Raw genomic sequence first — 55,606 nt, 5'->3', positions numbered from 1 at the left:
TTGCCCGCGGCCGCTACGACCGCGCTCTGGTCCTGGTCTCCCACCACCAGAGCCCGCTGCCCGTCGCGTTGCTCCTCAAGCTGGCCGGGATCGGCTGGACGGCGGCCGACAGCGAGGACTACCCGGGTTCCCTGCTCGACCTGCGCCACCGGCGGCGCCCCGGCCGCCACGAGGCCCAGGCCGCCCTGGACCTCGCCCGCTCCGCGGGGTTCGCCCTCCCCGACGGTGACCCCGGCACGCTCGCCGTCCGTCCGCCCCCCGACACCACCCGACTCACCGGCCCCGCCCCGTACGTGGTGCTGCATCCCGGGGCGGCGGTCCCCGCCCGGGCGTGGAGCCCCCGACGGGCCGCCCGGGCCGCCGCGGAGCTGGCCACCGCCGGCTTCCGGGTGGTGGTGACCGGGGGCCCGGCCGAGCGGAGCCTGACCGCGGAAGTCGCCGGCCGGCACGGGCTCGACCTGGGCGGCGCCACCGAGGACCTCCACCAGCTGGCCGGCGTCCTGGCCGGCGCGGACGCCGTGGTGGTCGGCAACACCGGGCCGGCGCACCTCGCCGCGGCCGTGGGCACCCCCGTCGTCTCCCTGTTCGCGCCCGTGGTGTCCGCCGAACGCTGGAGGCCCTACGGCGTCCCGCACGTCCTGCTCGGCGACGGGGGCGCACCCTGCGCCGGAAGCCGCGCCCGCCGCTGCCCGATCGCCGGCCACCCCTGCCTGGACGGCATCGGCGACGACCAGGTCGTGGCGGCGGTCCGCGCGCTCGGCGACCGTAAGGGCGCCCCGCCTGGACCCGGGGGCACGCCGCCGGTCCGGTCCCTCCCGGACGGCCCCCTCCCCGAGGACCAAGGAGCTCCGGTATGAACATCCTGCTCTGGCACGTGCACGGCTCGTGGACCACGGCCTTCGTACAGGGGCCCCACAGCTACCTCGTCCCCGTCACTCCGGGCCGCGACGCGGACGGCCTCGGCCGGGCCCGCACCTTCGACTGGCCGGCATCGGTCCGCGAGGTCACCCCGGAGGAACTCCGCGACGCCCCGGTGGACCTGGTGGTCCTCCAGCGGCCGCACGAACAGGAGCTCGCCGAACGGTGGCTCGGCGGTCGCCGCCCCGGCCGGGACCTCCCGGCCGTGTACGTGGAACACAACGCCCCGGACGGCGACGTCCCGCGCACCCGGCACCCCTGCGCCGACCGCGACGACGTCACCCTCGTCCACGTCACCCACTTCAACCGACTGTTCTGGGACAACGGCACCACCCGCACCACCGTGATCGAGCACGGCATCGTCGACCCCGGCCACCTCTACACCGGCCGGCTGCCGCACGCCGCCGTCGTCGTCAACGAACCGGTGCGCCGCGGCCGCCACACCGGCAGCGATCTGCTGCCAGCCCTGGCCGAGGCGGCACCGCTGGACGTCTTCGGCATGGCCACCGAGGGCCTCCCCGCCCATCTCGGCCTGCCGCCCGACCGCTGCCGCACGGCCGACCTCCCGCAGGCCCTCCTCCACCGGGAGATGGCACGGCGCCGCTTCTACCTGCACCCCGTGCGCTGGACCTCGCTCGGCCTGTCGCTGCTGGAGGCCATGCACCTGGGCATGCCGGTCGTGGTCCTCGCCACCACCGAATCGATCGAAGCCGTCCCAGCCGGCACCGGCACGCTGTCCACCCGCCCCGAGGTGCTCGCCGAGGCGGCCCGCCGCTACCTGGCGGATCCGCAGGCCGCCGCCGAGGACGGAGCCCGCGCCCGGAAGGCGGCCCTCGAACGGTACGGCCTCAAACGGTTCCTGACCGACTGGCAGCAGCTGATGGAAGAGGTGGTCTCATGAGTCCCCTGCGTTCCGGGGGATTTCGCGGCGCGACCGCCGAGGCGCTGTCCGTCGCCCTGGTCTCCGAGCACGCCAGCCCGCTGGCCACCCTCGGAGGGGCCGACGCCGGCGGGCAGAACGTCCACGTCGCCTCCCTCGCCTGCGCGCTCGCCGAGCGCGGCCACCGGGTCACCGTCTACACCCGCAAGGACGCCCTCGACCTGCCCGAGCGCGAGCGGCTGCGGGCGGGCGTCGAGGTGCACCACGTGCCCGCCGGCCCGCCGGCCCAGCTCTCGAAGGACGAACTGCTGCCGCACATGCCCCGGTTCGGCGCCTACCTGACCCACCTGTGGCGGGACCGGCCGCCGGACCTGATCCACTCCCACTTCTGGATGTCCGGCCTGGCTTCGTTGCAGGCCGCCCGTGAGCTGCAGCTGCCGCTGGTCCACACCTACCACGCGCTGGGCAGCGTCAAGCGCAGGCACCAGGGCCGTGCCGACACCAGCCCGCCCGTCCGGATCGGCTGCGAACGCGAACTCGGCCTGCACTGCGACCGCATCGTGGCCACCTGCCGCGACGAGGTCGCCGAACTCGCCCGCATGGGCGTTCCGGCGCACCACGTGGACGTGGTGCCCTGTGGGGTCGACCCCGACCGGTTCACGCCGGAAGGACCGGTGGCGCCACGCGGCGCCCTCCCCCACCGGCTCCTCCAGCTGGGCCGGCTGGTACCCCGCAAGGGCGCCGCCGTCTCCATCCGCGCGCTGGCCCTGCTGCCCGACGCCGAACTCCTGGTGGTCGGCGGCCCGCCCCTCGCCCGCCTCGGCTCCGACCCGGAGGTGCGCCGACTGCGCCGCATCGCGGAGGAGGCCGGGGTCGCCGACCGGGTCCGCTTCACCGGCGGGCTCTGCGGCCCCGACGTCGCGGCCGCGCTGCGCAGCGCCGACGTCGTCCTGTGCCCCGCCGACTACGAACCGTTCGGCATCGTCCCGCTGGAGGCCATGGCCTGCGGCAGGGCCGTCGTGGCCAGCGCCGTCGGCGGCCAGTTGGACACGGTGTCGGACCCGCTGACCGGTCGGCTGGTGCCGCCCGGGGATCCGGGTGCGCTCGCCACGACCGTCGCCGCCCTGCTGGCCGACCCGGCGCTGCGCGCGGCCTGCGGAGCGGCGGGACGTCGACGGGTTCTCGGCCGCTACCGCTGGGCCCATGTCGCTGCCGCCACCGAGACCGTCTACCGCTCGGTGCTCGCCGCCCGGCCGACCGCGGCCGTGGTGGTCTGACTTCCGGCACCGCCCACTCGGCCCCCACCCCCGAACCACCGAAGGAGGTCGGGCGCAACCGCACCCGTCCGGGGCGGCCGCCCGCACGGCCCATGAGCGACCCCCGCACACTCGAAGACGCACACCGGCACTGCCAGTCCCTTCAGGACGCCCTCGACGGTTTCCGCCGCACCGGACTCGACCGGCTCTCCCGGTGGGGCCGCGAGCTCGCCGCGCTCCTCCCGGCCGGCGGCCGGCTGCTGGCCGCCGGCAACGGCGGCAGCGCCGCCCAGGCCCAGCACCTGACGGCCGAACTCGTGGGCCGCTACCAGCAGGACCGGCCCGCCTACTCGGCGATCGCCCTGCACGCCGAAAGCTCCAGCGTCACCGCCATCGGCAACGACTACGGCTTCGACCACGTCTTCGCCCGCCAGGTCTCCGCGCACGGCCGTCCCGGCGACGTCCTCGTCCTGCTCTCCACGTCCGGCCGCAGCACCAACCTCATCTCGGCGGCGGTCACGGCCCGCGCGGCCGGTCTGCGCGTGTGGGCCCTCACCGGCCCCGGCCCGAACCCGCTGGCCGAGGCCGGCCACGACGCCCTGTGCATCGATGCCCCGCGGACCGCCACCGTCCAGGAAGCGCACCTCGTGGCCGTGCACCTGCTGTGCGAGAGCTTCGACGCGGCCCTCGCCCCGCACCCCGCGGCCGCCCCGCGGCCGGCGCGCGCCCCCCGCGGCCCCGCCGGTCCCCGGGCCGCCGCCGCGGCCCGCAGGAGGCCGCAATGACCGCCGCCGGGCCCCTGGTCGTGGTCGGGGACACCCTCCTCGACCAGGACATCGAAGGCGAGGCGGGCCGGCTCGCCCCCGACGCGCCCGCCCCCGTGGTCGACGTGCGCAGCGACCGCTCCCGGCCCGGCGGCGCCGGGCTCGCCGCCGCACTCGCCGCCCGCGCCGGGCGCGCCGGGCGCGAGGTGGTCCTGGTCACCGCGCTCGGCCGGGACGCGGCCGCCGACACCGTACGCGGGGCCCTGCACGGCCGGCTCACCCTGGTGGAACTCCCCCTCGACGGCACCCTCCCGGTCAAGACCCGGGTCCTGGCCGGCCGCCGCCCTCTCGTGCGCATCGACCGGGGCGGGGGCCGTCCCGGTGCCGCCGACGACGCCGTCCGCGAGGTGTTGGCCGCCGCCGGCACCGTCCTCGTCGCCGACTACGGCCGGCACACCGCCCGCGCCGTACGCGCCGAGCTCGCGGCGGCGGCCCGGCGCGTCCCCGTGGTGTGGGACCCGCATCCCCAAGGGGACGCGCCGGTCGCCGCCGCACGTCTGGTGACCCCGAACGCGGCGGAGGCCCGCGCCCTGCTGCCCGGCTCCGGCACAGCCCTCGCCGACGACGCCCGGCGCGGCCGCGCCCTGGCCGAACGCTGGCGGGCCGCCGCCGTCGCCGTCACCCTGGGGGCCCGGGGCGCCCTTCTGACCCGACCGGCCACGGACACGCCCATGCTGCTTCCCGCCCCCTACCAGGCCGACGGCGACCCCTGCGGGGCCGGCGACTGCTTCGCTGCGGTCTGTGCCGCGGCCCTCGCGGACGGGGCACTGCCCGAGGAAGCGGTGGAACGCGCGGTCGCCGAAGCGGCCGCTTTCGTCAGCGCCGGCGGCGCCGGCAACGCCGCGCTGTGGGACCCGGCCCGCGAACCGTCCCCCGCTGCACGCCCGCCGTCCGACGCCTACGCCCTGGCCCGGGACGTACGGGCCCGGGGCGGCACGGTCGTCGCCACGGGCGGCTGCTTCGACCTGCTGCACGCCGGCCACGTCGGCCTGCTGGAGAGTGCCCGCCGGATCGGTGACTGCCTCATCGTGTGCGTCAACTCCGACGCCTCCCTCGCCCGGCTCAAGGGCCCCGGGCGGCCGCTCAACCCGCTCCCCGACCGGATCCGGGTGCTCAGTGCGCTGGGCAGCGTGGACGCGGTGGTGTCCTTCGACGAGGACAGCCCCGAGACGCTGCTCGGAAGGCTGCGGCCGGACATCTGGGTCAAGGGCGGCGACTACTGCGTCGAGGACCTGCCCGAGGCCGAGACCCTGCGCGGGTGGGGCGGGCAGGCCCTCGTGCTGCCCTACCTCCAGGGACGCTCCACCACCGGCCTGGCCCGCCGGGCAGCACGCTCCGCCACGCCGTGATTGCCACCCCGGGAGCTGCCGCCCCCGGAGCCGCCGCCCCGGAAGCGGGCGCAGCTGCGGCAGCCGGCCCGGCCTCGGAACACGCTCGGCCGCGCACGCTGGTGCTGCGCGCGCTCGGGCTGGGCGACCTGCTGACCGCCGTGCCCGCGCTGCGCGCCCTCCGCCGGGCACTGCCCGGCCACGAGATCCTGCTGGCCGCCCCGGAGCGGCTGGCCGACGCGACGGCCGCCACCGGCCTGGTCGACCGGCTGCTGCCGACCACCGCCCCCGGGCGCGCCGTGCCGACGCGGCTGCCCTGGACCGGCCCGCCGCCCGACCTGGCCGTCGACCTCCACGGCAACGGCCCGTCCAGTCACCTGCTGCTCCAGCGGCTCCGCCCCCGCCGCCTGTACGCCTTCCGCCACCCCGGCACCCCGGAGATCACCGGCCCGCGCTGGCACTCCGCGGAGCACGAACGGGACCGGTGGTGCAGACTGCTGGGCTGGTACGGCCTCCCCGCCCACCCCGCCGACCTGCGCATCCCGGCACCGCCCTGCCCGTCTCCGGCACCCGGCGCGACCGTGGTCCACCCGGGAGCCGACGCGGGCGCCCGCCGCTGGCCGGCCGACCGGTTCGCCGCCGTGGCCCGCGCGGTCCACCGTGCCGGGCACCCCGTGGTGGTGACGGGCGGCGCGGGCGAGGCCGGGCTGGCCCGGCGGGTCGCCGGGCTGGCGGGCCTGCCGCCCGGATCGGTGCTCGGCGGCGAGCAGGACGTACCGTTCCCCCAGCTGTGCGCGATCGTCGCGGCGGCCCGCTGCGTGATCGTGGGCGACACCGGCCTCGCCCACCTCGCCACGGCCCTCGGCACGCCGTCCGTCGTCCTGTTCGGCCCGGTCGCCCCTCAGCTGTGGGGGCCGCCGCCCGGCGGTCGGCACACCGCCCTCTGGCACTGCGGCCCCGGCGACGACCCGCTGCGTCCCGGGGACGCACACGCCACGACCCCCGACCCGCGGCTGCTGCGCATCACCGTGCCCGAGGTCCTCGACGCAGTGGACGCCCTGTGCGGGAAGGGCCGCGGTCCGTCGCCGAAGTGACCGTGGTCCGTGGATCACGGACACGGGACGCGCCGCCACGAACCGTCCGGTGCCGCACGGGGACCGGCTGTCCGGGCGGGCGCGGACGACCGCCCGCTCGTCAGGCGGCCGTGCCCAGTCCCGGCCGGACCGCGGCGGCAGCCCTGTCCTCCGGCAGCAGGACCACCGGTTCCGGCGCCCGGCGGCGGCCCCGCAACAGGCAGCCGGAGCCGAGGACGGCGGCGACGACGAGGCCGCCGAAGACGAGTGCGCCCCGGGCTCCGGCCAGCTCCATGAGCAGGCCCAGCGTGGCCGGCGCCGCGAGGCCCCACACCGTGCGCACGGTTCCCCAGATCCCGAGCACCCGGCCCCGCATGGGGGCGGGCGGATCGGTCTGCACGAGGGTGGTGGTGGCGGTCTCCGACACCGACTCCGCAACCGCCATCGGCAGCACGAGCACGAGCAGCACCGCGAGGGAGGGCGACAGCCCGGCCAGTACCTGGAGCAGCGCCCCGCCGGCCGCGAGCATCCCGACCAGCCGGACCGTGGGGCGGCGCAGCCGGGCGCCGAGCACGGCGCCGACGATGCCGCCGGCCGCCAGCACGGTGGAAACCACGCCGAAGGCGGCGGCGTCGCCCGCGAGCGGGCCGGTCACCAACACCACGAGGGTCAGCCCGTAGTTCCGGCCGAACAGCGCGCTGAGGCCTCCGATCCCGGCGAGGGCGACCAGCCGACGGCGGCCCAGGAAGAACTGCAGGCCCTGTCGCACGCCCTGCGGCTGCGCCGGTGCCGCGGCAGGGCCTGCGCCGGCCTCCTGCGGGTCCCGTGCGGTCGGTGCCCCGGGACGCGCCGGCACGGCCGCGGCCGGACGGAGGAACGGGATCACGGCGGCGACGAACAGGAACGACAGCCCGTTGGCGGTGTACGCAGCCGCCGCGCCGAGGAACCCGACGGTCACCCCACCGAGCGCCGCACCCGCCAGACGGCCCGCGTTGTGCACCAGGGAGCCCACGCCGATCGCGGACGGAACGTCTTCCGGTGGGACCAGGTCGTTGCCGAGCAGCGCGCACGCGGGACCGTCGACGGTGGCGATCAGGCCCGTGACTGCCGCCAGCCCCAACAGCACACCGAGGTTCAACTGGTCCAGGGCCACGAGCACGGCCATGGTGAAGGCGACCGCCCCCAGGAGCGCCTGGCTCACCGCGGCGGTCAGCTTCCGCGGCCACCGGTCGACGGCGGCACCACCGGCCAGGCCCATGAGCAGGCCGGGCGCCGCCTGCACGGAGATGGACAGCCCGGTCGCGGCGGCCGACCCGGTGAGCTGCAGCACCAGCAGGTTCTGGACGGTCAGCTGCATCCAGGTGCCGACGTTCGACACCAGGTTGGCCGCCGACCACCACCGCATGCTGCGGTAGCGCAGGGAGCGCCAGGGAGAGCGATCGGTGGTGGAGGGCGCGGAGGAGGGGGAGGGGGAGGAAGTCACAGTGAGGTACCCGGACGAGCGCACGGCGAAGGCGGCGGTTGGCTGTGGAGCGGGCCGCTTCGGCCGGTCGGGCGCACCGGATCGGTGCGCGGCGCGGTGGGCGTCCCGGCGCAACATCGTGGCAGAAGAGCCGCCCCCCACGGGCGGACCACGGTCCGCCGGACGCCGCCCCGGAACGCCGACCGCACCACCACCAGGCATGATGCGGCTCCCGTGGGTTTGCTCACAAGAACCGCCGGCAGCGGCCGCCGGCCGGTCGCCGTCATGCAGACCAGGCGGGTCAGGCAACCGCCCGGTCTGGTCCGCACCCCCTGGGCCGGGCTCTACCGGGCCGGGCCGACGCACGGACCGAGCGCGACCCCGTCAGGCGGCGCCCGTGAGCGCCGCTGTCGCGGTTCGCGGGCCCGGCGCACACGCCGCCAGCGTCTCGGCGTGCCGTCGCAGGCTCACGCGCCCCCTCCGCCCTGCCCCTCCCCCTGCCGCCCCATCGGACGTGACCCGGTGCACCCGTGCCCGTACGCCGCCCGGGGCCGACCGGCGGACGGGCACGGCCGCATGCGCCGCCGGCGGGGCCCTCGGGGCGTGCGGTCAGACCTGACCGCGCCATTCGCCGGTGGCGGTACCGCGCTCTTCGATGAAGTGCTTGAACCGCTTCAGATCGCCCTTCACCTGCCGGTCGACGAAGCCGAGCTTGTCGCCGATGTTCTCCGCCATCCCCTCCGGGTCGAAGTCCATCATCAGCGTGACGTGCGTATGGGAGGGGTCGATCGGCTCGAAGGTGACCACGCCCGACTGCTCGGCCCCCTCACTGATGGTCACCCAGGCGACCTTGCGGTCGGGTACCTGTTCGGTGATCTCGGCATCGAACTCCCGCTCCACACCGGCGACCTTCGTCACCCAGTGCGTGAGCGTGTCGGTGCGCTGCTCGATCCGCTCGACGCCGGACATGAACTCCGGGAACGACTCGAACTGCGTCCACTGGTCGTAGGCGGTGCGGACGGGGACGTTGACGTCGATCGATTCCTTGACGTGCGACACGAGAGTCTCCCTCGTCGAAAAGGCGTAGGCGCGTCATGGCCGGCGCCACGCTCAGGGCCCGATCGGTGACGCGCAGGGCACCACACCGATGCCCTCATTCCGCGCGTCTGCCCCCGCAGCGCCACGTAGATTCCCCCGAACGAGACGCACCCCGGCCCGCCGGACGGACGAACCACCGTGACACCCCGGCGGTCACAGCCGGTCCAGGGGCCCCACCAGCCCGGCTGGTGTTCGATCTCCGTCTCTGCCTCCGCCAGGCAGGCGGGATCGATCCGGCCCAGTGGTTCCACGTCCCGGACGAGCGGCTCGTTGTCCGGGCCGCGCCCGGCTTCCGTGCCGGCGAGCAGCCAGGGCTGGGCCGTGCGGTCCGCGGCGCGGGCGAGGTGGGAGTAGTCGTAGAGGCGCCGCGCGGCCCAGGTCCGCAGCGAGCGACCCTTCCACCCGTCCTCGACGTCCAGCGGGTTCGCGGACAGACCCGGCAGTTCCGCCCCCGTCAGGGCGTCGCGGCTGGACGGCTCGGGCAGGTCGCGATCCGGGCCTCTCGACCAGCGGACATGGAGCCCGTTGCGGCTGGCGAGCAGGCCCGTCAGCTGGTCCAGCGAGCCGACGACCGCCATCGGCCTGCAGCCCTTTGCCTCGTTCATGCTCGACGGCTACCCGCGGCTGACGTCGCCGTTCCCGGCCCCGGCGGCCGACCGGCACCTCGGAGGGACCCCGTCCGGCGGTACGCCGCGGCGGATGGCGTCGGCTCCCCGCGGCGCTGTGGTCCGCGCTCCTGCCGGAGCCGCCTCGCCGGGCGGCGCCGACCGGCCGCCGCGGGACCAGGCGCGTCGGCCGCCCGGTGCACGCCCGGCGGGCGGGCCACGCGGTGCCGAAGCCGAACACCCTGTCGCGCCAACCCGTTTCGGGTGTTCCGTCGTCGAGCGCCTCACTGATCGTCCGCTCTTCGTAGCTGAAGTGGGACTCCATGACGGCTGCCAAGCCGTCGAGCTCCCGCCCGATCGCTTCCAGGGCCGGGCCGCGGGATTCGGCCGCCCTGTTCGCGAGTTCACCCACCCTGGAAAGGATCGAGGTGATCAGGCCGTGGTCCTCGACGAGGTTCACGACCGTGTCGGCAAGGTCCGGGCGGGCCCGTAGCAATGCGGAGAACATCCCTTCCTCCTCGCCCTGGTGGTGCTCGGTCAACGCGGCGCAGAAGGCCAGGCAATGGGTGAGGAGTACGTCGTCGCTCAACCGGTGGTGGCCGAGGCTCTTCCTGATCTCGCCGATCCGGCGGCGAAGTGCTCGGTGTGCTTGCGCGAGTTGATGGCTCAAGGCGACTACGCGGTCGCCGTCACGGGAAGCCATGGACGGCAGCCCTTCGGTTCCGCACCTCCATGCCTGGCGCAGTCCGTCATCGACACGCGATGCTGCCGCCTCCCCTAGGACACGGCCCGGGCGCGCGAACGGCGGCCGTCCCGGGCATTGAGGAGTCCGCTCAAATGGGTTGTCCCGCAGTCCTCCTGAGGCAGGTTCAGGAAATTCGTCGGAACAGCGTTTGCGGGTCCGAAGGCGGGTCATACGCGTGGACAGCGGAGCCTTGCGACCGAACCCTGCAGGACTCCGCCGGGCTTGAGCCACGCCAGGCGTGCTCACGGGCACGGCTCCGGCCCGGGCCGCAAGCGGCACCACCGGACTGCCGAACGGGACCCGCACGGCACCCAGGGCCATCTGGGCCCTGCTCCCAGATCCCGGCAAGCCCCCGGCCACGGCGCTCGGACCGCCGTCCCCGGGCCCGCGGGCTCCCGGCGGCAGCCGTCCGGCTCCTCCCCGCCCTCGGGCGAGCGGCCTTGCCGAGCGGAGCTCCGGTGGGCGGCGGGGCAGCCGCGAAGGGATCCACTGCACTACGCTCGCTCCCATGTCGGACGCCACCGCCGGGAAAGCGAGCGGTCTGGCCGTCACGGTCCTCCGCGCGTGCTCGCGCGGCGGCCGCGGTGGCAGCCCGACCGCTGTCGTGGACGAGACGGCCCTGAGCGGTGCCGAGCGACGCCGAGTGCCCGTTCTCGCCGGGACGTCGCACGCGGTCTTCGTCCGCACGAACGACAGCGCGCCCGGCCGTACCGACGTGTCGTTGCGCTTCTTCACCCCCACGGGGGAACTGCCCGCATGCGGGCACGGCACCGTCGCTGCTCTGGCTTTCCTGGCCGCACGGGGCGGGCACGCGGAGCTCCGGGCCACCGTCAGGACGTCGGGTCGCGTCTTCCGTGGCCACGTCACACGGGAGGGCGGGAAGCTCAGGGCCCTGTTCGAGCCCGGAGCCATCGACCTGCGCCAGCCGTCGCCGGAAGAGCGCGACTCCGTCCTGCGCGCGCTGGGGTCCGGTCCCGGAACGCCGACGGGCGACATCTGCGTGGCCACGCTCGGGCGGCCGCGGATGCTCGTCCCCGTTTCCACGCGCGCCGCTGTGGCCGCCCTGGCCCCGGACCTCGACGCACTCCGTGACGTCTGTGACCGCCTCGGACTGCTGGGCTGCTACGCGTACGGCCCACCGGGCTCCGACGGGCACCTGGCGGCCCGTATGTTCGCCCCGTCGATCGGCGTCCCCGAGGACATCGCCAACGCCAACAGCACGGCCTGTCTCGCTGCCCATCTCGCACGTGAGGGATCGACGGGCATCACGGTCGACATGGGCGATTCCCTCGGTTCACCCTCCACCGTCACCGCTACGGCGCGGCAGGGGCCCGACGGCCCGCTCGTCCACGTCGGCGGCACCGTGACGGCACGCCGGGAAGTCCTGCCGCCCGTGCACGCGCACCGCCGCACCCCGTGACCCACGGCTGCCCTGCGCGCCGTCGGGTCGCAGTACGCGCCTGGTCTTGCGCGCGCAGGGGTGCGAGTCTTGAAGCGGCGAGAACCACCGCCTATCCGATGCGCAGACCGGGCGGCCGGGGACAGTCACCTGGCCGACCGGCCCCGGCACCCCGGGATGATCGGGATCCCCATGTACTTCCACCGACTCACCGTGGCCTGCACCACGCTCACCGCACTCGCCCTGTCCGTGGTGCCCGCCGCCCCGGCACACGGGGCCGTCGCCACCGACATCTCCCGCACCAGCCCCTACGGCCGCCTCAGCGCGACGGCGTACTGGCAGTCACGCGGCTCCCTGACCATCCCCATGTCGTCGCTGAGCGACACCTGCGGAGACGGCGAGCGCTCGTACTGGCAGATCGAGTGGAACCCCGGTACCAGCAGCCGGGGCACGAGCGCGAAACGCTACGCGGACGAGTGCGACACCACCACCTGGACGGACCCCACCCACGTGTCCGCCACCTCCATCCGGTCGATCGACGTACGGGTGTGCCAATACCGGTGGTGGCACCTCGACGAATGCGACCGGGTGACGTACCGCAACCCGTACCGCGCCCACTGAAACCCCGGCTTCGGCAGCGAGCCGACGGCCCGGCCCGGCCGACGCCGTCCGCGCCGCCATCAGCCTGAAGGAACGTCCTCGAAACTGATCTCGCCGCTCGGGCGGAGCTCGGCCGACATGTTGCGTTCCATCATGCACAGGGCCGCCTCGGCGAGACCGGCATCGATGTGGGCGACCGCGTCGAGGGCGACGACGACGTCGAGGTGCCGAATGTGGGCGTCCAGGGCCGAGTACAGCACGCACTGCTCGGTCACCTGCCCGCACAGCACCACCCGCTGCACACCGAGCTGACCCAGCAGGTAGGCCAGCGGCGTTTCGAAGAAGATCGAGTGGCGTGCCTTGACGACGAACAGGGACTCCTCGTCCGGAGCGATCGGCTCCACCAGATCGGAGTACCGACCGCCCAACGCGGCTTCGAGGATCTCGCCGTGGTGGGAGCGCCAGCGGCCGAAGTTGTCGTTCACGTAGACGACCGGCGCCTTGGCGTCCCGCGCCCGCTCCAGCAGCGCCCCGACGCCCGGAAGGGTCGCCCGGACCGACCGCACCAGCACCTCGGCGTCCTCGTGCTCGTAGGTGTTGAGCATGTCGATCACGATGAGTGCCGTACAACCCATACCGCCGCCTTCCACCACACCGGCCCCTGCCCGTACCGGCAGGGGTCAACCGCGTACGTTCTGGAATGATCTGCCCGTCTTGGGTAGGTGCCGAGCATGAACGAGAACCGAGAACGTGCCGTAGTCACCGGTGCCTCCAGCGGCATCGGGTTCGAGCTCGCCCGACAGCTCGCCGAGCGGGGCTTCGACCTGATCGTGAACTCCGCCGACGAGGAACGGCTCCGTCACGCGGCAGAGGAGATCAGGCGGCGGACCGGAGCGAGCGTGCAGCCCGTCCGGGCGGACCTGCGCAGCTACGCGGAGGCGGAGCGCTTCGTCGAGGCGGTGACCGCCACCGGCCCGGTGGCCGTGGCCGCGCTGAACGCCGGCGTGGGCGAAGGCGGAGCCTTCCTCGACACGGACCTGGAGGACGAGTTCGAGATCATCGACCTGAACGTACGCTCCACGGTGCACCTCGCCAAGCGGCTGCTGCGGTCGATGGCCGCGGCGGGCGAGGGACGGCTGCTGATCACCTCCTCCATCGCCTCCACCATGCCCGGCTCGTTCCAGGCCGTGTACAACGCCTCGAAGTCGTTCCTGCAGTCCTTCTCCCAAGCCCTGCAGAACGAGCTGAAGGACACCCCCCTGACCGTGACCGCCCTGATGCCCGGCCCCACCGACACGGACTTCTTCCGCCGCGCCGACATGGGCGACACCCAGGTCGGGCAGAGCGCGAAGGACGATCCCGCCCAGGTGGCCGAGCAGGGACTCGATGCTCTCTTCGCCGGCAAGGACAAGGTCGTCGCCGGATCGCTGAAGACCCGGGCGCAGGGCCTGGTCAACAAGGTCCTGCCCGACGGCCTCAAAGCGGAAGGCCACCGCCGGATGGCGGAGCCCGGATCCGCCGACCAGTAGCCGCCCCCGGGGTGGACAGCCCGGGATCGCGCATCTCGTGCGCTGCCTCGAGGCCGCCGCTTCCCTGCCCGCTACCTGACACCCCGCCCCTGACCGACCGTGCCGGAAGGAGACAGCGATGCCCTCCCATGACCAGCCCCGCCTCACCGATCCGGTGGCACGCCACGCCCGCCCCCCGTTCCCCGAGCAGGACCAGGACCCTCCCGGCGCGACGGAGGCGATGGATCCGCGCCCCGACCACGGTGAGGACACCTACCGGGGACACGGCCTGCTGCACGGCCGCAAGGCGCTGGTCACCGGTGGGGACTCCGGGATCGGCCGGGCCGTCTGCCTGGCCTTCGCCCGGGAAGGAGCCGACGTCGCCTTCACCCACCTGCCCGAGGAAGCCGGCGACGCCGAAGAGACCGCCCGCCTGATCCGTCAGGCCGGCCGCACCGCAATCGCCGTCGCCTGCGACATCCGGCACGAAGGCGAGTGCACCGGCCTCGTCGACAGGACAGTGGGCGAGCTCGGCGGCATCGACCTGCTCGTCAACAACGCCGCCCACCAGATGGCCCAGCCGGACGGGATCGAGGCGATCACCACCGAGCAGTTCGACCGGGTGATGAAGACCAACCTGTACGGGATGTTCTGGCTCACCAAGGCCGCGCTGGCCCACATGCCGCGCGGCGCCTCGGTGATCAACACCGCCTCGGTGCAGGGCTACCAGCCCAGCCCGCACCTCCTCGACTACGCCATGACCAAGTCCGCGATCATCTCCTTCACGCACAGCCTGGCCCAGATGCTGGCCGAGCGGGGTATCCGGGCCAACGCCGTGGCGCCCGGACCCGTCTGGACCCCCCTGATCCCGGCGACGATGCCCGACCCGACGAAGTTCGGCGAGCAGTCACCGCTCGGCCGGCCCGCGCAACCGGCGGAAATGGCACCTGCGTACGTCTTCCTCGCCTCCGACCAGGCCTCCTACATCACCGGCGAGATCGTCAACGCCACCGGCGGAACCCCCCTGCCGTGACCCCGGACGAAGCTCTGCGTCGGATCGCCTTCCTCCTCGAATGGCGTGGGGCGTCCCCGTACCGGGTGCGGGCCTTCCACACGGCAGCCGACGCCGTCCGCGACCTGCCACCGGGCCCGGTGGGCGCCGCGCAGGCCGGACGCCTGCGCGGGGTGGGCCCGGTCACCGCCGAAGTGATCTCCCAGGCGTCGACGGGGTCGGTACCGCGCTACCTCGCCCGCCTGCAGGCCGAAGCCGACCCGGCCGCCCGGGCCGGCTGGGCGCTCGCGGCTGCGAGCACCGGGGACTGCCACCTGCATTCCGACTGGTCGGACGGCGGTAGCCCGATCGAGGACATGGCCGACGCGGCCCGCGCCCTCGGCCACCAGTGGGCCGTTCTGACCGATCACTCACCGCGGCTGACGATCGCCCACGGCCTGAGCCCCGAGCGCCTCGAAAGCCAGCTGGAGGCCGTGGCGGCCGTGAACTCCCGGATGGGCCCGGATTTTCGTCTGCTGACCGGCATCGAGTGCGACATCCTGGAGGACGGCTCGCTCGACCAGGACGAAGACCTGCTCGGCCGTCTCGACATCGTCGTGGCGTCCGTGCACTCCAAGCTCCGCTCGGAACCGGAACCGATGACCGCCCGCCTGCTCACTGCCGTGCGCAACCCGCGGGTCGACGTCCTGGGGCACTGCACGGGACGGATCATCACCGGCCGGGGCCGCCCGCAGTCCCGCTTCGACGCCGGTGCCGTCTTCGCCGCGTGTGCGGAGGCCGGTACTGCGGTGGAGATCAACTGCCGGCCCGAACGGCGCGACCCGCCGGACGACCTGCTGCTGCAGGCCGCCGCCGCGGGCTGCCGCTTCGCCGTCGACACCGACGCCCACGCCCCCGAACAGCTCCACTGGCAGAGCACGGGCTACGCCCGCGCGGCGCGGATCGGCCTGGGAGCGGACCGGCTGATCACGACCTGGCCGCTCGGGCGGCTGCTGACCAGCAGAAACAGCCGAATGTGAACCATCCGCCCTCCGTCCTGCCCGGCGCCGGGCCCGAGGGGCTGCATCCTCCGAGCGGGTGAGACGGCCCGTGCGGCCGGGCGCCTCCGGGTCCGGCGGGGAACCGATCGGATCGGGCCGGAGCGGCCCGACCCCGAGCACACGTGGAGGCGATATGGGACACGGCGGAAACGTGATCGACGAGCTGATGGCCGACCACCGGGAGGTGGAGGAGATGTTCGGCCGTCTCCAGGCCATGACGGGCACCGGGCAGGAGCTCCGTGATCTCATCGACGAGATCACCATCGAGCTGGTGCGGCACTCGGTCGCCGAGGAGCAGTACCTCTACCCGGCGGTCCGCGAGCACGTCGAGGGTGGCGGGCCCATGGCGGACAAGGAGATCGAGGACCACAGCCGTGTCGAGAAGATGCTCAAGCAGCTGGAGAAGATGAGTACCGACGACGCGCAGCTCAGCCCGCTCCTGCGGCAGCTCCGGGACGAGGTCTCCGCCCATGTCCAGGACGAGGAGAGCAACCTCTTCCCGATGCTGAAGAGGGCCTGCACGCCTCAGCAGCTGGACGATCTCGGTGACAAGATCCGCCGCGCCAAGGCGATGGCGCCCACCCGCCCGCATCCTGCCGCACCGAGCAGCCCCGCGGCCAGCAAACTTTTCGCGCCGGGCGCCGGCCTGGTGGACCGGGCGCGCGACTTCGTGACCGGCCGCGGCAAGTCCTGATCCCCGGTCCAGGGCGGCGGGCCGCAGGTATTCGTCCGGGACCGCCGCCCTGAACGGACGGTGACGTGCGTCACACCGCATGCCCGTCGCTTGCGGCTACGCTGGTCGGCCACGAGCGGAGCGGCGCAGCTTCGCGCCGCAGCTCGCGGACCCGGCACGGGCCAGGGCGAGCACGCCCCCCGAGGAATCAGCCGTGTCCACCGAACTCGCACCCGTCATAGCCGCCGGCACCCGCTGGCTGCTGACCGCCTTCCCGCCCGCCCCGGGCGCGTTCAGTCACGCGCTTGCCGAGGCCCAAGCCCGGCAGGCCGTCACCCTCGCCGCCGCCCTGCGCTACCCGACCCCGCTCGACGCACAGCTCCTGCTTCTCCTCGGCCCGGGCGGAAGCGCCCGGCTCGACTGGCTGACCGGCGCCGACCACGGGGACGCCGCCGACGCCGACTGGCGGACCTGGGTCGACGAGACCGTCGTCAGCTGGGCCGCCTGCCTCCTCGCCGCCCCCGCCCTCGCCGCCGACGCCCACCACCTCGTCGACCGCGGCCAGACCGGCGAGGTCACCCGTCTCACCGACCCCGGCGACCGCGAACACGACGCCGCGCCCCTGCTGCGCCACCCCGACCTGCTCGAGCCGATCGCCGCCCTGCACCGGGAACTGCTGCTGGACCTGCTGGACAACGAGAACGCCGTTCTGGGATAGGTGCGGGTGCGGCACCCTCGCGGCCGGCGTCCTCACCGACGCCTTCGGGCCGAGCACCATCGGCATCCCCACGGCCCTGCCTACTCTGGTCGGCGACCTTGCCGGAGGTGCCCTGTGGTGCGGGTGTCGACGGTTGCTCCGCGGCTGGGCCACGCAAGGTCGTCGACGACGAGGAACGGCTCGCCGGCCACGGTCGCAGGGGTTGCCCCGGTGAACGCCACGACGTCTCGATGCAGGTGGGACTGGTCGGCGTAGCCGGTGTCGGCAGCGACATGAGCCGCACCTTCACCCGCGACCAGGCGGTGGGCGGCATGGTCGAAGCGGACCAGCTTCACGGCGCGCTTGGGCGGCAGGCCGAGCTGCGACCGGAACCGGGACCACAGGCGCTTGCGGCTCCATCCGACCTCGGTGGCAAGTCCGTCGACCCGGATCAGACCACGGCTGACGACCATCCGGTGCCAGGCCCAGGCCACCTCGGGATCCACCGGCGTCCCCGCCTCCTGCCGGCGGGCGAGCAGCGCGTCCACCAAGGCGAAGCGATCCTGCCACGACGGGGCGTCGGCGAGTTGCTCGCGGATCCGTGCCACCCCTGCACCCCACATGTCGCCCAGCGGTACGACGGCGCCGTCGAGGTCGGCGGGGGAAGCGCCCAGGAGCTCGCGTGCGATCACCGGGGACAGGCGCACCTGTACGCACTGGAGGTTCTCCCCGCGCGCGCGGACCGCGCCGCCGGCCCCGAGCCCGGGCCCTGCCACGACGCTTCCCCGCTGCTGCCCGGGGGCGCAGTCGACGACGGGTGGACTCGCGCCGAACTCCAGGAGCAACGTCACGGCGGGGTGCGGGACGATCCGGAGCGCGTCCAGGGTCTGGGCGGAGAACCCGGCCATGGTCACACCCGTCACCCGGCTGGGCTTTCGCGGGCACTCGACATCCCACGTGGTCGCACCGTGCGCGAACGTCTGCATCGCCCCATGCTACGGCGGGCCGACCGAGGGGAACATTCGTCCAATCCACCGACGGATACGGCGGCGACAGTGGGGTCATGACTGCTTCTGACAGCGATCCGTACCTGCGCAAAGGCGCTGGAGACACCGAGAGTTCGATGCTGCCGCTGGACGGCGGCGACATCCACGTGTGCCAGGACGGCCCCCGCCACGCTCCCGCGCTCCTCCTCATCCACGGAACCGCTTCCTCGACCCGTTCGTGGGATCCGATGGTTCCGCTGCTGACCGGAACCCACCGCGTCATCCGGATCGACCTGCTGGGGCACGGCCGCTCGGCCAAGCCGGTCAATGGCAGCTACGAGCTCCCGGACCAGGCGCGCCGGGCCGGCACGGCACTGGACCGGCTCGGCGTGGAACAGGCCGTGGTCGTCGGCCACTCCAGCGGCGGCGCCGTCGCCACCGCCCTCGCCGAACAGCGACCGGAGTCGGTCACCGCGCTCGCGCTCATCAACACCGGCCCCGGGCTGGGCGCCTTCGTCGCCCCGGAGACCTCCGCGATGGACCCCTCCCAGTGGCCGCCGACCGACCGACAGCTCCGCCGGTTCGCGAGCACCGCTTTCAGCCGTGCGGACTATCAGATCCCGGAGGAGATCCTGGACGACGTGCGCGGCATGACCCTCCACACGCTCGCCACGACGATGCAGGCCACTCGCTCCTACCTGGAGCAGCGGGCGCTGCCGGATCGGCTGGAGGCCCTGGGCAAACCGCTCCTGGTCCTCTTCGGCGAGGACGACCGGCGATGGCGGTCCTCGTCCGCCGCCGACTACCGCACCGTTCCGGGCGCGCAGGTCGAGCTGCTGCCGGGCCTCGGCCACTCCCCCCTTCTCGAGGACCCGCCGCGGACGGCAGCCCTCCTTCTGGCCTTCACCGCGACGCACGCCGGCGTACGGGCGGACTGAATGAAGAGGAGGAACGCCATGCGGATTCTCGTCTCCGGCGCCAGCATCGCCGGACCGGTCCTGGCCTACTGGCTCACCCGGCACGGCTTTTCCGTCACGGTCGTCGAACGGGCGCCCGCGCTGCGCAAGACCGGCGGTCACGCCGTCGACCTGTTCCGGCCTGCGATGAGCATCTCGGAGAAGATGGGCGTACTGCCGCGCATAGAGGAGCGGGCCACCGGCACCAGGCGGCTGACCATCTGCCGGGAAGGCTCACGGCGTCCCGTCCGGGTGGACCTCTCCAAGATCTTCAACGCCACCTCCGACCAGCACGTCGAGATCCTGCGCGACGACCTGAGCGAGATCTACTACGACGCCGCCCGCGGCGACGTCGAGTACGTCTTCGGCGACTCGATCACCGCCATCTCCCCCGACGGCGAGGTGCGGTTCGAGGAGGGCGGGCCGCGCACCTTCGACCTCGTCGTCGGCGCGGACGGGCTCCACTCCAACGTCCGGCGGCTCGTCCACGGCGAGGAGTCCCGCTTCAGTGCCCACATCGGGGTCTGCTTCGGAGTGCTGACCCTGCCGAACGCCGCGGGCCTCGACGGCGAGCTCCGCATGCACGTCGGGGTCGGCCGCACCGCCGGCATGTACGGCGCGCGGCACCTCGGCGACGCGCGGGCGCTGTTCCTCTTTCGCAGCGAGCGCGACCACGGCCACGGCCACGGCCACGGCCACGGCCACGGCCACCAGGACGTACCCCGGCAGAAGGAACTGCTGCGCGGTGCGTTCACCGGCATGCACCCCGACGTCGACCGCTGGCTGGACGAGCTCGACCGCACCCCGGCGTTCTACTTCGACTCGATCGCCCGCCGTACTCGGCGACGGTGCACAGCAGTCGGCCCGAGGGCGTGACGCTGATGGAGTCGGCGAAGGGGTCGCCTTCACCCGGCGTGAACTCCGTGTAGGGGCGCCCGTCCTTCGAGTCGTAGACGGCCAGGACCCGGCTCAGATCGGGTGCGACGAGGGTGGTCCTGCCCGGTGTCGCGGTGATGGCCAGGACCCCGTCGGGCAGGACGCACAGGCCGATGTCTCCTCCGTCGGCCACGGTCGAGTCGCCCTGCTTCGCGCCGCCGGTGCGGAACACGGCGCTGGCCAGGACCTCGCCTTCCACGGAGTACCGCGTGATGATCCGGTACCCGAAGTTCGCCTTCTGCGGGTCCGGCTCGTCATCGGCGACGCCGTAGGTGTGGCGGTACACCCCGTACAGCGCGTAGAACTCGCCGCTCGGCGAGCCGGCAACATCGAAGAGGTGCAGGCCCCATCCCGTGGAGTAGAGCGCGGTCAGGTCGATGTGGTGGCGGTCCACCAGCGTGCCCGGCAGGGCCAGCGGAATCGTCTGGATCATGCCCTTCATCCTGGGGCACGGCTCTGACACCCGGCACGACGGGTCGGCGGGGCCTTGAAGGCGTGGACGCGCCGCAACGGGTCGGAGCGTATTTCTACTCCAGCAGCTTTTCCCAGGTGCAGTAGCTTGCCAACACCCCCTGACCGACCAGTTGACGCCCAGCAGGACAACCGGAGGATCATCCATGCCCCGAGATGCGCCGTACCTCGCAGTGGCCGACGTGCTGCGCGCACGGGTTCTCGCGGGAGAGTGGGCGATCGGGGCGCGCCTGCCGTCCAGGGCACGGCTCGCCGTGGAGTACGGGGTCGGACGCAACGTCATGCAGCGGGCCATGGACCGTTTGATCATCGACGGTCTCCTCGAAGGACGCACCGGCTCGGGCACGTACGTCCGCACGCCCCGAGAGCGCCTGCCCCTGGTCCGCTCGCGGCACCGCGAACGCCGGGAGGGCGCTCAGCCGTGGCCCGGCAGGAGGGAGCGGGGCAGGGCCGACGCTTGGGATTCTCACAGTCAGGTGCGCGTTCCCGCCCCCGAGTCGATCGCCGAGCGGCTCTCCATCAACTCCGGGGACCTCTGCGTCCGAACCGACTACGAGTTCCTCGCCGAGGGGCAACCCGTACAGCTCTCCGAGTCCTGGGAGCCGATGGCCATCACGGGTGGCACGCCGATCGTGCTGCCCGAGGTGGGTCCCCTGGCGGGAAAGGGGGTGGTCGAGCGTATGCGTTCCATCGGCGTGGTCGTCTCGACCGTGGTCGAGGTGCCGCGCCCGGCTCGTGCGACCCAGGTGCAGGCGAACCTCCTGGGGATCGGCGTGGGGGACCTCGTGCTCCACATCGAGCGGACCATCCTCGACACGGAGGGACGTCCTGTGGAGACGGCCGACATGGTGATTCCGGACGCGCGCCGGGAAGTGGTCTACGAGTTCGGGGTCGCCCCCCCGTAAGCAGTTGCAGTCATGGAGAGAGACATCCGAAATTCGACAAAAGGGCATTCCATGACGAAATCCTCCCGGCTCGGCCTCTTACGCGATCGGGACTTCGGGCGGTTGTTCGCTGCCACTGCGCTCGGCCAGCTGGGCGACCGCATCGTCTTTCTGACCTTGCCCCTGGTCGCCCTCGCGGCCTTGCACGCCGACGAGTTCCAGGTGGGATCACTGACTGCGATGGCTTCGGCAGGATCGCTCCTGGTCGGACTACCGGCAGGCGCCTGGGTGGATCGCATGCGGAAGCGACCGGTGATGATCAGCACTGATCTCGTGCGCGCGCTGCTCCTCTCGACGGTTCCGGTGGCCTGGTGGGCAGGTCTTCTCACCCTCCGTTGGCTCTATGCAGTCGCGTTGGTTCACGGAGTGCTGACGGTGTTCTTCGATGTTGCGTACGTGAGCCATCTCCCGCATCTGGTGGGTCGCAGCAATCTCGTGGAAGGGAACTCGAAGCTCTCGGCCATGCGCTCGGTGACCAGTATCAGCGGGCCGACGGTGGCAGGGCCGCTGATCGGCCTGGTGGGAGCTCCTGCAACGCTTCTGGCCAGTTCGGCCGGGATGGCCCTGTCGGCACTGCTCACGATCACCATCAGGAAACGCGAACCCAAGCCCGAACCGAGTGATCACCCTCAGTTGGCCCGAGAAATCAGGGAGGGGCTGGGGTTCGTCATCGAGCAGCCCATCCTCCGCTCGATCATGCTGGGGGATGCGATGTTCAACCTCTTCCTGGTCATGTACCAGACCATGTTGCTGGTCTTTCTGGAGCGGGACATCGGTCTCCAGCCCTTTGGTATCGGCCTCATCTTGTCGGGGATGGGTTGTGGTGCCCTGCTGGGCGCACTGTCGGCGTCCGCGATCTCCAAGCGGGTCGGGCAAGGACCGACCATCTGGCTCGCACCACTGGTGACGTGTCCGTTGACCCTGCTCATGCCGTTGGCGCGAACGGGTTGGAGCGTGTACGTGGCTGCGGTCGGACTCGCCGCTCTCTCACTGGGTGGGGTCGTCCGCGTGGTGGCTCAATCAAGCTTCCAACAGGCCCTGACGCCGGATCGGCTTCTGGGCAGGATGAGCGCGACGTCTCGATTCGTTTCGTGGGGCGGCATTCCTCTCGGTGGACTTTTGGGTGGAGCCTCGGGCTCTGTGTTCGGAGCGACGGGCACGATGTGGATCGGTGCAGCGGGCATGACGCTGAGTGCCCTGCCCAACCTCCTGTCGTCATCGGCTCTCGACGCGGAACGGCGCGCCGGGGAGACTGGGGACTTCTTGAGCGTGAAGGAGCTGTGATGCAGGTAGCCGTGGTCACCTTCGACGGTTTCAACGAACTCGACAGCTTCGTCGCGTCCGCGTTGATCAACCGGTGCCGTAAGGACGGCCTGGAGGCCTTCATCACAACGCCGACGCCGGTGGTCACGTCGATGAACGGGGTCGAGGTGACCGGGCAGCGCCCGATGGAGTTCGTTACCGAAGCCGATGTCGTGCTGATCGGCAGCGGAGTGAAGACCCGAGACGTGGTCGCTGACGACCGACTGCTCTCCAGGCTGCCGCTCGACCCTTCGCGACAGCTGATCGGCGCACAGTGCTCGGGTGCGCTGGTACTCGCCCGGCTCGGGCTGCTGCATGACATGCCCGCATGCACGGACGTCAAGAGCCGGCCCTTCGTCGAAGCCAGTGGCGTCACCGTGCTGGACGCGCCCTTCCACGCCGAGGGAAACATCGCTACGGCCGGCGGTTGCCTGGCCTCCCAGTACCTCGCCACCTGGGTCATCACCCGCGTGCTCGGACAGGACACCGCGCGCGACGTCATCGGCTACGTGGCTCCGGTGGGCGAACGCCAGGAGACTGTCGAACGCGCCATGCGGGCCGTCCACGAGGGCGAGGCTGCCCTGCGCTGACCTCCTGCGATCAGTGGTCGAAGCAGTAGGCGCGGCAGCGGTCAAGATCGGCGACGGGGTCGGCCCGTACGTCCGCCACTCCGCGCCGGCGTCCCCCGCCACTCTCCACTCCCCTTCCGGCGGGTTCGCCCGGTCACGAGGCCGACGTGGCTCGGGCGGAGGATTCACCGCGGCACGCCGCGGTTCGATATCCGGGGAACTGCATCGTCCTGGGAGAATGCTCGGCACGCCGCCGCCGAGGCTGTCACGGCCCGGTGCCCGCGAGCCGGGACAGCTGGTGCAGGACCGTGCCCAGAGGAAGAGAGTCGAAGTTGGCTGCCATCGACGACCTCGTTGACGAGGCGCTGAAGCTGATTTTCGAGATGCGGTTCCGTATCTCCTACGAGGCGGAGCTCCTCATTGAAAACGGAGATGACCAGGAGAGCCGACGGGAGAAGGTGACCGCCGCGGGTGCAGCGCTGAGCGATCTGGCCGACGAGTTCACAGGTCTCGGCAAGGAGTTCCACGCAGCGGGCACGGATGTGGTGCGGCAGACCGAGGTGATGGACAGAGCAACGCAGGAACGCGCCCGGTTGCCCCAGCGCCTGAGTGATGTCAAAGCTGTCGCCCTCGCCGCCTGAGTCGGCCCGACCGTCCGCCACGGGAGGTCACGGCTGTCCGGATTGCCGCTCCGGCCCGTGACGAACGCCGAGGGAAGGGCCATGACCGCCTCGTACGAGACCGTCAGCACCCGGCTGGAGGGCGGCGTCCTGTCCGCCACGTTCAACGCCCCGCCGATCAACCTCATCGAGCCCGAGGTCGTGCGCGACCTGGTCGGACTGCTCGCGGAACTCGCCCACTGGGGCCCTGCCCGCGTGGTCGTGTCCGACAGCGCGGACCCCGACTTCTTCTTCCCGCACGTCGACATGACCAAGGTGCCCGAGTACACCGCTGAAGCCGCCAAGGCCGGAGGTCCGGGTGATGCCTCACTCGGCATGCTGTTCCGCAAGCTGAGCCGGGCCCGGCCGTCACCATCGCCAAGCTGCGAAGCCGTACTGACGTCGGCGGACTTCGATGCCGAACTCGCCGAACGCTACGGATGGATCAACCGCGCGCTGCCCGACGCCGAGCTGGACGACTTCGTCGCCGGTGTCGCCGCGCGCGTGGCGGGCTTCCCCCACGACGCGCTGGTCGCGGCCAAGGCGGCCGTCAACGCCATCAGCCTGCCGCCCGTGGCGGACGTCCGCGCGGAAGCCGCCCTGTTCCAGCAGCTGGTGCGGGGCACGGCAGTGCGACGACGGACGGCCGCCCTGTTCGAACGCGGCTTCCAGACCCGTGGTCGTACGGAGCTCGACCTCGGTGCCGCACTGGGCGACTTGGACGCCGTCGACTGACGCGAGGCGTCAGGCCCGGGTGCGCCATGTGGTCGATGCCCGCGGCGGGGTCCCGGCCGGGGCCGTCCGGGTGTACGCGTCGGCGTGCGGGCAGGGCGGTCGGCGGACGGGGACGCATGATGGAACGCATGGCGGTTCGGACAACGGTCGGTACCAACACGCCGTCCGGTGGGGGCGGCGACGAGGTGGAGGTGTTGATCGTCGGTGGTGGGCCGGTCGGGCTCACCGCCCGCGCACTGCTGGAGCGTTGGGGTGTGCGCGCCCTGCTGATCGAGAAGCACCGCGGGCTGTCGCCGTTCCCCCGGTCCCGGTTGATCAACGTGCGATCGATGGAGGTCTTCCGCCAGCTCGGGCTCGCCGCGCAGATCACGGCCGCGGCGTTCGCGCCGGAGTACGGCCGCATCCGCTTCCGGAACACCCTGCTCGACCGCGACTTCGCCACGGCCGCGATGATCGGCATCAATGCGCCGGTGCCCGAAAGCCCGGTGATCGGCGTGGTCACCTCACAGGACCGGCTGGAACCCGTTCTGCTGGCCGCGGCTTCGGCACCCGTGCGGTTCGGGGTCGAATGCGTCGAGGTCGTGGAAGAGGCGGACGGCGTCGTGGCCCTGCTCGTCGACCACCCCCGTGGTCAGGAGATCCGTGTCCGGGCCCGCTACGTACTGGCTGCCGACGGGGCGGACTCCACCCTCCGGCAGCGGCTGGGGATCGACACCACCGGCCCCGGAGCCTTGGGGGACTTCACCAGCGTCCTGTTCGACGCCGACCTCGACCGCTGGTGCGCCGGTCAGCCCGCCGGGGTCTACTTCACCTCGCGCGGAGCGTTCGGCCCGCTCTATCCCGAGGGCGGCTGGGTGTGGTTCTTCCCCACACCCGAGGGTGCCGACGGTACCGACTGGCCACGCTTCGTCTCGCAGGCGCTCGGCTCCGGCGCCGGGGCCGACGTGCGAGCCAGCGTGTCGCGGGTTCAGCACTGGGTCATGAACGCGTTCGTCGCCGAAAGCCTTCGCCGTGGCAGGGTCCTGCTCGCCGGTGACGCGGCGCACGCGGTCCCGCCCACGGGCGGGCTGGGCATGAACACCGGCATCGCCGACGTGCACAACCTGTGTTGGAAGCTGGCGGGCGTGCTCCGGGGGTGGGCCGAGCCGTCCCTCTTGGAAACCTACGAGGCAGAACGCCTGCCCGTCGCCGACCGGACCCTCAGCCAAGCCGTGGAGAACACCCGGATCATGCTCCAGGTCCAGGACCAGGTCCAGGGCCGACGCCAAGAGGAGCGCCGAACGGGTGTCGGGGCGCCGCCGGAGGGGGTCGAACTGCCCTGGTCGGAGCAGTACTTCGCGCAACTCGGACTCGTGCTCGGCGTCACCTACCGCTCCGGCGCCGTCCTCGGCGACGGCGGTCCCCCGTCGACGGCGTCCGGGTCGGGCACGGACTACGTCCCCAGCGCGTTGCCGGGTCGTCGCATGCCCCACCTCCAGCTGGCCGACGGTCGCTCCACCCTGGACGCGTTCGGCGAATGGTTCACCCTGCTCGCCCCCGATCCCGTGCTCTGGGAGCAGCAGGGCACGGCGCTCTGGCCGCTGCGCGTCGAGAACCTGCCCAGCGGGCACGCCGACCTCTGCGGCATCACCCCGACCGGAGCGCTACTCGTCCGGCCTGACGGCCACGTCGCAGCCCGCTGGGCCCGCTACCCTCCGGGCGACTCCCCCGTCCGGCACGCCCTCACCGCGCTCACCGGTGGCATGCCTCGGACATAGCGGGCCGCTGCCCCCGCCCGGCTCGGGCGGCCGGAACGGACCGCAGAGCGGTGGTGTGCAACGAAACGGGCCGGCGCTGTGCCGCGAGTACCGCGGCGGTGCGGCACGGAAGAGCTGCGCGGGCTCAGCGTAGGCCGGAAGGCCCACGCGCATGGCGCGTTCACGGCGTGCGCGCGGTCCGGCCGGTGGACGCGGAGCGGGCGCGACGCCGGTGTCTGCCCCGGGCCGCTGCCGGTTTCCGTCCGCCGGACGTTCCCGTCGGCCCCAGGACGTGCTCCTCGTACCGGCCGAGCCCAAGGGCCACGCACATCAGCAGGGGTGGGACGAGCAGCGCCAGGAACAGCACGGGAGGCTACCTGTGCTTTGCCAGGGTGGTCACCAGCACGACGAGGGCGAAGGCCACCACCAGAAGGTGCAGCCACACGGGTCCGGATTCGGCGGCCCAGGCGAGTACCGCGGTCGTATTCGATGTCATACGGACGCGCTTGCCCCCGCGCGGAGTTGTGACACGGACGAATTCGATCCGGGTGGGACGGGCGGCCCGCGTGTTCGCGCCGACGGGCGATACAGGCTCGCGCGTGACGCAGACCTGGCGACCGGCACACGACGTGTGACAGACGGCAGCACCCCTATCTTGCGCAAGGAACTGAAAATTTTTTCACGAGGGGGTTGACCAGCCCTTTCTCCGGGAGAGAGGGTCAGCCCCATGCCCGCACACGTACCGCCGGTCGCCGACGAGCGCGACGGCCTGCTCGCCTACCTCACCCAACAGCGCCAGGCTCTGCGCGCCACCGCCCACGGACTGACGGACGATCAGGCAAGGATGACGCCCACCGCCAGCGAACTGAGCATCGGCGGTCTCGTCAAGCACGCCGCGCGGTGCGAGGCCGGATGGACCGACCTGATCCTCCAGCGGCAGCGCGGCCCGCAGCGGACGGCAGACGAGAGCGACTCCGCCGAATTCGCGCTCACCGGGGAGGAGACGCTCGCGGACGTACTGGACCAGTACGAGTCCGCCGCCCGGGAGACGGACGAGGTGATCGCCGGAATAGCCGATCTGGGCCAGGCCGTGCCCGTCCCCCAGGGACTGCCGTGGTTCCCCGCCGACGTGAAGAACTGGTCCGTTCGCTGGGTGCTGCTGCACCTCATCGAGGAGACATCCCGACACGGCGGTCACGCCGACATCATCCGTGAAACCATCGACGGCGCCACCCTGTTCCCCCTGCTGGCCGCCGCCGAGCAGTGGCCCGACCCGTGGTTCCAGCCCTGGCAGCCCCCGACCGACTGAACAAGACCTGTCGCAGTTCATGGCACCCGCGCATGCCGCAACCCACGGGCCGGGACTTCGAAATCGAAGCCGTCTGGCCGTTCACCCTCGCCGGAGGCAAGAGCTCGTCACCGCCTTCCTGGCGGGCCATGCGGCCACGTTCCGTGTATCCGCGCGCTGGACGGGCGCACCGCGCGCGACCTCCGCTGCGAGCGGTCGACATCGACCATGTCCAGCCCCGCCACGCCGGCACGAGAACCATGCGTCGCCGAGGGACCCGTCGCTGCATCCTTGACTGCCGTCGAAGGGACGAGCTGGGAGGCAGTGTGGTGTGGTCGGTAGTGTCGTCAAGGGAAGTGTCCGCGTACGAGCGTTTCGACTGGTTCTCCGACCTGGTCTCGCGCGAAGTGATGCCCACCGCCCTCAGCAGCGAGCGACCCGCCGAGTTTCAGGCCGAGGTGGGCGTGCTGGACCTGGAAGACCTCCGTGTGGCGCACTTCGCCATGTCGCCCCTGCGGTCACGGCGCACGGCAGCGATGGTCCGGCGGGGCGACCCCGAGCAGTACCAGCTGGGGCTCATACGACAAGGCGCCGCAGCGTTTTCTCAGCACAGGAGCGCCAGCACCGCCGGAGCCGGCGACTTCCTCCTTTGGGACACCTCGCGGCCCTCCGACACGGAGATACTCGACGGCGGCCCGGTACAAGTGACGATCCTGCAGTTCCCCCGCAACGTGCTGCCGCTGCGCACGCAGCGCCTCGACCAGTTGCTCGGCCGCCGCATGCCGGCCAGACGCGGCATGGCGGCGATCCTGTCCTCCTTCATCAGCACCGTCGACGACCACGCCCTCCATTGCGGGCCCGGGGAACTGCGCGGTCTCGGCGCGGCAGCCGTCAGCCTCGCGGCCGCCTTCCTCGCCCAACACACGGACTCGGAGGAACACCTCCCCGCCGAAGTACGGGAACAGGCCCTGCTGCGGCGGATCCACGCGTTCATCGAGCACAACCTCGGCGACCCGGACCTGACGCCTTCGGTTGTCGCCGCCCGCCACAACATCTCGGTGCGCAGCCTCCATCAGCTGTTCCAGGGCCGGGAGGAGGGCGTCCACTCCCGGATCCGGCGACGCCGCCTGGAGCAGTGTCGCGCCGAACTCGCCCGCTCCGGCCCCGGTGCCGACCGAGTGCAGATCATCGCGGCCCGCTGGGGGTTCAGCGGGCCGGCCGTCTTCAGCCGGTCCTTCCGCGAAGCGTACGGGCTGAGCCCCAGCGAATTCCGTGCACTGCATGCCGAGAAGTCCGACGCCGGAGGGTGATGGTCCCCACCGGCCGCGGTCCGGTGGGGACGGTCACGATGCTCCGGCCGTCGTCACGTGGCCGGCCTCAACGGCCGAGGACGGGTCAGTTCCAGACCTCGCCGTAGAAGAAGCCGCCCGTGCCCTTCAGGTAGTAGTTCTGCCCGTACAGTCCGCCGGTGCAGGCCTGCTGCCAGCGGAAGCCGTTGGTCGCGATGGAGCCGACCATCACGCCGGTGTCGCCGTCCCAGAGTTCGGCGCGCCCCCAGGCGGCCAGGGCGTTGTGCTTCCCGCCGAAGCAGACCTGGTGGTCGCCATTGGCCGGGATGCCGGAGCTGACGCAAACCGTCCCGCCCGAGCTCGAACACGAGGCCGTCGCCGCGCTCGCGGGGCCGGCGGTGACGAGCCCGAAGGCTGCCACAGCGGTCGCCGTCATGACTATCTGGGCAAACCTCTTCTTCACGGTGTTTCTCCCATCTTATGGATGAAGTTGGTCGAACACCGGCGAGCCTATGAGCCCGACTGTCCGCTTGCTGTGCGTCCAGCGCAGGCTTCCTTGACGATCAGTGCGCGGATTTCGATGCGGTCGCAAGCCGCGGTGAGCTGCGCGACCGGACTGTGCGATGAGCAGGGCGAGACCGTGCGGCGGCGCATTGAACTCGCAGGGTGGCCGGTGGGGTCCGGGCTCGGCGCCGCCGGGGTGACCGTGGCGGGTTCAGGGCCCGCAGGACAGGGCGGTGAGCACCCGGTCCGGGGTGAGGGGAAGGGTCCGGATCCGGCGTCCGGTCGCCCGGGCCACGGCATTGCCGACCGCCGCGGCCGTGCCCACGATGCCGATCTCGCCGATGCCCTTGCTGCCCATGGGGTTGAGGTGCTTGTCGTGTTCGTCGAGCCAGTCGACCTGGACATCCGGTACGTCCGCGTGCACGGGTACGTGGTACGAGGCCAGGTCGACGGCCGTGAAGTCCCCGAACCCGGGGTCGAGGGCACTGCCCTCCGTCAAGGCCATGCCCAGGCCCATCACCATGCCCCCGACGAGCTGGGAGCGTGCGGTGTCGGGGTTGAGGATCCGCCCCGCGGCGAACACGCCGAGCATCCGGGCCACCCGTACCTCGCCGGTCACCGTGTCCACCCGGACCTCGGCGAACTGCGCCCCGAAGGCATGCCGTGCGTAGGGTGAGCGCTGCTTCGCCGACGCCGTGGTGTCCGCGGAGACCGTCAGCCCGCCGTCCGGGACGGCACCGCCGTGCCGTGCCACCGACGCGGCCAGGGCCACGCACGCGTCGTGGACGGCCCAGCCCCAGGACCCCGTCCCCGATGAGCCCCCGGCCAGCGAGGCGGCGGGCAGTCCCGTGTTGCCGATCGCCACGGCGACCCGCTCCGGCGCCACGCCGAGGGTCTCGGCGGCGATGTCACCGAGCACGGTCCGCGCGCCCGTGCCGATGTCCGTGGCATTGACCTCGACCAGATAGGTGCCGTCGGCCCGGGCATGTGCCCTCGCCGACGAAGCGGCCGCCCACACCGGGTACGTCGACGCGGCGACGCCGGCTCCGATGAGCAGGCTGCCCTCCCGCCGGGGCGCCCGGCACGCGGGCCAGCCGAACCGGGCGGCGCCCGCCCGGAGGCACTCCACGAGGCCGCGGCTGCTGAAGGGGCGGCCGCTGTCGGGTTCGGCCTGCGGTTCGTTGCGGATGCGCAGGGCGACGGGGTCCATTTTCAGGGCGTCCGCGAGTTCGTCCATGGCCGACTCCAGCGCGTACATGCCCGGAGCCTCTCCGGGGGCCCGCATCCAGGACGGGGTGGGCACGTCCAGTGGTACGACCTCGTGCGCCGTGAGGAGCGCCGGCGCGGCGTACATGACGCGGGCGGGGACGGCGGCCTGCTCGACGAACTCGCGTACCCGGGAGGTGTGGGTGGTCACCTCGTGGGCCACTGCCGTGAGGGTGCCGTCCTCGCGCGCCCCCAGCCGCAGCCGGTGCAGCGTGGCCGCCCGATGGCCGACCACCGCGGCCATGTGACGGCGTGGGAGCGCGAGTTTGACGGGACGCCCGGTGCGCAGGGAGGCCATCACGGCGAGCACGACGTGCGGCCGCGGGGTGCCCTTGGCACCGAAGCCGCCTCCGACGTGAGCCGAGTCGACGGTGATGCGCTCTTCCGGCAGGTCGAACAGGGAGGCCAGAACGGTGCGGACCATCGTCGACCCCTGGCTGGAGTCGTACACGGTCAGGTGCTCCGCATCCTGGTCCCAGTGGGCGGTCGCGGCGTGCGGTTCCATGGGGTGGTTGTGCAGCGGCGGGACCGCGTACCGGCAGTCGACGCGGACGGGGGCCGTGCGGAAGGCGGCGGTGGCGTCGCCCTTCGACCGGACGGCCGGATACCCGCCGTTGACCTGGTCGGGCGTGTAGGCGCCCGGGTGCTCCTCGCGCAGCGTGACGTCGAAGCCGGTGGTCTCGTACGCGATGCGGACGGCGTCGGCGCATGCCTGGGCCGCCTCGGGTTTCTCGGCGACGGCCAGGGCCACGTACCAGCCGCGGTGCGGGACCTGCGGTCCTTGGAGCACCAGCAGCGTCGGGTCGTCGGCGGCTCCCAGCCGCGGCGCGTCGAAGGGGGTGAGGACGGTGACGGCGCCCGGCACGTCGAGGGCTGCGGCGGTGTCGACGGTCAGCACCCGGCCCGGGCCGACGGTGGCGGGGACCGGGCAGGCGTGGAGGCAGCCGGGCGGCGTGTGGTCGGCGGCGTATCGGGCGCGACCGGTGACCTTCTCGGGCCCCTCCCGCCGGACGGCGCGCCGCCCCGGCGCGGTGGTCTGCACGGGGGCCTGCGCCGGGGCCTGCGCGGTGGAGGGGAATCCCGCTTTCATGATCGCTCCCGTCGCTCCCGTTGCTTCGTCCGCCCGGTGGCGCCTCGCAGCCCACCGATCACGTGGGCCCGGTGGAGACGGAGGCCGAGACGAGGCCGTCGAGCACCTCGCAGGCCAGGTTGCGCGCCAGCTCCACCTTGAACGCGTTGTCGGACCGTGGACGTGCTCTGCTCAGCTCGGCCTCCACCGCGGTGCGCAGGACACCCGGAGCGGGTTCCTCGCCCAGCAGGAGCTCTTCGGTCGTGCGGGCCCGCCAGGGGCGGTGGGCGAGCCCGCCGAAGGCCAGCGCCACGCGCCGCACGCGCCCCTGCGACAGCTCCAGGACGGCGGCGACCGAGACCAGGGCGAAGGCGTACGACGCCCGGTCGCGCACCTTGCGGTACCGCGACGGCACGCCGAAGGCTCCGGCCGGGAGCAGGACGGCGGTCAGGAGCTCGCCCGGCTCCAGCAGGGTGTCCCGCTCCGGCCGGTCGCCGGGCAGCCTGATGAAGTCGCCGACGGGAACGGTCCGGGTCCCCCCGTCGGCCGGACCGAGGAGTTCGACCGCGGCGTCGACGGCGGTCAGTGCCACGGCGAAGTCGGAGGGATGGGTGGCGACGCAGGACGGGGAGTGGCCGAGGACGGCGTGGTCCCGGGTGATGCCGTCGAGGGCGCCGCAGCCGCTTCCCGGGCGGCGTTTGTTGCAGGGTTTGGCGGTGTCCTGGAAGTAGGGGCAGCGGGTGCGCTGGAGGAGGTTGCCGCCCGTGGTCGCCATGTTGCGTATCTGGGCGGAGGCCCCGGACAGCAGGGCCTGGGCCACGACGGGGCACCCGCCGACGAGCGGGTGGGCGGCCAGATCGGCGTTGCGGACGCCGGCACCGATCCGCAGCCCGCCGTCGGAGGTCCGCGTCACGCTGCTGTCGAGGAGCCGGCTCACGTCCACGACGGTGTCCGGCTCCGCCACGCCCAGCTTCATCAGGTCCACGAGGTTGGTGCCGCCGGCCAGGTAGGCGGAGCCCGGCCGGCCGCCGTGCGCCTCGATCGCACCGGCGAGATCGGCGGGGCGGACGTACCCGAACGCCTTCATGCGATCACGTCCCGGACGGCGTCGATGATCCGGGGGTAGGCCCCGCAGCGGCACAGGTTGCCGCTCATGCGTTCCGCGATCTCGGCCCGGTCCCACCGCGACGGTTCCCGGGCGTCTTCGCCGTCCCGGGCGCCTTCGGACAGCATGCCGACGGCCGAGCACAGCTGTCCCGGGGTGCAGTACCCGCACTGGAAGGCGTCCCGGGCCAGGAAAGCCTCCTGCAGGGGGTGGAGCCGCCCCTCGGTGGCCAGTCCCTCGACGGTCGTCACCTGCGCCCCGTCCACCGCGGCGGCGAGCACCAGGCAGCTGTCGACACGCCTCCCGTCCAGCAGTACGGTGCACGCCCCGCACTGCCCGTGGTCACAGCCCTTCTTCGCCCCGGTGAGCCCGAGGTGCTCACGGAGCGCATCGAGGAGCGTCACCCTGTGGTCCACGTGCAGGGTGTGCGTCTCGCCGTTGACGTGGAGCACCACGTCCGAGGTGAAGCCGTCGCCTCCGCTCATGCCCTACCTCCGGGGGCGCGTCTGCCCACTCTGCCGCCCCCCATCCCTACGGTATGCCTACGGGCTCCCCGGGGCTCGTGATCTTGCCGGAAGCCCTTTCCTTCCGGGGCATCTCCCCTACGCTTGCCAGGGTCACGGCCAAGATCGAACGAGGGGGGTACACCCATGCCGTACGAGATCGGCGCCAAGGTGAGGCTGACCCGGGATGTGCAGATCACCGCGAACGACACCCCGGTCAGGATCGGCTTGCCAGGTCCGCTGTTCCTGGGCGAGGGATTGGAGGGCGTCGTCACGGGCGCGGCACAGGCAGCCAGCAGCTTCGCGCAGGAGCAGGCCGCGATGTTCGATCAGCAGGTCCGCCAGGCCCAGTTGCAGGGCTTCGCGGCCGGCCTCGTCGAGCAACTCCGTCAGCAGGTCGTCGGGCACGGGGCGTACGACGCCGGAGTCGGCTCTCAGATCAGATACAGGGTGCGCTTCGAGAACGGGTTCGTTCTCGACGGTCTCGGAGAAGACGGACTGACCCGAGCCTGAGTGTCCGCCACCACGCCCCCCGCGGCCGGCGGGGGCGTGGTGGACCGGCCGCCGAGCCGGTGCGGCGGCCCTACTCAGCCCGGGTAGGCGATCGAGCCCAGCGGGGGGCAGGGCATGAGCGTGGTGCCGGCGCCGGGGCGTTCGACGAAAGCCCGGGCCGCGGCGGCCCGCAGGCGCTGGGAATCCAGGTCGTCGGCATACCAGGCATCGCGCCTGGCGCGGGCGTAGTCCCACGAGTCGTCGATGAGGCTGAGGCTGGTGTTGCCGGAACTGCGCTGGAAGTCCGCCTTCAGGGCCGCCTGTTGGAGTGCGGTCTGGGTCGCGGCGAGTTCGATGCGGGTGATCAGGACGCCGAGGGTGTCCGGTTCGCGGGTCGGCATGGGGGCCTGCGGGAGCAGCGACACCCCGGTGTCGAGGCGGCCGATGTTGTCCACGCTCGCTTGCTGCGCGTCCCTGATCATGATCTGCATTTCCTGGTGCAGCCAGTAGAACTCTTCGAGGTCGGCCTGGGTGATGCGTATCCGCTGGTACAGGGCTTGGAAGCGGGGGTCCTGGTGCAGCGGGCGGATGAGGGGGATGTGGAGCGCCACGCAGTCGTTGAAGCCGCCCGACACCGCGGCCTCCAGGTGGAGGATGGCCACGTCCGCCTGCCCCTGTGCGCACGCCAGCCCGGCGAGGCTCGCACGGCCCGCAGCGGCGAGCCACGCGCCGTCGGGTCCGAGCGCCGTGGCACGCGCGACGACGTCGTGGAGGCCCCTGGTACCCGCCACGGCGGGTCCCTTGGCCAGGATCTCCACCAGCACTTCGTGAAAACGGGTGGCCAGTGAGTTGACCGTGTCGACCATGGATCTCCTCGTACCTCGGTGGTGAAGAGCTGTTGGGGCATCAAGTCTGCGGCAGCCCCTAGAAGATGACGGGCGGACGAGGTGAGAGGTTCCCGCTCGTACCCGGTCGTGCCGGTTGCGCCCCGACCCGGCCGTGGACGCCGGGATCTGCTGGCGGGCACGGCGGCGCTCCTCGGCCGTCGCGACGCCGTCCGGCCGTGCCACGTTGCGAGCGGAGTGCGGCCGCTCGCTGTCGGCGGGCAGCGTGATCGCACCCGGTAGGAGCCCGGTGCGGACCGGGTAGTCAGTTCACCGGGATGATGTCGGGGGCGCCGAGCCGGACGGCGTCGGCGGTCCGGTCGTCCGGTTGCTGCTGGGCCTCGCGCTCCGCGGCCACGCGCTTCAGGTAGTGGTCGACCTCGCGGTCCTGGTGCGCCCGGTCCCATCCCAGGTGGGGCGCCATCATCCGGGCCACGGTCGGCGCCGCGTCCACCCCGCGGTCCCAGGACTCGATGGAGATCCGGGTGCGTCGGGCGAGCACGTCCTCCAAGTGGCGGGCCGCCTCGTGGGTCACCGCGTAGACGGCCTCGACCCTCAGGTAGTCGTCGGAGCTCGGCAGTGCCTCGCCGAGCGAGGGGTCGGCCGCCACCAGGGCGAGCAGTTCGGGCGCCAGGGAGCCGTAGCGGTTCAGGAGGTGCTCGATACGGGCGACATGGAGCCCGGAGCGCTCGGCGAGCCGGTGCCGGGAGTTCCACAGCGCCGGGTAGCCGTCGGCGCCCAGCAGCGGAACGCGGTGCGTGACGCAGTCGGGGACCTTCTCGTCCAGCGCCCGGGCAGCCTCGTCGACGGCGTGCTGGGCCATGACCCGGTACGTGGTGTATTTGCCGCCCGCCACCACGACGAGCCCGGGCACCGGATGGGCGACGAGGTGCTCCCGGGACAGCTTGCTGGTCTCCGCCGCCTCGCCGGACAGCAGGGGGCGCAGGCCCGCGTAGACGCCCTCGACGTCCTCGGGGACCAGGGGGGTGGCCAGGACGCTGTTGACGTGTTCCAGCAGGTAGGTGACGTCCTTGGAGCTGAGGGCGGGGTGGGCCTTGTCCAGCGTCCAGTCGGTGTCGGTGGTCCCGATGATCCAGTGCCGGCCCCAGGGGATGACGAAGAGCACGCTCTTCTCGGTGCGCAGGATCAGACCGGTGCGGGAGTTGATGCGGTCACGGGGAACGAGCAGGTGGACGCCCTTGGAGGCGCGGACGTGGAACTGACCGCGGGTGCCGGCCATGGCCTGGGTGTCGTCCGTCCACACCCCGGTCGCGTTGATGACCTGTTTGGCCCGGACCTCCGTCTCGTCGCCGCTCTCCAGGTCCGTGATGACGGCGCCGACCACGCGCTCGCCCTGGCGCAGGAAGCGGCTGACGCGGGTGCGGTTCGCGGCCAGCGCCCCGTACGAGGCGGCCGTACGGGTGAGGAACAGGGTGTGCCGGGCATCGTCGACCTGGGCGTCCCAGTACTGGATGGCGCCCACCAGGGCGTCGGAGCGCAGGGCGGGCGCCTCGCGCAGGGCCGCGTGCCTGCTCAGGTGGCGGTGGTGGGGCAGGCCTCCGGAGGTGCCGGAGGCCCGGGCCATCGCGTCGTACAGCAGCACACCGCTGCCGACGTACCAGCGCTCGGCGACGCGGTGTTGCAGGGGGTAGAGGAACGGGACCGGGCGTACCAGGTGCGGGGCGAGGAACCGGAGCAGAAGGCCCCTTTCCTTGAGGGCTTCGGCGACGAGGCGGAAGTCGAGCATCTCCAGGTAGCGCAGCCCGCCGTGGATGAGTTTGCTGGAGCGGCTGGACGTGCCCGAAGCCCAGTCGCGGGCTTCGACGAGTCCGACGCTCAGGCCCCGGGTGGCGGCGTCCAGGGCTGTGCCGCTGCCGACGACGCCGCCTCCGACGACGAGGATGTCGAGTTCGCCCTTCCCCATGGCGGCGAGGGCCCGTGTGCGGGCTCGGGGTGACAGGGCCACCGGATCGACCATGGTCACTCTCCTCCTCTGTGCCGTGGGCGAGGCGGCTGCAGCTATTCGACCTTGGCCCAGTCGAGGGTCCGCTCCACCGCCCGCTTCCAGCCCTCGTACCCTTCCCTGCGTCGTTCCTCCGGCCATTGGGGGGCCCAGCGCTTCGACTCCTGCCAGTGGGTGCGCAGTTCGTCCGTGTCCCGCCAGAAGCCGGTGGCCAGGCCGGCCGCGTAGGCGGCGCCGAGCGCGGTCGTCTCGGCGACGACGGGACGGCTGACCGGTACGCCGAGGACGTCGGCCTGGGTCTGCATGCAGAGGTCGTTGGCCGTGACTCCCCCGTCCACCTTGAGCACGTCGAGGTGGACGCCGGAGTCCTGTTCCATGGCTTCCACCACGTCGCGGGTCTGGTAGCAGATGGCTTCCAGGGTGGCCCGGGCCAGGTGGCCGTTGTCGTGGTAGCGGGCCAGGCCGACGATCGCGCCGCGGGCGTCGGAACGCCAGTAGGGGGCGAACAGGCCGGAGAAGGCCGGGACGAAGTAGATGCCGCCGCTGTCCTCGACGGTGCTCGCCAGGCGCTCGCTCTCGGCGGCATCGCTGATGATCTTCAGCTGGTCGCGCAGCCACTGCACGGCGGAGCCCGTGACCGCGATGGATCCTTCGAGGGCGTAGACCGCCGGGCTGTCGCCGAACTGGTACGCCACGGTGGTCAGCAGGCCGTGTTGCGAACGGACCAGTTCCGTCCCGGTGTTGAGCACCAGGAAGTTGCCGGTTCCGTAGGTGTTCTTCGCCTCGCCGGGCGCGTAGCAGACCTGGCCGACGGTGGCCGCCTGCTGGTCGCCGAGGACACCGGTGATCGGGATGGCTTCGCGCAGCGGGCGGGAGGTGCGGGTGCGCCCGTACGCCTCCGGGTGGGAGGACGGGTTGATGGTGGGCAGCATGGCCCGGGGTACGCCGAAGAAGCCGAGCAGCTCGTCGTCCCAGTCGAGGGTCTCCAGATCCATGAGCATCGTGCGGCTGGCGTTGGTGACGTCGGTGGCGTGGACGCCGCCATCGGGGCCACCGGTCAGGTTCCACAGCACCCAGCAGTCGGTGTTGCCGAAGAGGGCGTGGCCCTGCTCGGCGGCCTCCCGCACGCCGTCGACGTTCTCGAGGATCCATTGGATCTTGCCGCCCGAGAAGTACGTGGCCGGCGGCAGCCCCGCCTTGCGGCGGATGACGTCGCCCTGGCCGCCGCGCTCGAGGGCGGCGGCGATGGAGTCGGTGCGGGTGTCCTGCCAGACGATGGCGTTGTAGTACGGGCGTCCCGTGCGGGGGTCCCAGACGACGGTCGTCTCGCGCTGGTTGGTGATGCCGACGGCCGCCAGGTCGGAGGCGTCGAGGTTTCCGTGCCGGAGCGCGTTCTGGATCACCGAGTTGGTGCGTTCCCATATCTCCACGGGGTCGTGTTCGACCCACCCCGATCGCGGAAGGATCTGGGAGTGCTCCAGCTGGTGCCGCGCCACCTCGTTGCCGTCGTGGTCGAAGATCATGAAACGGGTGCTCGTGGTCCCCTGGTCCACTGCGCCGACGAAGTCAGCCATGGGGTGCCGCCTCCTTTGGGATGCCGTGTGCGGGGCTGTCGTCCGGTCCGGGACGGGAGGTGTGGTGTCCTGCGCCGCGGTGGCCGCGGCTCAGTCAGCTCTCTTCCGGTGCCGGTACGCGTCCGGGAGGCTCCGGTTCGGCGGTCGGCAGGAACCTGCCGATGAGCAACTTGTAGATGGCCGCCCCCAGCAGACCACCGATGAACGGGCCGATGATCGGCACCCAGAAGTAGAAGTTGCCGTACTGATCTCTCCATGCCGTGCCGTAGCCGGTGATGAAGCTGGCGAGACGGGGGCCTAGGTCACGGGCCGGGTTGATCGCGTACCCGGCGTTGGTGCCCCATGCCATGCCGATCGCGACGACGATCAGGCCGACGATGAACGGGGCCAGGTTGGCTCCGGGCGGCGTGCCCAGCAGGTCCGTGACCGCGAAGATCAGCAGGAGCAGGAGCGCGGTGCCGATGATCTGGTCGCGCAGTGCGCCCCACTCTGTCACCGGCAGGTTCGGGTTCCCGTTGGCCGGGAGCGTGGAGAAGACGCCCTGCGTCTTGATGGTGTGGCCGGGGTCGGCCTTGGCCAACGCCTCGGAGTAGTTCCAGCGGACGATCAGGGCGGCGACGAAGGCTCCGGCGACCTGGGCCAGCGCGTAGGGCGCCACCCTGCTCCACGGGAAGCCCTTGAAGGCGGCCAGGGCCACGGTCACCGCAGGATTGAGGTGGGCGCCGCTCAGCCTTGCCGCGACATAGACGCCCAGGGTCACGCCGAGGCCCCAGGCCCAGGCGATGCTGTCGTGGTTTCCGAGCCCGCCCGCGGGGTCCGTCAGGGCTCCGCCGGCCACCACCTGGGCCACGACACCACAGCCGAACAGGATGAGGATCATGGTGCCGGCGAACTCGGCTGAGAGTTCCCCGACCAGCCCTGATGCTTTGAGCCGCTCACTCATGGGGTTCCCGCTTCCCGCCGACCCGTAGATCGGCATTCGACTGCCCCGAGCCCCCGCTTCAGCGTAAGGCGGGTCGGCCGGACCGGAAACAGGAACCGATCCGCCCTGCACGGGCCGGTGCCCGCCCGCCCCGGCACCTCGCTCCTTCCTCGGGTCGTCGCCCGAGTTCTCGCCGATGTCCTCGGCATGGCAGCACACTGTTCGTATGGCGCGCCCTCACTGACGGGCCTGCCCGGCGCTCAGTGCCCGGTGCCCCTGCTCCTTGCTTCGTGCTCCGCGCTCCGTGCTCCGTGCTCCGTGAATGGGCCGGGCTGCTCACACACCGGTTCCGACCGGGAGGCACACGATGAAAATGCTGATCAACAGTCCGCAGACCGTGGTCGCGGACGCCCTGCGCGGGCTGGCCGCGGCCCACCCGGACCTGGACGTGGACACCGAGGCCCGGATCGTCGTACGCCGGGACGCGCGGCAGGGTGGTCGGGTCGGTCTGGTCTCCGGTGGCGGTTCCGGCCACGAGCCCTTGCACGCAGGCTTCGTCGGACCCGGAATGCTGTCCGCCGCCTGTCCGGGCGAGGTGTTCACTTCCCCCGTGCCCGACCAGATGGCGGGGGCGGCCAAGGCCGTTGACTCCGGCCAGGGAGTCCTGTTCGTCGTCAAGAACTACACCGGAGACGTACTGAACTTCAACATGGCGGCCGAGCTCGCCGAGGAGGACGGCATCCGGGTCGAGCAGGTGCTGGTCAACGACGACGTCGCGGTGACCGACAGCCTCTACACCGATGGGCGTCGCGGCACAGGGGGCACGCTCTTCGTCGAGAAGATCGCCGGTGCGGCGGCGGAGGAGGGGGCGCCGCTCGAGCAGGTCGCCGCGGTCGCCCGGCGGGTCAACGAGGCCTGCGCCAGCTTCGGCGTGGCGCTGACGGCCTGCACCACCCCCGCCAAGGGCAGTCCCACCTTCGACCTGCCGGACGGTGAGCTCGAGCTGGGAATCGGGATCCACGGCGAGCCGGGCCGCAAGCGGAACCCGATGATGCCCGCAGGGGAGATCGCGGAGGTCGCGGTGGGCGCCGTGCTGGACGACATGGCGCATGCGGCCCCGGTTGACGGGCCGGTGCTGGCCCTGGTGAACGGCATGGGCGCGACGCCGCTCCTGGAGCTGTACGGCTTCCACGCGGAGGTGGCGCGGGTGCTGGCGGCTCGGAGCGTCACCGTGGCCCGGACCCTCGTGGGGAACTACGTCACCTCACTGGACATGGCGGGGTGCTCGGTGACGCTGTGCCGGGCCGACGAGGAGCTGCTACGGCTGTGGGACGCACCGGTGCAGACGGCAGCTCTGCGCTGGGGCCGCTGACCTTGAACAGCTCGCGGCAGACGGCTCGTCGTGGGCGGCGCGGCCACCCTCCCGGACCCGGTTCCGTCTCCGCACCGCCAGGCGGAGGAGGGCCTGGGGTGCCGGCCGGCATCCGTGTCACGCCGTTCCGCCGTTCGGATACGAGGACGATCGGGGGTTCCCCATGCACTCCCGCCAACTCACGGTGGCCTGCGCCGCGCTCGCCGCACTCGCCCTGCCCGCCGTGCCGGCCGCCCCGACACAGCAGGCCGTCACCACCGACATCTCGCGCACCAGCCCCTACGGTCAACTCAGCGCGAAGGCGTACTGGCAGTCACGCGGCTCCCTGACGATCCCCACGTCGTCGCTGGGCGACACCTGCGGGGATGGCCACCGCTCGTACTGGCAGATCGTGTGGAACCCGGACACGAGCAGCCAGGGCACCGGCGAGAAGCGCTACGCGGACGAGTGCAGGACCACGGCCTGGACGGACCCGACCCACGTGTCCGCGTCCTACATCCGGTCGATCGACGTGTGGGTGTGCCACCACCGGTGGTGGGGCAGCGACGAGTGCGACCGGGCGACGTACCACAACCCCTACTACACCCCTTGACACCCCTTTCGCCGGCCGAGCCTCGATCCGAGGCTGCCGCGCAGCCGATCTCGCACGTCAGGAGAGCACGACCGGGTGGCCGGTCAGGTGCACGCCCGCGTGCTTCATCTCGTCGACGGCCGCCCGGGTGGTGTCGGGAGCGACTCCGGCGGTGTAGTCGAGCAGGACGCGCACGGCGAAACCGGCACGGATGCCGTCCAGGGCGGTGGCCTTCACGCAGTGGTCGGTGGCGATGCCCACGACGTCGACCGCTGCGATCCTGCGGTCGTGCAGCCAGTCGGCGAGCGGGGTTCCGTCCTCGGTCGAGCCTTCGAAGCCGCTCTTCGAGGCCGAGTGAGCGCCCTTGTAGAACACCTCGTCGACGGTGCCGTCCGCGGTGACGGGCGCGAAGTCGGGGTGGAAGTCGCCGCCCTCGCTTCCGACCACGCAGTGGACCGGGAACGAAGTCGAGTAGTCCGGACGGTCGGAGAAGTGCCCGCCCGGGTCGATGTGGTGGTCGCGGGTCGCGACGACATGCGCGTACGCGCTGCCCGCCGACCGCCGCACCAGGTCGGCGATGGCCGCCGCGCGGTCCGCTCCTCCCTTCACCGGGACGCTGCCGCCCTCACAGAAGTCCTTTTGTACGTCCACCACGATCAGCCCACGTCGCACGGCTCGTCTCCTCTCTGTCGCGTGGTGCCGGCCAGCAGGCACCGGCTCTTCCCCGTCACCGCTGCCGACGAACTAGATGAGGTTCTTCTCCATCGCGGCCACGTACTGCTTGACGGGGTGGTCGCGCAGCGCGTCGCTCGCGGGGGCCAGGAGGTCGGCCGTGGCGCCCTTCACGTGGTCGCCGAGCGCGCTGAGGAGGGGCATGGAGGTACGGATGCGGCCGGCGGAGTCGATGTAGTGCAACGTGTTGACGTGGGTGTAGGCAGGTTCCGGCGGGAGGTGGGGGACGATGTCGTTGTTGTTGACGTAGCGGTGCAGGCGGTCCTTGAAGCCCTTGTTGCAGGAGGCCGCCAGGAGCCGGTCGCAGGTGCGGGGCTGGCCGTAGGTGTAGATTCCGTCGGCCTGCAGGTGGGGGGCCTCGAGGTAGATGCGGCAGCCGGCGAGCATCGCGAGGGCCCCGCCGAGGCTGTGACCGGTGAACCACACGCTCTGGTCGTTGTCGCGGAAGTCGGCGAGTGCTTCCTTGACGGTGGGGAAGATGGAGTCGAGGGCCTGGCCGAAGCCGTAGTGGACGTACCCGGTGCCGGCGGGGCCGGGGCTCGGAGGGGTGGTGCCGTCGGAGAGCCAGTCTCGGATCTGCGCGGGCTCGGTTCCCCGGAACCCGGTGATGATCATCTTGTCGCTGGCGATCGTGTACGCCTGGGTGTCCTCCAGCGGGAACGGCGGGGTGAAGCGGGTGTGGTGATGGCGCACCCGGTCGAAACCCCACTCGCGCGCGGTGGCCGCCACGGTCGCCTCGTCCTTGTAGGCCAGCGCGGCTGCCTTCACCATGCCGTACGCCAGGTTCGGGCTGTGCTCGCGGGCGTTGTGGTCGATCCCGGTCGGTGCAGACACGGCATTGGCCTTTCCGTCGATGGGTCCGCCGTTCCTGCACGGGGGCCGGCAAGGCGAGGGAGCCGCGCGCGGACATCCCCGGGACTACAGCGGGCAGGGGCGGGAGCAGTCCGTCGCGACACTGCCACCCTCCCGCCCGGTCCCGCCCCCGACGCCACCACGCCCCGACGGCAGGAACGATCCCCCGCCACCCGCACGGCCCACCACCGGCCGCAATGACCCGCGCCGATCGCCCGGCGCACGGCGAAGCGCTCCGGTGAGGTCCGCGATGGGATCGAGTGTGCGGCCGGGCTCCCCACCCGCGGCTCCCCGCGGGCCGTCCGGCGGGATCCGGCCCGGTCACTGGCTGGCTGCGCGTCACCGGCAAGCCCCCCGGGCGGGCCGCCGATATCCTGGGACCGAGATCGGGGGCTTTGCTCGTCCGGAAGGCAGCACGATGCGGCGTCGACACCTCATGCTCCTCGCAGCCCCCCTCCTCGCCTCCTCGGTGGCCCTCGCCCCCGCCCACGCGGCGCCGGCCGGACCCGCCGGGGCGAGCGGGGTCGAGCAGGCGGTGAAGGTCACCAAGGTCGAAGTGGTCACCCTGCTGAAGTCGGGGGAGGCCGTCGAGTGCAACGGCACTCCCGTGGCCATGGCCTTCGACGGAAAGGTCACGGCGAGCGGGCCGGGCACGGTCCGCTACCACTGGACCGTGAACACCAGCCGCGCCCGGCTCTCCCCGGGATCCTTCACCTTCGGCGCGGGCACCTCCACCAAGGTCGTCCTTCAGGTCGTCGACATGCCGGCGCCCAGGAACGCCAGGGCGGTGACCGGCTACGTCACGCTCCACCTGCCGGACCAGAAGAAGAGCGTCCGCAGCGAGCAGGTGACGTTCCCCTGCAAGAAGTGAGCCCGGCACCGACTGCGGCGTCGAAGCGCACAGCGGACTGTGCGGCCGCACGGGCCCGGAGAATTTCTACGTGATCGCGAAACCGATACTGATGGCGTTCGCGCTCAGGTAAGCGATAGTCGTCAGCACGGCCACGACATTGTTGACTCGTCGCACCGAGGGGCCTCTTTGGTGATCGGACCACCTCCAGACGATGTAGGTGGTGCAGCCCACGGCGATCAGCGTGTAAAGCAGGGTGGTCAACTGGATCTGGTCGACCAGGGTCACTCCGAAGAGGATCCCTGCCAGGCTCGAGGAGCGCATGTTCACCACGACACTGAAGAGTGACGCGCCGAGAATTCCGTACCGCGCCCCGATGATGGACATGAGTTCTTTCGACCAGATCCAGTAGGAGATGAAAGAGATGAGGAAAGCGACGTAGGCCGGCCAGGACTCTCTGACGAAGCCTGCCACGTCATCCCTGGCGAGCTTGAGGCTGATGAAGAACTGGCTGTACCGGCTGTTCTTCCCGTGCGCGATCCTCGGGTCCCCGAAAGAGGTCTGATAGGTGTGCGTCACCACCCGCGCATCGAAGTCCTTGATCTTGAACCCGCCGATGCTGATCTTGTGATCATACCCGGAGTTCGCGATGTCGGGAACGTAGATGAACTGGGAGGAGTTGAACTCCGAGTCCTCGATCAGGATCTGGATGCCCTGCTTGTCGAACGGATACTCGCTGAGGTCGAAATGCTGCCGGAAGGTGCCGGACACCTTCACCTGGGACCAGTATTCGCCACCGACCTTCTCCACCGACCGGTCGCTCTGGGTCACACGCGTGGCGTTGACGAATTCCAGGCGCTTGGTGGCGTCGAGATCAGCACTCGGACACACGCTCCAGAGCCAGAAGTCCGCATCGATGGTCCGCGGTGAAACCTCCAGCCCGTACAGGTCCGTGATGTAGGCCCCGATGCGACAGGTGGACACAGCCGCCGCCCGGGGGGCGTAAATTCCCGAAACCGCCATCAACGCGACGATGTACAGCAACAGAACGGCAGGCTTCCGGCACATCGGAGTCCCGATGTGATTGCTGCGGTTCCGGCAGGAAAGCGATTGGCGCGAGAACGGCCAGTCACTCTTCCCCATGAACCCAAACTACCGGAGCGATCCGAAGCTTTTCCGCGGTCACACAGCCTCGGGGCCCATGTTCACCCGATTGCACACAGCCACCCTGCTGGGGCTTACCACGGGACGGTTTCGCCGTGGCGGTCCAGGAACTGCAGGCCTGGCGCCCCCGCCCGGGCCTCGAGGACGTCGACGACTGCCGGGATGCTCTCCTCGGGCGTGAGGGGCGCGTCGGGTCCTCCGAGCGCGGTTCGGTTGTGGCCGGGGTCGATGAGCAGTTTGGTGTGCCGGTCGTCGGCATGACGGGTGGCGTAGCTACGCATCAGCTGGTTGAGCGCGGCCTTGCTGGCCTTGTAGAGCTCGTAGCCGTCCTCGGTGTTGAGCGTGATGCTGCCCTGCTCGGAGGACATGACGGCGACGGTTCCGCCGGCTGCGACGAGCGTGCGCAGGACCTCGAGGGCTTTCAACGGGCTGAGCGCGTTGGTGATCATGACCTCGGTGAACATGTCGGCGGAGACCTGATCGATCGGCAGGTTGCCGCGGTCGATCGCGGCGTTGACGAAGAGCAGGTCGAGTCGCCGGCCGGTCAAGCGCTCGCGCAGAGAGACCAGTTGTTCGGCGTCCGTCATCTCCAGCCGTTCGAACGTCAGCCGTCCTTTCCCGATATCGGCGCCGGCCTGTAGCTCGCCGCCGGTCCGGCGCGTGGTGGCCGTGACGTGCCAGCCGCGTCGGGCGAGTTCCTGTGCGAGGACGAGCCCCAGTCCTCGGGATGCGCCGATGACGAGGGCCTGGCGGTTGGGCGCAGTGGACACGTTTCCCCCTTCGTTGCGGTGGAGTCAAATTAGACGCGACGTTGCGTCTAGTCAATACGGCCGCCAGGTATCGTGTCGCGCATGCCCGTCACCAGCCCCGAGACCCCCAGGCCGCGCTCCGGCAACCGGCGCGACGAGGCCGCACGCCTGGCCGTGCTCCACGCCGCAGACGATCTGCTCGTCGAACACGGCTTCCGCGCCCTCACCATCGAAGCCATCGCGCGCCGCGCCGGCGTCGCCAAACAGACGATCTACCGCTGGTGGCCCTCGAAGAGCGAGATCCTCCTCGACACCCTCATCGAGGACAGCGGCAAGCGCCTACCCGTCCCGACGGACACGGCCACCGCACGGAGCATCCGCGACTACCTGCGCGACTTCGCGCACTTCCTCACCCATGACCCCGCCGGCAAGGTCCTGCTCGCACTCATCGCCGAGGCGCAGCACGACCCCGGCACGGCCGCACGCTTCCACGAGCGCTTCCTCGGCCCGCGCCGCGAGCAGGAACGCGCCATGCTCACACGCGCATTCGACGCCGGCCAGATCGCACCCCCACTCGGCCCCGACGCCACGATCGACGTCCTCCTCGGCCCGATCGTCTACCACGCCCTGACCGGAACGAGCATCCCGCACACCCTCGTCGACACCCTCGTCGACGAGCTGCTCAAACCCGGCCCGAACTGAGCGGTCCGGTGGCGCGGCAGCGGGTGGTCATCCTCGTGGCAGCGCCTTGCGCAGCCTTGTGTCGAGCTCCTTGGCGAGCTGTGCGTCGGACGGCGGGTCGTCGCCCTGGAGACGGGCCAGTTCGGCCGCGAAGGTCCGGGTGAAGGCACCGTAGAGGGGGGTCCGTGGCCGCTGGACGGCGTTCTCCAGTGCGGGCAGCAGGGTGTCGCGCGCGTAGCCGGGACGGCCGTGCGCGTCCCGCGGCATCCGGTCGGTACGCTCGCCCGTCGGGGCGGCGGTGGGCTGGCCGGGCGGCCTCGCCGTCTTGCAGGTCAGCTGGTCGTCCGCGTACGCGGAGAGCCGGGTGGCCGCGAAACCCGCGTCGAGCAAGCAGCGTTCGCTCTCCTTGCCGGTCAGGAACTCGACGAGCTGCCGGGCTGCGGCGCTCCGCTGCGACCCCCGGGCCACGGCCAGGTTCTGGCCGCCCAGCACCGCTCTGCCGGGCAGCGGGGCCACGCCGAGCTGCTCCTCGGAAAGGGACTGGTGGAGGGTCCGGTAGGCGTACGGCCAGTGGCGCAGGAAGGCTGTGTGGCCGGCCGTGAAGTCGGTGAGGGTGTCCGCCTCGTCGGAGTGGACGGCGTCCGGCAGGGTGTAGGCGGCCTGGGTGCGGTTGCGCAGCTCGTCCAGCCCGGTCTTCAGGGCGTCCACGGAACCGGCGTAACGGCCGTCCCCGTCGGTGAGGGCGAAGTCGTCGGTGGCGGAGGCGAAGGCCTCGACGCCGTTGACGGTCAGGCCTTCGTAGGACGCGTCGAGCTGCGCCGTCCAGCCCTTCCGGTAGGCGTCGGGCAGCTTCCTGCCCGCGCCGTCGAGGGCGCCGATCAGCTGCTGGACCACGGGCCAGCGGGTGCCCTTGCCGAGGTCGGGGGCCGTGATTCCCGCGCTCTTCAGATAGTCGCGGCGGTAGAAGAGCAGCCCGACGTCGCTGTTGAAGGGTACGGCGTACACCGTGTCCTTCCAACGGGCGGTGGCGGCGACGGACTTGACGACGTCGGCGTCGACCAGCGCGTCGGGGAGCGGCTGGACGAGACCCGCGGCGGCGAACTCCGGCACCCAGGTCACGTCGAGGTTGACCACGTCGTACTCGGCGCTGCCGGACTGCAGTGCCCCGAGCAGCTGGCTCCGCTGCTGGTCCGCCGAGCCGGGCAGCTCGACCAGGCGGGCCCGGTAGCCGGAGCCCTTGCGCTCCTGCTCTCCGTTCCACGCCTCGATCAGCTGCTGGCGGATGCCTCCCCTGCCGGTCACGTCCCGGCCGCTGGCCAGCACGATCTCGCCCGGAGCGTCGGCCGCACCCCCCGGTCCGGCCTGCCCGCCGGCCGGTCCGCCGGGTCGGTCGCCCCCGCCGTCGCATCCGGCGGTGAGCAGCAGTGCGAGGAGCACCACGGTGGACGCGACGCCCCGTCGTGGGCCGTTCCTCATCCTTCGCCCCCCGTTCCGGTCCTGGCGACCTCGTCCCTCAGCCGGGCGCCGAGGTCGGATCTGGTGTCCAGACAGCGGCCGCCGCTCGCCTCGGAGACGGCGGCGTCCGGTTTGCCCTTGTCGCAGCCGCCGCTGTCCAGCGAGGCCATGACCACCGGGATCTTCTTCTCCCGTGCGGACGCGAGCAGGACGTCCAGTCGGCCGCCCTCGGTCAGGCGGTCGTTGTCCTCGTCGTCCGTGATGTAGACGATCAACTGCGGATGGTGGTCGTCGGGGCCGCGCCGCGCCATGTCGTCGAGGGCTGCGACCAGCGCCTGGTACGGGTCGGCTTCGCGGTCCTTGACCTTGGCCGTGGCGTCGACGGTGCGGCGGGCCTGCTCGCGCTCGTGCGTCCCGAACGACAGCACCTCGCTGTACGCCCGGCCGGCGCCCGGCTCGGTCGCCACGCCCCAGACGCCGTACTCGTCGCGTTCACCGAGCCCGGCGAGGGACTGCCCGATGATGCCGGGCGCCCCGCCGGGCCCCTCCCACAGGGCTCCCATCGATCCGGAGGAATCCAGCAGGAAGAGGACCCGTCCGGGCCCGTTCGCTTCCCGGTAGTCCTTCAGCGCCTTGGTCATCGCGGACGGGAGGACGGTGCCGGTGAGCTGCCCGGGGTTCTCCAGTGCGCCGAAGTCGCTGAAGACGATGCCGCTGCCCAGGGGCCGGCGGCTGCCCGACGGGCTCCGGAATCCGTCCCTCCCGAATACGGCGAGGCCGCCCCGGACCCCCGGCGCCGACGTCTGTTCCCCCTTCCGAACGGCAGCCCCGTTCCCGGCCGTCTGCCCGGTCAGCCAGTCGTGGAAGCGCTCCGCGGCATCGTTGCGCGCCTCCTCGTCCCGACCCGCACCCCGCCAGCGCACCCGTACGAACGTCGGGCTCATGCCGGGGACGTCGGCAGGGTACGCGGCCATCCGCCGCACCCGGGTCATGCTGTCGCAGCCGGTTCCGGTGTGGAGCAGGAACTCCGGCAGCAGGGCGGCGGTCCGCCCGTCCGCGTCGTCGTCGGGCAGGGTGCACAGCAGGTCCGCACCGGTGCGGGAGGGCGGCCCGGTCTGGGCCACGCTGCGTTCGGCGGCGGCCGGGTCCGGCCGTCCCGTGCCGTACAGGCCGACGGTCGCGAGCAGGCCGGCGTCGGTGTACTCCGGGTCCGTACGCCGTATGTCGGCGCGGTTCTTCAGCGCGGCGGTCAGGGCCGCGAGGCTGCCCACCCGCTCGGAGACCGCCTCCGCCGCCAGGTTCTGCGGAACCGCGAGCACGAGCGGCGAGTACGCGAACGGCTCCGGGTCGGGCCCCAGCTCGACGTAGGTCCGCTCGGTGGTGGCGGGGCGGGCGCGGTCCACGTCCGCGGATACCGCCGGGATCCAGATGTCCGGCTGGGGGCCGATGTCCCGCTGCGGATTGTCGTCGCCCGCCGGCCGCTGCCAGGGGTCGGACTGACGGCTGAACGCGGCGACGGCCGCGGCGGCTCCGGCGCTGTAGACGGTGATGCCGCTGCGCCTGCACGCGCCGTCCGTCATGTTCTCCTGCGACGTCAGGTACGCCTCCGCCGCCCTGCGGACGGTCGGTTCGAGCTCGGGGTCGGTGAGCAGCCGGAGTTCGAGCGGAGGCTTGCAGGGGGCGCCGTTCCCGCCGTCGAGGACGGCGAGGCCGCCGATGACGAGGCCGGCGATGGCCGAGGGCACGCCGACGACGGCTGCCAGTCTCCGCCCGGTGAAGGGCCCGAGCCTGCGGCGGCTCGGCCGTATGCACGTGTTGCGTCGGCGGAGCCTCCTGAGCCGGCGGGGTTTGCCGAGCCCGCCGAGCCGGCGTTCGAGGAGCCAGCCGAGCCGGCTGGGCGTGCGGCCTGGGGCGCGGGTTCCGGCGGGCCGCGGGCCGCCCGCGGCTGCTGCCGACTGCGGGGAGGTGGCCCCGTCGCCGACCCCGTACGGGCCGCCGAGGGGCCTCGGCGGGGGTGCGTCCGGTACCTGCGGGGAAGGGGCGGCGAGCAGTACGCCGGCGCCGGACGCCGAGCGGCTCTGCGGCTCCCACGGCTCGGGGGGCTCGCGCAGCGTCCTGTAGTGCGCGGACATGTGGTCCCTGAGCCGGTCGGCGAGTTCGTCGAAGCCGACCTCGCCGCCCTGCCCGTGCAGGCCGTCGCGCAGGACGCGGACCAACTGCCCGGTGAACGGCGTGGGCGTGTCGTCGTCGCCGGCGTCGATGCGGTTGTTGGCCTGCACGCTCATCAGCAGGGAGGTCCGGTGACGTTGCGCGGAGTCGAGCGCGTCCCAGGCCGACGAGGCGTTGCCCGCGTAGCAGCAGTCGAGGATGACGACCACCTGCTCCGCCCTCGTGCGGGAGAGCACGGTGAGGACGCTCTTCCAGGGCACCGCACCGAGGAACACGGACTCGGCGCCCGGGACAATGGTCGCCCGCCCCATCAGCAGCCAGAGCTCGTCACCCGTGCTGGGCACCGCTCCGTGGCCGGAGAAGTAGAGCAGGAGCAGCCCTTCGGCCGCGTCGACCGCGGCGCCCAGGCAGCGGTCGAACTCGTCCACGGTGCGCGGTCGGGCGACGGTGATCCCGTCCTCGGCGAACACCCCGCCCTCGCGGAGCGACGTCTCCAGCCCGGCCAGGTTGAGCTCCACCGCCTTGAGGTCGCCGGGCACGCCGGTGGAGTGCTCGGGCTGTGTGAAGGCGTATTCGGGTACTCCGACGATCAGCGCCCGGTTCACCTTCCCCCGGGGGTCGAAGCGCGCCACCGGCTATCTCCCGTCGCCGTCGGGCACGACCTCGACCTCCGGGGGTTCGCCGCGTTCCACGGCACGGCGGTTCTCCCGCCACGCGCGCACCCCGCTCTTCGCCTGCTCGTAGACCTCGTCGAACAGCTTGGGTGCGGCTGCTCCGACCAGCACCAGCACGATCTCCAGCCCGGCCCCCATCGGGTTGGCGGTGCCGTCCACCGTCCCCGCCCGTTCCCGGATCTCCAGGCAGCCGGCGTCCCTCAGTGCTTCGAGCTTGTGCTCCCGCTCCAGCCACGCCTTCAGCGCCCCGATGTCGCTCTCGCTCGCACCCTGAGTCAGACGTACGCGGACAGCGGTATTCGCCATAGCCTCCCCCTCAGCCACAACGTGCCATGATGGCATGCGGGTTGTGCGCGCGGGGAGCATTCGGCGGCGAAAGGGCCGGGCCCCGGTCCCGGGTGACGGGGCGGACTCCTCCGCCTCGGGCGGCCGTTCCACCCTCGGCGAGCGCGCGCCCCGTGTCGACGGTGCCGAGCGGGCGCCTGCCGCTGCCCTTTCCTGCGGCGGTGCCGCACGTTCGAGGTGGCGTTTTAGGGGGCGGAACAGGGGTCGGAACCTGTGGTCCGCGGGTCGGCGAGCGGGAAACATGAGTGGCGGCTTTTGCCGAACCTGCCCGAGAAACATAGGAGTTGATTATGCGACACCGTATTTCGGCCACTCTGGCCCTTGGGGCCGCCCTCGCCATCGCCCCCATGGCGACCGCCTCGGCCACCACCACCCCGACCACCGTCACCGCCGATCAGTGCTTCAAGAACGGCGGCTTCTTCGGCGGCTACAACAGCGACGCCAAGGCGTTCTGCACGCGCGGCGTGTACGACGGCATCCCGTTCGACAAGGACCCGAACCAGGGCTGGTGCCCGGATGGCCAGCACATCGCCTTCCGCTACCTGCAGGGCCTGTTCTGCGTACCCAACGTGCCCACCGTCAAGGGCTGACCCGCAGCGAGCGCGAAGAGCGTGAACTGACGGCCCCGCAGTGGCCCGGCCGGCTACTGCGGGGCTTTCTGCGTCTCCCGTCGATGCGAGAATGGAGGACGACGGCAGATCTCATGATCAGGATGCCGCGGCGGAAAGACTTCCGCCGGACATCCAGATGCGTGACATCACATCGGCCAAAGCCGGATATCGGGCGGCTTCGCAGATCATTTCCGAGAGGACGAGCATGCCGTGTGCGGTCCATTTCGGATCGCAGTTCCGGTGCAGCGAGACCACCGCATTACCCAGCGGTTGGCGCCCCAGGAAGATCCCCAAACGCCGCACGGCGGCGGCCGTCTCCAGGTCGGAGCGGCCTCCGGCGAACGGCAGGACTTCGGCCCGGCGGATCCCCGGCGGCACGTCGGAGTCCCGCACATGGCGCACGCACGCTTCCGGCGGGGCCTGCCCGTCCTCCAAGGTGTTGCGGAATCCGACGATGCGCATGCGGGCGTCCTGGAGGCGGAGCTCGATGTAGAGCTCGACGGACGAACCCCGGAGCTGAATGCGCAGAGGTAGGTAGGCCATTTCCTCCGGTTGTCGCGAGGCCCCGCCGAAGAAACCCTGTGCATCCTCCGCCCTCGACCGAATGGTCGAGGTCAGGAGCTGGTACTCGTCCACTGATGCGTGCGCCGGGGAGAACGACACGGGTTTCAGCATGGCGGCCCGCATCAGGGAAGGCCGCCGGGAATCGTTCCTCCCTGTAGTGGTCTGACCGCGATCGGTTCGATCCTGCTGAATTCGCGCACTGCATCCACCGCCTTCGACGTCATCCCCATACAGGGTGCGGATCGGTCCGGTCCGGTCCTTTGTAGTCGTCCTGGTGGCGGCAGGGTAAATAATTGGCCTCTGATGCTAAGAAATCGGCGCGAGATTCCGTGCGTGTCGAAGTTGCCGAAGAGGACGGACCACGACCTGCCCGCCGGGGTGCGGGCCCCACTCCACCGGACCCCCGAGCCGGCGGGGCTGGGCCGTGCCCCGCCGACGGTTCAGAGCGAGATGCCGTGGAATTCGACGTCCCAGCGGCCGGCGCACGAGGTGACGGTCACGGTGGACAGGGGAGGCACCTTGAGGTGCCAGAAGGCCGTGGCCGGAACGGACAGGACGTGCAGGATCGTGGCACGGATGACGCCCGGTTCGGTGATGGCCAGGGCGTCCTCTTCGTCCTCCGGCAGGTCTTCCAGCCACGTGGCGGTCCTGCGGCACAGCTGCCGGACGGATTCCCCTCCGTGCGGTGTGGCGTCGGGGTCCGTGAGCCATGCGCTGAAACCGTAGGGGTTGGTGGCGGCGATCTCGTCTATCCGGCAGCCGCCCCACTCTCCGTAGTCGAAATCGCGCAGGGCCGGCTCGGGTGTGGTCTTCAGTCCGAGCTCGTCGGCGGTGGTCGCGCAGCGGCTCGAGGGAGCCCGGAAGGGGGACGAGTGGAGTGTCGGGGACACACCGGCCATGCTCGCCGAGTACGGCGCCCGCGAGCCTTGGGGCCGTTCGCCGAAGATGCCGGCGGTGCTCCCCACGGCCGCACACACGAGTGTCAGGCGGACCGTCATATGGCTGCCCTCCTTCTGCGTCCGGCGCGGTGCCGGAGCGTGGCCCCCTACCGGATACCGGCCGGGCGACCGGTGTGGCGGGAGTGGTCGCGGCGTACGGGCCGTACGCCGTCGCTCCTCGACAGAGCCACCGAAGTGCGGTGTCGGTCCCGGGGAGCGCCAGCGTCCGGATACGCGCACTACACTCAGGTTCGGCGACCGTTGCCGCCCGCAACCATCCGCCGTATGTCCCGAATGCCCCCGCCGATCGGCTGGTGGGCGCCTGCTGAGCGGTGGGTCCTGGTTCTGCCGCCGGCCCTCTGCGCAAGACTCCTCGATGTGGTACGAACGGACCGTGGTCCAGATGTCGAATGGAGCACGCGTGATCCGGGTTCTCGTGGTGGACGACGAGGCGTTGATCCGCATGGGCTTCCAGCACATCCTCGACGCCGCTGAGGGGATCGAGGTCGTGGGGGCCGTTTCCGGCGGGCGGGCAGTGCAGGCGGTGCGCGAGACGGCGCCCGATCTGGTGCTCCTGGACATCCGGATGCCGGACGTGGACGGACTCACGGTCCTCGCCGAGCTGCGCCGGCTGACCGCTCCCCCGGTGGTGGCCATGCTGACGACCTTCGACATGGACGAGTACGTGGAGACGGCACTGCGCTCCGGCGCAGCCGGTTTCCTGCTCAAGGACACCGACCCGGAGGAGCTTCCGTTCCTGGTGCGCTCCCTGGCCGAGGGCGGCACGGTGCTGTCGTCGAAGGTCACGCGGACCGTGGTGGACGGCTACCTGAACGCCGGGGTGCAGGCCCCCGATACGCACCTCCTCGCACGGCTGACCACCCGGGAACGCGATGTGCTCGTGCTGATCGGCGAGGGACTGTCCAACGCCGACATCGCCAAACGGATGCACCTCGGCACCGGCACGGTGAAGGACCACGTCAGCGCCATCCTCACCAAGCTCGAGGTGGGAGGCCGTGTCCAAGCGGCCCTGCTCGCCCAGCGGGCCGGCCTCCTGGGGACGGAGACGCCATGATCAGCCGTCGTACGCCCGCGTTGCTGGACGCCGCCGTGGTGGCGGTCGCGCTGCTGGACGTCTGGGTGCACTGGGACAGTGACGAGCCGCTGCGCATGACCTGCAGCCTCGCCGCGGCCTTCGCCCTGCTCCTGCGCCGTCGCCTGCCCCTCCTGGTCTTCCTGCTCACCCTGCCCGCCGTCCTGTTCTCGGACGCCGTCTTCGCCTGCCTGGTCGCGCTGTACACCCTCGCCTCGCTCAGCCGCCACCGCATCCTCCTGGCGGCCTGCGCCCTGGCCTTCACGTTCTGTGACCTGACGTCGACGCCGTCGCTGCTCGCACCGACCCTTGACCTGACGAGGGCCGCGACGCTGATCACGCTCGGCTACACGGCGGCCACAGCGGCCGCCCCGGTCTTCCTGGGGCAGCTCGTCCAGACCCGGCGGGACCTGTCGGCACGCCTGACGGAGATCTCGGAGGCGCGCGACCACGAGCAGACGCTGACCGCCCAGGCCGTCCTGGCCAAGGAGCGTGCGCAGCTCGCGCGTGAGATGCACGACGTGGTGTCCCACCAGGTCGGCCTGATCGCGGTGCGGGCCGGTGCACTCCAGGTCGGCACGCGGGACGCGGAGGTCAAGGAAGCGGCGGCCACGATCCGGCGGCTCAGCGTCCAGACCCTGGACGAGCTGCGCCACATGGTCAGCGTGTTGCGGGCGTCCGGGGGCCAGCCCACGGAAGTCACCCCGCAGCCCTCCCTCGCCGACATCGAGCAGCTGGTCGACAGCAGCGGCATCGAGACCGAGCTGAGCTCGCAGCTCCCCGAGGGACTACCGCCGACGGTGCAGCGGGCCGTGTACCGCACCATCCAGGAAGCGCTGACCAACGCGCGCAAACACGCCCCCGGCGCCACCGCGAAGGTCGACCTGCGCCACGAGGGCGGCCGCATCCGCGTGACGGTCACCAACACCGCGCCGAGCCGGCCCGCGCTGCCGCTGCCCGGCGCCCACTACGGGCTGGTCGGCCTGAGCCAGCGCGCCGCCCTCCTCGGCGGCAGCGTCACCTCGGGACCGACGGACGACGGCGGCTACCAGCTCAGCATGGAGCTACCGGTCGAGGGCGTAGCACCGTCCGCCGGGGTCTCACGCGGTCACAGGAGGTAGCGGACGGGGGCGGCCGAGAACGCGGCCACGTCGACGTGGTGGAGCTGCAGGCCGGACGCGGGGAACGGTGACCGCTGCGGCAACCGATGACTCGGGACAGGCCGGTCCGACCTGCGCCTCGACCAGGGCCGCCCCGCAGACGCACTGGCGCACCGCGACCGCGTCGAGGACGCCCTGGCCGTCCTCCGACGGCGCACCTGAGGGCTTCGACCCCGGGCGAAGAGATTTCCGGAGGTCGGGAACTCCCCGCACACGGCGTCCGACTACTGCTGTGTGGGGGGGGGGGGGAACCGGCCCCCCCCCCCCCCAAAAAAGAAAAAAAAAAAAGGTGTGGTGGGGGGGGGGGGGGTACAAACGCGGGGTGTTGTCTCTCTGCACAGCCTGGGGGGGGAAG

53 protein-coding genes and 2 pseudogenes (1 of these 55 cut by a window edge) are annotated in these 55,606 nt (G+C 71.8%); 31 read left to right on the top strand and 24 right to left on the bottom strand.

The genetic code is table 11. The annotated features are described in order from the left end of the window. From ACZ4VL_RS28365 to ACZ4VL_RS28340, 6 genes are all read left to right on the top strand, one after another. Positions 1-857: the 3' portion of a glycosyltransferase family 9 protein gene (locus tag ACZ4VL_RS28365; RefSeq protein WP_468205280.1), read on the top strand. Its footprint begins 244 nt before the window's first position; the window shows 857 of its 1,101 coding nt (coding positions 245-1,101); its start codon lies beyond the left edge, outside the window; it ends in the stop codon at positions 855-857. Continuing rightward, positions 854-1,819, top strand: coding sequence for a glycosyltransferase (locus tag ACZ4VL_RS28360; RefSeq protein WP_468205278.1), 966 nt, complete (start codon positions 854-856; stop codon positions 1,817-1,819). Before ACZ4VL_RS28365 ends, ACZ4VL_RS28360 begins: the two co-directional genes overlap by 4 nt. Beyond that, on the top strand, positions 1,816-3,075 hold the full coding sequence (locus ACZ4VL_RS28355; RefSeq protein ID WP_468205275.1) for a glycosyltransferase: 1,260 nt from the start codon (positions 1,816-1,818) through the stop codon (positions 3,073-3,075). Before ACZ4VL_RS28360 ends, ACZ4VL_RS28355 begins: the two co-directional genes overlap by 4 nt. Positions 3,076-3,167: 92 nt before the next feature. Then, positions 3,168-3,839, top strand: a complete 672-nt coding sequence (locus tag ACZ4VL_RS28350) for a D-sedoheptulose-7-phosphate isomerase (protein WP_468205273.1) — start codon at positions 3,168-3,170, stop codon at positions 3,837-3,839. Next, the gene (locus ACZ4VL_RS28345) at positions 3,836-5,227 is read left to right on the top strand and encodes a PfkB family carbohydrate kinase (RefSeq protein WP_468205270.1); all 1,392 of its coding nucleotides are present in this window, start codon (positions 3,836-3,838) and stop codon (positions 5,225-5,227) included. The genes ACZ4VL_RS28350 and ACZ4VL_RS28345 overlap by 4 nt, the downstream gene beginning before the upstream one ends. Then, positions 5,224-6,300: a glycosyltransferase family 9 protein gene (locus ACZ4VL_RS28340; RefSeq protein ID WP_468205267.1), complete on the top strand. Its 1,077-nt coding sequence runs from the start codon at positions 5,224-5,226 to the stop codon at positions 6,298-6,300. Before ACZ4VL_RS28345 ends, ACZ4VL_RS28340 begins: the two co-directional genes overlap by 4 nt. 100 nt (positions 6,301-6,400) lie before the next feature. Here the strand turns inward: ACZ4VL_RS28340 and ACZ4VL_RS28335 are convergent, their stop codons facing one another. The 4 genes and pseudogenes from ACZ4VL_RS28335 to ACZ4VL_RS28320 all read right to left on the bottom strand — a co-directional run. Beyond that, a complete protein-coding gene (locus ACZ4VL_RS28335) occupies positions 6,401-7,684 on the bottom strand; it encodes an MFS transporter (protein WP_468205285.1) in 1,284 nt (427 codons plus the stop codon). Positions 7,685-8,350: 666 nt separating this feature from the next. Continuing rightward, positions 8,351-8,800 carry an SRPBCC family protein gene (locus tag ACZ4VL_RS28330; protein ID WP_468205265.1) on the bottom strand — a complete coding sequence of 150 codons (450 nt, stop codon included), beginning with the start codon at positions 8,798-8,800 and terminating at the stop codon, positions 8,351-8,353. 233 nt (positions 8,801-9,033) lie between these two features. Further along, a pseudogene (locus tag ACZ4VL_RS28325) lies at positions 9,034-9,417 on the bottom strand (DUF6098 family protein); the annotation flags it as partial. A gap of 325 nt (positions 9,418-9,742) precedes the next feature. Then, positions 9,743-10,147, bottom strand: a pseudogene (locus ACZ4VL_RS28320) (hemerythrin domain-containing protein); the annotation flags it as partial. Positions 10,148-10,697: 550 nt separating this feature from the next. Here ACZ4VL_RS28320 and ACZ4VL_RS28315 point away from each other — a divergent pair. Together ACZ4VL_RS28315 and ACZ4VL_RS28310 are read left to right on the top strand one after the other, a co-directional pair. Further along, complete coding sequence (locus tag ACZ4VL_RS28315; RefSeq protein ID WP_468205262.1) at positions 10,698-11,609, top strand: PhzF family phenazine biosynthesis protein; 912 nt, start codon at positions 10,698-10,700, stop codon at positions 11,607-11,609. Positions 11,610-11,780: 171 nt separating this feature from the next. After that, on the top strand, positions 11,781-12,209 hold the full coding sequence (locus ACZ4VL_RS28310; RefSeq protein WP_468205261.1) for a hypothetical protein: 429 nt from the start codon (positions 11,781-11,783) through the stop codon (positions 12,207-12,209). A 59-nt stretch (positions 12,210-12,268) separates the two neighbouring features. Here ACZ4VL_RS28310 and ACZ4VL_RS28305 read toward each other — a convergent pair whose 3' ends face one another. Then, positions 12,269-12,823, bottom strand: a complete 555-nt coding sequence (locus tag ACZ4VL_RS28305; protein ID WP_468205258.1) for a cysteine hydrolase family protein — start codon at positions 12,821-12,823, stop codon at positions 12,269-12,271. Between the two features lie 96 nt (positions 12,824-12,919). Between ACZ4VL_RS28305 and ACZ4VL_RS28300 the strand changes: the two genes are divergently transcribed. The 5 genes from ACZ4VL_RS28300 (at position 12,920) to ACZ4VL_RS28280 (ending at position 17,139) form a co-directional block, all read left to right on the top strand. Further along, a complete protein-coding gene (locus tag ACZ4VL_RS28300) occupies positions 12,920-13,717 on the top strand; it encodes an SDR family NAD(P)-dependent oxidoreductase (protein WP_468205256.1) in 798 nt (265 codons plus the stop codon). A 118-nt stretch (positions 13,718-13,835) separates the two neighbouring features. After that, on the top strand, positions 13,836-14,729 hold the full coding sequence (locus tag ACZ4VL_RS28295) for an SDR family oxidoreductase (protein ID WP_468205254.1): 894 nt from the start codon (positions 13,836-13,838) through the stop codon (positions 14,727-14,729). Next, positions 14,726-15,727 (top strand): PHP domain-containing protein, encoded by a 1,002-nt coding sequence (locus ACZ4VL_RS28290; RefSeq protein WP_468205251.1) that lies wholly within the window; start codon positions 14,726-14,728, stop codon positions 15,725-15,727. Before ACZ4VL_RS28295 ends, ACZ4VL_RS28290 begins: the two co-directional genes overlap by 4 nt. Before the next feature lie 154 nt (positions 15,728-15,881). Continuing rightward, complete coding sequence (locus tag ACZ4VL_RS28285) at positions 15,882-16,442, top strand: hemerythrin domain-containing protein (RefSeq protein ID WP_468205249.1); 561 nt, start codon at positions 15,882-15,884, stop codon at positions 16,440-16,442. Between the two features lie 193 nt (positions 16,443-16,635). Continuing rightward, positions 16,636-17,139, top strand: a complete 504-nt coding sequence (locus ACZ4VL_RS28280; RefSeq protein ID WP_468205247.1) for a hypothetical protein — start codon at positions 16,636-16,638, stop codon at positions 17,137-17,139. A gap of 80 nt (positions 17,140-17,219) precedes the next feature. Here ACZ4VL_RS28280 and ACZ4VL_RS28275 read toward each other — a convergent pair whose 3' ends face one another. Next, entirely contained in the window at positions 17,220-18,104 is an 885-nt protein-coding gene (locus ACZ4VL_RS28275; RefSeq protein WP_468205244.1) for an AraC family transcriptional regulator, read from the bottom strand. Positions 18,105-18,181: 77 nt separating this feature from the next. Between ACZ4VL_RS28275 and ACZ4VL_RS28270 the strand changes: the two genes are divergently transcribed. From ACZ4VL_RS28270 to ACZ4VL_RS28235, 8 genes are all read left to right on the top strand, one after another. Further along, a complete protein-coding gene (locus ACZ4VL_RS28270; RefSeq protein WP_468205243.1) occupies positions 18,182-19,042 on the top strand; it encodes an alpha/beta fold hydrolase in 861 nt (286 codons plus the stop codon). Between the two features lie 18 nt (positions 19,043-19,060). Further along, positions 19,061-19,936, top strand: a complete 876-nt coding sequence (locus ACZ4VL_RS28265; RefSeq protein ID WP_468205241.1) for an FAD-dependent monooxygenase — start codon at positions 19,061-19,063, stop codon at positions 19,934-19,936. A gap of 677 nt (positions 19,937-20,613) precedes the next feature. Beyond that, the gene (locus ACZ4VL_RS28260) at positions 20,614-21,372 is read left to right on the top strand and encodes a GntR family transcriptional regulator (RefSeq protein WP_468205239.1); all 759 of its coding nucleotides are present in this window, start codon (positions 20,614-20,616) and stop codon (positions 21,370-21,372) included. Positions 21,373-21,384: 12 nt separating this feature from the next. Further along, positions 21,385-22,695 carry an MFS transporter gene (locus tag ACZ4VL_RS28255; RefSeq protein ID WP_468205236.1) on the top strand — a complete coding sequence of 437 codons (1,311 nt, stop codon included), beginning with the start codon at positions 21,385-21,387 and terminating at the stop codon, positions 22,693-22,695. After that, positions 22,695-23,303, top strand: a complete 609-nt coding sequence (locus ACZ4VL_RS28250; protein ID WP_468205233.1) for a DJ-1/PfpI family protein — start codon at positions 22,695-22,697, stop codon at positions 23,301-23,303. The genes ACZ4VL_RS28255 and ACZ4VL_RS28250 overlap by 1 nt, the downstream gene beginning before the upstream one ends. A 311-nt stretch (positions 23,304-23,614) precedes the next feature. Next, positions 23,615-23,923: a hypothetical protein gene (locus tag ACZ4VL_RS28245; RefSeq protein WP_468205230.1), complete on the top strand. Its 309-nt coding sequence runs from the start codon at positions 23,615-23,617 to the stop codon at positions 23,921-23,923. Between the two features lie 81 nt (positions 23,924-24,004). Further along, positions 24,005-24,676, top strand: a complete 672-nt coding sequence (locus ACZ4VL_RS28240) for an enoyl-CoA hydratase/isomerase family protein (RefSeq protein WP_468205227.1) — start codon at positions 24,005-24,007, stop codon at positions 24,674-24,676. Positions 24,677-24,804: 128 nt separating this feature from the next. Then, positions 24,805-26,433 carry an FAD-dependent monooxygenase gene (locus ACZ4VL_RS28235; protein ID WP_468205225.1) on the top strand — a complete coding sequence of 543 codons (1,629 nt, stop codon included), beginning with the start codon at positions 24,805-24,807 and terminating at the stop codon, positions 26,431-26,433. 352 nt (positions 26,434-26,785) lie between these two features. Here ACZ4VL_RS28235 and ACZ4VL_RS28230 read toward each other — a convergent pair whose 3' ends face one another. Then, positions 26,786-26,908, bottom strand: coding sequence for a hypothetical protein (locus ACZ4VL_RS28230; protein WP_385848590.1), 123 nt, complete (start codon positions 26,906-26,908; stop codon positions 26,786-26,788). 231 nt (positions 26,909-27,139) lie between these two features. On the opposite strand from ACZ4VL_RS28230, the gene ACZ4VL_RS28225 reads away from it, so the two are divergent. Both ACZ4VL_RS28225 and ACZ4VL_RS28220 read left to right on the top strand, forming a co-directional pair. Further along, a complete protein-coding gene (locus ACZ4VL_RS28225) occupies positions 27,140-27,721 on the top strand; it encodes a DinB family protein (protein WP_468205222.1) in 582 nt (193 codons plus the stop codon). Positions 27,722-28,056: 335 nt separating this feature from the next. Then, on the top strand, positions 28,057-29,010 hold the full coding sequence (locus ACZ4VL_RS28220; protein ID WP_468205220.1) for an AraC-like ligand-binding domain-containing protein: 954 nt from the start codon (positions 28,057-28,059) through the stop codon (positions 29,008-29,010). A gap of 85 nt (positions 29,011-29,095) precedes the next feature. Here ACZ4VL_RS28220 and ACZ4VL_RS28215 read toward each other — a convergent pair whose 3' ends face one another. The 4 genes from ACZ4VL_RS28215 to ACZ4VL_RS28200 form a co-directional block, all read right to left on the bottom strand. After that, positions 29,096-29,452 (bottom strand): hypothetical protein, encoded by a 357-nt coding sequence (locus tag ACZ4VL_RS28215; protein ID WP_468205218.1) that lies wholly within the window; start codon positions 29,450-29,452, stop codon positions 29,096-29,098. 252 nt (positions 29,453-29,704) lie between these two features. Next, the gene (locus ACZ4VL_RS28210; RefSeq protein ID WP_468205215.1) at positions 29,705-31,849 is read right to left on the bottom strand and encodes a xanthine dehydrogenase family protein molybdopterin-binding subunit; all 2,145 of its coding nucleotides are present in this window, start codon (positions 31,847-31,849) and stop codon (positions 29,705-29,707) included. Between the two features lie 58 nt (positions 31,850-31,907). Further along, positions 31,908-32,915 carry an FAD binding domain-containing protein gene (locus ACZ4VL_RS28205; RefSeq protein WP_468205213.1) on the bottom strand — a complete coding sequence of 336 codons (1,008 nt, stop codon included), beginning with the start codon at positions 32,913-32,915 and terminating at the stop codon, positions 31,908-31,910. After that, positions 32,912-33,418 (bottom strand): (2Fe-2S)-binding protein, encoded by a 507-nt coding sequence (locus ACZ4VL_RS28200; RefSeq protein ID WP_468205210.1) that lies wholly within the window; start codon positions 33,416-33,418, stop codon positions 32,912-32,914. The genes ACZ4VL_RS28205 and ACZ4VL_RS28200 overlap by 4 nt, the downstream gene beginning before the upstream one ends. Positions 33,419-33,583: 165 nt before the next feature. Between ACZ4VL_RS28200 and ACZ4VL_RS28195 the strand changes: the two genes are divergently transcribed. Continuing rightward, on the top strand, positions 33,584-33,949 hold the full coding sequence (locus ACZ4VL_RS28195) for a hypothetical protein (protein WP_468205207.1): 366 nt from the start codon (positions 33,584-33,586) through the stop codon (positions 33,947-33,949). A 74-nt stretch (positions 33,950-34,023) separates the two neighbouring features. Here ACZ4VL_RS28195 and ACZ4VL_RS28190 read toward each other — a convergent pair whose 3' ends face one another. The 4 genes from ACZ4VL_RS28190 to ACZ4VL_RS28175 form a co-directional block, all read right to left on the bottom strand. Continuing rightward, entirely contained in the window at positions 34,024-34,794 is a 771-nt protein-coding gene (locus ACZ4VL_RS28190; protein WP_468205205.1) for a hypothetical protein, read from the bottom strand. A 283-nt stretch (positions 34,795-35,077) separates the two neighbouring features. Beyond that, a complete protein-coding gene (locus ACZ4VL_RS28185; RefSeq protein ID WP_468205203.1) occupies positions 35,078-36,790 on the bottom strand; it encodes a glycerol-3-phosphate dehydrogenase/oxidase in 1,713 nt (570 codons plus the stop codon). A 41-nt stretch (positions 36,791-36,831) separates the two neighbouring features. Further along, positions 36,832-38,349: a glycerol kinase GlpK gene (glpK, locus tag ACZ4VL_RS28180; RefSeq protein ID WP_468205200.1), complete on the bottom strand. Its 1,518-nt coding sequence runs from the start codon at positions 38,347-38,349 to the stop codon at positions 36,832-36,834. 94 nt (positions 38,350-38,443) lie between these two features. Continuing rightward, entirely contained in the window at positions 38,444-39,292 is an 849-nt protein-coding gene (locus ACZ4VL_RS28175) for an MIP/aquaporin family protein (protein ID WP_468205198.1), read from the bottom strand. A gap of 346 nt (positions 39,293-39,638) precedes the next feature. Between ACZ4VL_RS28175 and dhaK the strand changes: the two genes are divergently transcribed. Together dhaK and ACZ4VL_RS28165 are read left to right on the top strand one after the other, a co-directional pair. Then, complete coding sequence (gene dhaK / locus ACZ4VL_RS28170) at positions 39,639-40,643, top strand: dihydroxyacetone kinase subunit DhaK (protein ID WP_468205195.1); 1,005 nt, start codon at positions 39,639-39,641, stop codon at positions 40,641-40,643. Between the two features lie 163 nt (positions 40,644-40,806). Continuing rightward, on the top strand, positions 40,807-41,235 hold the full coding sequence (locus ACZ4VL_RS28165) for a hypothetical protein (RefSeq protein WP_468205193.1): 429 nt from the start codon (positions 40,807-40,809) through the stop codon (positions 41,233-41,235). Positions 41,236-41,292: 57 nt separating this feature from the next. Here ACZ4VL_RS28165 and ACZ4VL_RS28160 read toward each other — a convergent pair whose 3' ends face one another. Continuing rightward, entirely contained in the window at positions 41,293-41,886 is a 594-nt protein-coding gene (locus ACZ4VL_RS28160; RefSeq protein WP_468205190.1) for an isochorismatase family protein, read from the bottom strand. A gap of 72 nt (positions 41,887-41,958) precedes the next feature. Then, positions 41,959-42,780, bottom strand: a complete 822-nt coding sequence (locus ACZ4VL_RS28155; RefSeq protein ID WP_468205188.1) for a lipase family protein — start codon at positions 42,778-42,780, stop codon at positions 41,959-41,961. A gap of 436 nt (positions 42,781-43,216) precedes the next feature. On the opposite strand from ACZ4VL_RS28155, the gene ACZ4VL_RS28150 reads away from it, so the two are divergent. Then, the gene (locus ACZ4VL_RS28150) at positions 43,217-43,669 is read left to right on the top strand and encodes a hypothetical protein (protein WP_468205185.1); all 453 of its coding nucleotides are present in this window, start codon (positions 43,217-43,219) and stop codon (positions 43,667-43,669) included. Between the two features lie 66 nt (positions 43,670-43,735). On the opposite strand, the gene ACZ4VL_RS28145 is transcribed toward ACZ4VL_RS28150, so the two are convergent. Together ACZ4VL_RS28145 and ACZ4VL_RS28140 are read right to left on the bottom strand one after the other, a co-directional pair. After that, on the bottom strand, positions 43,736-44,791 hold the full coding sequence (locus ACZ4VL_RS28145) for a ligand-gated ion channel (protein ID WP_468205182.1): 1,056 nt from the start codon (positions 44,789-44,791) through the stop codon (positions 43,736-43,738). A 95-nt stretch (positions 44,792-44,886) separates the two neighbouring features. Continuing rightward, positions 44,887-45,582, bottom strand: a complete 696-nt coding sequence (locus tag ACZ4VL_RS28140; RefSeq protein WP_468205179.1) for an SDR family NAD(P)-dependent oxidoreductase — start codon at positions 45,580-45,582, stop codon at positions 44,887-44,889. 81 nt (positions 45,583-45,663) lie between these two features. On the opposite strand from ACZ4VL_RS28140, the gene ACZ4VL_RS28135 reads away from it, so the two are divergent. Beyond that, positions 45,664-46,263 (top strand): TetR/AcrR family transcriptional regulator, encoded by a 600-nt coding sequence (locus tag ACZ4VL_RS28135; protein WP_468205177.1) that lies wholly within the window; start codon positions 45,664-45,666, stop codon positions 46,261-46,263. A 27-nt stretch (positions 46,264-46,290) separates the two neighbouring features. On the opposite strand, the gene ACZ4VL_RS28130 is transcribed toward ACZ4VL_RS28135, so the two are convergent. From ACZ4VL_RS28130 to ACZ4VL_RS28120, 3 genes are read right to left on the bottom strand one after another with little or no spacing between them, the layout of a single operon-like run. Beyond that, positions 46,291-47,718 (bottom strand): extracellular solute-binding protein, encoded by a 1,428-nt coding sequence (locus ACZ4VL_RS28130; protein ID WP_468205174.1) that lies wholly within the window; start codon positions 47,716-47,718, stop codon positions 46,291-46,293. Next, positions 47,715-50,498: a caspase family protein gene (locus tag ACZ4VL_RS28125; RefSeq protein WP_468205172.1), complete on the bottom strand. Its 2,784-nt coding sequence runs from the start codon at positions 50,496-50,498 to the stop codon at positions 47,715-47,717. The genes ACZ4VL_RS28130 and ACZ4VL_RS28125 overlap by 4 nt, the downstream gene beginning before the upstream one ends. 3 nt (positions 50,499-50,501) lie before the next feature. Beyond that, on the bottom strand, positions 50,502-50,846 hold the full coding sequence (locus ACZ4VL_RS28120) for a hypothetical protein (protein ID WP_468205170.1): 345 nt from the start codon (positions 50,844-50,846) through the stop codon (positions 50,502-50,504). Positions 50,847-51,175: 329 nt separating this feature from the next. Here ACZ4VL_RS28120 and ACZ4VL_RS28115 point away from each other — a divergent pair, with 329 nt between their 5' ends. Beyond that, a complete protein-coding gene (locus ACZ4VL_RS28115) occupies positions 51,176-51,475 on the top strand; it encodes a hypothetical protein (RefSeq protein WP_468205168.1) in 300 nt (99 codons plus the stop codon). Between the two features lie 117 nt (positions 51,476-51,592). On the opposite strand, the gene ACZ4VL_RS28110 is transcribed toward ACZ4VL_RS28115, so the two are convergent. Both ACZ4VL_RS28110 and ACZ4VL_RS28105 read right to left on the bottom strand, forming a co-directional pair. Next, positions 51,593-52,171 (bottom strand): ribosome-inactivating family protein, encoded by a 579-nt coding sequence (locus ACZ4VL_RS28110; protein ID WP_468205165.1) that lies wholly within the window; start codon positions 52,169-52,171, stop codon positions 51,593-51,595. 329 nt (positions 52,172-52,500) lie between these two features. Then, positions 52,501-52,950, bottom strand: a complete 450-nt coding sequence (locus tag ACZ4VL_RS28105) for a histidine phosphatase family protein (protein ID WP_468205162.1) — start codon at positions 52,948-52,950, stop codon at positions 52,501-52,503. Positions 52,951-53,419: 469 nt separating this feature from the next. On the opposite strand from ACZ4VL_RS28105, the gene ACZ4VL_RS28100 reads away from it, so the two are divergent. Both ACZ4VL_RS28100 and ACZ4VL_RS28095 read left to right on the top strand, forming a co-directional pair. Then, the gene (locus ACZ4VL_RS28100) at positions 53,420-54,073 is read left to right on the top strand and encodes a response regulator (protein ID WP_468205159.1); all 654 of its coding nucleotides are present in this window, start codon (positions 53,420-53,422) and stop codon (positions 54,071-54,073) included. Next, positions 54,070-55,212: a sensor histidine kinase gene (locus ACZ4VL_RS28095; protein ID WP_468205156.1), complete on the top strand. Its 1,143-nt coding sequence runs from the start codon at positions 54,070-54,072 to the stop codon at positions 55,210-55,212. The genes ACZ4VL_RS28100 and ACZ4VL_RS28095 overlap by 4 nt, the downstream gene beginning before the upstream one ends. Positions 55,213-55,606: the final 394 nt, after the last annotated feature.

This window comes from Streptomyces sp. NPDC029014 (genome assembly GCF_055564695.1).
This window is presented reverse-complemented; position numbering and strand designations above follow the sequence as displayed.

Excerpts from the sequence above, each read along its gene's own strand:
- ACZ4VL_RS28360 (WP_468205278.1), top strand. The coding sequence starts at position 854 with ATGAACATCCTGCTCTGGCACGTGCACGGCTCGTGGACCACGGCCTTC.
- ACZ4VL_RS28355 (WP_468205275.1), top strand. The coding sequence starts at position 1,816 with ATGAGTCCCCTGCGTTCCGGGGGATTTCGCGGCGCGACCGCCGAGGCG.
- ACZ4VL_RS28350 (WP_468205273.1), top strand. The coding sequence starts at position 3,168 with ATGAGCGACCCCCGCACACTCGAAGACGCACACCGGCACTGCCAGTCC.
- ACZ4VL_RS28345 (WP_468205270.1), top strand. The coding sequence starts at position 3,836 with ATGACCGCCGCCGGGCCCCTGGTCGTGGTCGGGGACACCCTCCTCGAC.
- ACZ4VL_RS28335 (WP_468205285.1), bottom strand. The coding sequence starts at position 7,684 with ATGCGGTGGTGGTCGGCGGCCAACCTGGTGTCGAACGTCGGCACCTGG.
- ACZ4VL_RS28315 (WP_468205262.1), top strand. The coding sequence starts at position 10,698 with ATGTCGGACGCCACCGCCGGGAAAGCGAGCGGTCTGGCCGTCACGGTC.
- ACZ4VL_RS28310 (WP_468205261.1), top strand. The coding sequence starts at position 11,781 with ATGTACTTCCACCGACTCACCGTGGCCTGCACCACGCTCACCGCACTC.
- ACZ4VL_RS28305 (WP_468205258.1), bottom strand. The coding sequence starts at position 12,823 with ATGGGTTGTACGGCACTCATCGTGATCGACATGCTCAACACCTACGAG.
- ACZ4VL_RS28300 (WP_468205256.1), top strand. The coding sequence starts at position 12,920 with ATGAACGAGAACCGAGAACGTGCCGTAGTCACCGGTGCCTCCAGCGGC.
- ACZ4VL_RS28295 (WP_468205254.1), top strand. The coding sequence starts at position 13,836 with ATGCCCTCCCATGACCAGCCCCGCCTCACCGATCCGGTGGCACGCCAC.
- ACZ4VL_RS28285 (WP_468205249.1), top strand. The coding sequence starts at position 15,882 with ATGGGACACGGCGGAAACGTGATCGACGAGCTGATGGCCGACCACCGG.
- ACZ4VL_RS28275 (WP_468205244.1), bottom strand. The coding sequence starts at position 18,104 with ATGCAGACGTTCGCGCACGGTGCGACCACGTGGGATGTCGAGTGCCCG.
- ACZ4VL_RS28270 (WP_468205243.1), top strand. The coding sequence starts at position 18,182 with ATGACTGCTTCTGACAGCGATCCGTACCTGCGCAAAGGCGCTGGAGAC.
- ACZ4VL_RS28265 (WP_468205241.1), top strand. The coding sequence starts at position 19,061 with ATGCGGATTCTCGTCTCCGGCGCCAGCATCGCCGGACCGGTCCTGGCC.
- ACZ4VL_RS28260 (WP_468205239.1), top strand. The coding sequence starts at position 20,614 with ATGCCCCGAGATGCGCCGTACCTCGCAGTGGCCGACGTGCTGCGCGCA.
- ACZ4VL_RS28255 (WP_468205236.1), top strand. The coding sequence starts at position 21,385 with ATGGAGAGAGACATCCGAAATTCGACAAAAGGGCATTCCATGACGAAA.
- ACZ4VL_RS28250 (WP_468205233.1), top strand. The coding sequence starts at position 22,695 with ATGCAGGTAGCCGTGGTCACCTTCGACGGTTTCAACGAACTCGACAGC.
- ACZ4VL_RS28240 (WP_468205227.1), top strand. The coding sequence starts at position 24,005 with ATGACCGCCTCGTACGAGACCGTCAGCACCCGGCTGGAGGGCGGCGTC.
- ACZ4VL_RS28235 (WP_468205225.1), top strand. The coding sequence starts at position 24,805 with ATGGCGGTTCGGACAACGGTCGGTACCAACACGCCGTCCGGTGGGGGC.
- ACZ4VL_RS28230 (WP_385848590.1), bottom strand. The coding sequence starts at position 26,908 with ATGACATCGAATACGACCGCGGTACTCGCCTGGGCCGCCGAATCCGGA.
- ACZ4VL_RS28225 (WP_468205222.1), top strand. The coding sequence starts at position 27,140 with ATGCCCGCACACGTACCGCCGGTCGCCGACGAGCGCGACGGCCTGCTC.
- ACZ4VL_RS28210 (WP_468205215.1), bottom strand. The coding sequence starts at position 31,849 with ATGAAAGCGGGATTCCCCTCCACCGCGCAGGCCCCGGCGCAGGCCCCC.
- ACZ4VL_RS28205 (WP_468205213.1), bottom strand. The coding sequence starts at position 32,915 with ATGAAGGCGTTCGGGTACGTCCGCCCCGCCGATCTCGCCGGTGCGATC.
- ACZ4VL_RS28200 (WP_468205210.1), bottom strand. The coding sequence starts at position 33,418 with ATGAGCGGAGGCGACGGCTTCACCTCGGACGTGGTGCTCCACGTCAAC.
- ACZ4VL_RS28195 (WP_468205207.1), top strand. The coding sequence starts at position 33,584 with ATGCCGTACGAGATCGGCGCCAAGGTGAGGCTGACCCGGGATGTGCAG.
- ACZ4VL_RS28190 (WP_468205205.1), bottom strand. The coding sequence starts at position 34,794 with ATGGTCGACACGGTCAACTCACTGGCCACCCGTTTTCACGAAGTGCTG.
- ACZ4VL_RS28185 (WP_468205203.1), bottom strand. The coding sequence starts at position 36,790 with ATGGTCGATCCGGTGGCCCTGTCACCCCGAGCCCGCACACGGGCCCTC.
- glpK (WP_468205200.1), bottom strand. The coding sequence starts at position 38,349 with ATGGCTGACTTCGTCGGCGCAGTGGACCAGGGGACCACGAGCACCCGT.
- ACZ4VL_RS28175 (WP_468205198.1), bottom strand. The coding sequence starts at position 39,292 with ATGAGTGAGCGGCTCAAAGCATCAGGGCTGGTCGGGGAACTCTCAGCC.
- dhaK (WP_468205195.1), top strand. The coding sequence starts at position 39,639 with ATGAAAATGCTGATCAACAGTCCGCAGACCGTGGTCGCGGACGCCCTG.
- ACZ4VL_RS28165 (WP_468205193.1), top strand. The coding sequence starts at position 40,807 with ATGCACTCCCGCCAACTCACGGTGGCCTGCGCCGCGCTCGCCGCACTC.
- ACZ4VL_RS28150 (WP_468205185.1), top strand. The coding sequence starts at position 43,217 with ATGCGGCGTCGACACCTCATGCTCCTCGCAGCCCCCCTCCTCGCCTCC.
- ACZ4VL_RS28145 (WP_468205182.1), bottom strand. The coding sequence starts at position 44,791 with ATGGGGAAGAGTGACTGGCCGTTCTCGCGCCAATCGCTTTCCTGCCGG.
- ACZ4VL_RS28135 (WP_468205177.1), top strand. The coding sequence starts at position 45,664 with ATGCCCGTCACCAGCCCCGAGACCCCCAGGCCGCGCTCCGGCAACCGG.
- ACZ4VL_RS28130 (WP_468205174.1), bottom strand. The coding sequence starts at position 47,718 with ATGAGGAACGGCCCACGACGGGGCGTCGCGTCCACCGTGGTGCTCCTC.
- ACZ4VL_RS28120 (WP_468205170.1), bottom strand. The coding sequence starts at position 50,846 with ATGGCGAATACCGCTGTCCGCGTACGTCTGACTCAGGGTGCGAGCGAG.
- ACZ4VL_RS28115 (WP_468205168.1), top strand. The coding sequence starts at position 51,176 with ATGCGACACCGTATTTCGGCCACTCTGGCCCTTGGGGCCGCCCTCGCC.
- ACZ4VL_RS28110 (WP_468205165.1), bottom strand. The coding sequence starts at position 52,171 with ATGCTGAAACCCGTGTCGTTCTCCCCGGCGCACGCATCAGTGGACGAG.
- ACZ4VL_RS28095 (WP_468205156.1), top strand. The coding sequence starts at position 54,070 with ATGATCAGCCGTCGTACGCCCGCGTTGCTGGACGCCGCCGTGGTGGCG.